The organism is Leclercia sp. UBA5958 (assembly GCF_002430365.1).
GTDB lineage: Bacteria > Pseudomonadota > Gammaproteobacteria > Enterobacterales > Enterobacteriaceae > Enterobacter > Enterobacter pneumoniae.
Genome location: NZ_DJCE01000008.1, coordinates 230,687 through 288,357, shown reverse-complemented (window position 1 = coordinate 288,357; position 57,671 = coordinate 230,687). Strand labels below are relative to the sequence as shown.

The 57,671-nt window shown below is 54.4% G+C and carries 57 protein-coding genes, 1 pseudogene and 1 riboswitch (2 of these 59 running past the window's edge); of the genes and pseudogenes, 32 read left to right on the top strand and 26 right to left on the bottom strand.

Translation table 11 applies throughout. The features are described 5' to 3' along the window. A protein-coding gene (gene znuC, locus B2Q93_RS14485) for a zinc ABC transporter ATP-binding protein ZnuC (RefSeq protein ID WP_286933595.1) crosses the window boundary here: on the bottom strand, positions 1–341 show its start. 415 nt of this gene lie to the left of the window's left edge; 341 of the gene's 756 nt are visible here — the first part of the coding sequence; the start codon lies at positions 339–341; the stop codon falls past the left edge of the window. A 77-nt stretch (positions 342–418) separates the two neighbouring features. Between znuC and znuA the strand changes: the two genes are divergently transcribed. The 3 genes from znuA (at position 419) to lpxM (ending at position 3,788) form a co-directional block, all read left to right on the top strand. Beyond that, positions 419–1,363, top strand: coding sequence for a zinc ABC transporter substrate-binding protein ZnuA (gene znuA, locus B2Q93_RS14480; protein ID WP_046885106.1), 945 nt, complete (start codon positions 419–421; stop codon positions 1,361–1,363). Positions 1,364–1,378: 15 nt separating this feature from the next. Further along, a complete protein-coding gene (mepM, locus tag B2Q93_RS14475) occupies positions 1,379–2,698 on the top strand; it encodes a murein DD-endopeptidase MepM (protein WP_046885107.1) in 1,320 nt (439 codons plus the stop codon). Positions 2,699–2,816: 118 nt separating this feature from the next. Then, entirely contained in the window at positions 2,817–3,788 is a 972-nt protein-coding gene (lpxM, locus tag B2Q93_RS14470; protein WP_040075134.1) for a lauroyl-Kdo(2)-lipid IV(A) myristoyltransferase, read from the top strand. Between the two features lie 46 nt (positions 3,789–3,834). On the opposite strand, the gene pyk is transcribed toward lpxM, so the two are convergent. Beyond that, entirely contained in the window at positions 3,835–5,277 is a 1,443-nt protein-coding gene (pyk, locus tag B2Q93_RS14465; protein ID WP_046885108.1) for a pyruvate kinase, read from the bottom strand. 108 nt (positions 5,278–5,385) lie between these two features. After that, positions 5,386–6,255 (bottom strand): MurR/RpiR family transcriptional regulator, encoded by an 870-nt coding sequence (locus tag B2Q93_RS14460; protein ID WP_046885109.1) that lies wholly within the window; start codon positions 6,253–6,255, stop codon positions 5,386–5,388. A gap of 360 nt (positions 6,256–6,615) precedes the next feature. Here B2Q93_RS14460 and zwf point away from each other — a divergent pair, with 360 nt between their 5' ends. The 3 genes from zwf to kdgA all read left to right on the top strand — a co-directional run bounded on the left by zwf (position 6,616) and on the right by kdgA (position 10,816). Next, a complete protein-coding gene (zwf, locus tag B2Q93_RS14455; protein WP_040075139.1) occupies positions 6,616–8,091 on the top strand; it encodes a glucose-6-phosphate dehydrogenase in 1,476 nt (491 codons plus the stop codon). A 232-nt stretch (positions 8,092–8,323) separates the two neighbouring features. After that, positions 8,324–10,135: a phosphogluconate dehydratase gene (gene edd / locus B2Q93_RS14450; RefSeq protein ID WP_040075140.1), complete on the top strand. Its 1,812-nt coding sequence runs from the start codon at positions 8,324–8,326 to the stop codon at positions 10,133–10,135. A gap of 39 nt (positions 10,136–10,174) precedes the next feature. After that, positions 10,175–10,816: a bifunctional 4-hydroxy-2-oxoglutarate aldolase/2-dehydro-3-deoxy-phosphogluconate aldolase gene (kdgA, locus tag B2Q93_RS14445; RefSeq protein ID WP_040075141.1), complete on the top strand. Its 642-nt coding sequence runs from the start codon at positions 10,175–10,177 to the stop codon at positions 10,814–10,816. A 44-nt stretch (positions 10,817–10,860) separates the two neighbouring features. On the opposite strand, the gene purT is transcribed toward kdgA, so the two are convergent. Further along, positions 10,861–12,039 carry a formate-dependent phosphoribosylglycinamide formyltransferase gene (gene purT / locus B2Q93_RS14440; RefSeq protein WP_286933594.1) on the bottom strand — a complete coding sequence of 393 codons (1,179 nt, stop codon included), beginning with the start codon at positions 12,037–12,039 and terminating at the stop codon, positions 10,861–10,863. A 149-nt stretch (positions 12,040–12,188) separates the two neighbouring features. Between purT and yebF the strand changes: the two genes are divergently transcribed. The 3 genes from yebF (at position 12,189) to ptrB (ending at position 15,429) form a co-directional block, all read left to right on the top strand. Further along, positions 12,189–12,536, top strand: a complete 348-nt coding sequence (gene yebF / locus B2Q93_RS14435; RefSeq protein WP_046885111.1) for a protein YebF — start codon at positions 12,189–12,191, stop codon at positions 12,534–12,536. A 92-nt stretch (positions 12,537–12,628) separates the two neighbouring features. Then, positions 12,629–13,279 (top strand): tellurite resistance TerB family protein, encoded by a 651-nt coding sequence (locus B2Q93_RS14430; RefSeq protein WP_207291960.1) that lies wholly within the window; start codon positions 12,629–12,631, stop codon positions 13,277–13,279. An 89-nt stretch (positions 13,280–13,368) separates the two neighbouring features. After that, the gene (gene ptrB, locus B2Q93_RS14425; RefSeq protein WP_040075146.1) at positions 13,369–15,429 is read left to right on the top strand and encodes an oligopeptidase B; all 2,061 of its coding nucleotides are present in this window, start codon (positions 13,369–13,371) and stop codon (positions 15,427–15,429) included. On the opposite strand, the gene exoX is transcribed toward ptrB, so the two are convergent. Further along, entirely contained in the window at positions 15,426–16,088 is a 663-nt protein-coding gene (exoX, locus tag B2Q93_RS14420) for an exodeoxyribonuclease X (protein ID WP_207291958.1), read from the bottom strand. The two genes, ptrB and exoX, sit on opposite strands and share 4 nt — an antisense overlap. A 325-nt stretch (positions 16,089–16,413) precedes the next feature. Beyond that, a complete protein-coding gene (locus B2Q93_RS14415) occupies positions 16,414–16,644 on the bottom strand; it encodes a DNA polymerase III subunit theta (protein ID WP_040075148.1) in 231 nt (76 codons plus the stop codon). A 137-nt stretch (positions 16,645–16,781) separates the two neighbouring features. On the opposite strand from B2Q93_RS14415, the gene yobA reads away from it, so the two are divergent. The 3 genes from yobA to B2Q93_RS14400 are packed head-to-tail and all read left to right on the top strand — an operon-like array spanning position 16,782 to position 18,376. Then, positions 16,782–17,147, top strand: coding sequence for a CopC domain-containing protein YobA (gene yobA / locus B2Q93_RS14410; protein WP_040075149.1), 366 nt, complete (start codon positions 16,782–16,784; stop codon positions 17,145–17,147). A 1-nt stretch (position 17,148) separates the two neighbouring features. After that, on the top strand, positions 17,149–18,021 hold the full coding sequence (gene copD, locus B2Q93_RS14405) for a copper homeostasis membrane protein CopD (protein WP_286933593.1): 873 nt from the start codon (positions 17,149–17,151) through the stop codon (positions 18,019–18,021). Positions 18,022–18,037: 16 nt separating this feature from the next. Continuing rightward, positions 18,038–18,376, top strand: a complete 339-nt coding sequence (locus tag B2Q93_RS14400) for a YebY family protein (protein WP_286933592.1) — start codon at positions 18,038–18,040, stop codon at positions 18,374–18,376. Between the two features lie 264 nt (positions 18,377–18,640). Here B2Q93_RS14400 and B2Q93_RS14395 read toward each other — a convergent pair whose 3' ends face one another. Further along, the gene (locus B2Q93_RS14395) at positions 18,641–18,793 is read right to left on the bottom strand and encodes a hypothetical protein (protein WP_286933591.1); all 153 of its coding nucleotides are present in this window, start codon (positions 18,791–18,793) and stop codon (positions 18,641–18,643) included. A gap of 114 nt (positions 18,794–18,907) precedes the next feature. Here B2Q93_RS14395 and pphA point away from each other — a divergent pair, with 114 nt between their 5' ends. Continuing rightward, positions 18,908–19,552, top strand: a complete 645-nt coding sequence (gene pphA / locus B2Q93_RS14390) for a protein-serine/threonine phosphatase (protein WP_286933590.1) — start codon at positions 18,908–18,910, stop codon at positions 19,550–19,552. Here the strand turns inward: pphA and B2Q93_RS14385 are convergent, their stop codons facing one another. The 5 genes from B2Q93_RS14385 to yebS form a co-directional block, all read right to left on the bottom strand. After that, entirely contained in the window at positions 19,553–19,744 is a 192-nt protein-coding gene (locus B2Q93_RS14385) for a YebW family protein (protein ID WP_040075154.1), read from the bottom strand. A gap of 102 nt (positions 19,745–19,846) precedes the next feature. Continuing rightward, the gene (locus tag B2Q93_RS14380) at positions 19,847–20,086 is read right to left on the bottom strand and encodes a YebV family protein (protein ID WP_040075156.1); all 240 of its coding nucleotides are present in this window, start codon (positions 20,084–20,086) and stop codon (positions 19,847–19,849) included. 103 nt (positions 20,087–20,189) lie between these two features. Next, the gene (gene rsmF, locus B2Q93_RS14375) at positions 20,190–21,632 is read right to left on the bottom strand and encodes a 16S rRNA (cytosine(1407)-C(5))-methyltransferase RsmF (protein ID WP_286933589.1); all 1,443 of its coding nucleotides are present in this window, start codon (positions 21,630–21,632) and stop codon (positions 20,190–20,192) included. Positions 21,633–21,708: 76 nt separating this feature from the next. Then, on the bottom strand, positions 21,709–24,342 hold the full coding sequence (locus tag B2Q93_RS14370; RefSeq protein WP_286933588.1) for a PqiB family protein: 2,634 nt from the start codon (positions 24,340–24,342) through the stop codon (positions 21,709–21,711). Beyond that, complete coding sequence (gene yebS / locus B2Q93_RS14365; protein WP_046885122.1) at positions 24,311–25,594, bottom strand: membrane integrity lipid transport subunit YebS; 1,284 nt, start codon at positions 25,592–25,594, stop codon at positions 24,311–24,313. The genes B2Q93_RS14370 and yebS overlap by 32 nt, the downstream gene beginning before the upstream one ends. A 131-nt stretch (positions 25,595–25,725) precedes the next feature. Between yebS and B2Q93_RS14360 the strand changes: the two genes are divergently transcribed. The 4 genes from B2Q93_RS14360 (at position 25,726) to htpX (ending at position 30,150) form a co-directional block, all read left to right on the top strand. Further along, positions 25,726–26,223, top strand: coding sequence for a GAF domain-containing protein (locus B2Q93_RS14360; RefSeq protein WP_040075162.1), 498 nt, complete (start codon positions 25,726–25,728; stop codon positions 26,221–26,223). Positions 26,224–26,320: 97 nt separating this feature from the next. After that, positions 26,321–27,007, top strand: a complete 687-nt coding sequence (gene proQ, locus B2Q93_RS14355) for an RNA chaperone ProQ (RefSeq protein ID WP_040075164.1) — start codon at positions 26,321–26,323, stop codon at positions 27,005–27,007. Positions 27,008–27,026: 19 nt separating this feature from the next. Next, a complete protein-coding gene (prc, locus tag B2Q93_RS14350) occupies positions 27,027–29,075 on the top strand; it encodes a carboxy terminal-processing peptidase (RefSeq protein ID WP_207291951.1) in 2,049 nt (682 codons plus the stop codon). Between the two features lie 193 nt (positions 29,076–29,268). After that, complete coding sequence (gene htpX / locus B2Q93_RS14345) at positions 29,269–30,150, top strand: protease HtpX (protein ID WP_046885124.1); 882 nt, start codon at positions 29,269–29,271, stop codon at positions 30,148–30,150. Between the two features lie 48 nt (positions 30,151–30,198). On the opposite strand, the gene B2Q93_RS14340 is transcribed toward htpX, so the two are convergent. After that, positions 30,199–31,569, bottom strand: a complete 1,371-nt coding sequence (locus B2Q93_RS14340; RefSeq protein ID WP_286933587.1) for an MFS transporter — start codon at positions 31,567–31,569, stop codon at positions 30,199–30,201. Between the two features lie 177 nt (positions 31,570–31,746). Between B2Q93_RS14340 and kdgR the strand changes: the two genes are divergently transcribed. Next, entirely contained in the window at positions 31,747–32,538 is a 792-nt protein-coding gene (kdgR, locus tag B2Q93_RS14335) for a DNA-binding transcriptional regulator KdgR (protein ID WP_040075168.1), read from the top strand. A 50-nt stretch (positions 32,539–32,588) separates the two neighbouring features. Here kdgR and B2Q93_RS14330 read toward each other — a convergent pair whose 3' ends face one another. Then, positions 32,589–32,828, bottom strand: coding sequence for a YobH family protein (locus B2Q93_RS14330; RefSeq protein WP_040078461.1), 240 nt, complete (start codon positions 32,826–32,828; stop codon positions 32,589–32,591). A 161-nt stretch (positions 32,829–32,989) separates the two neighbouring features. Between B2Q93_RS14330 and mgrB the strand changes: the two genes are divergently transcribed. The 7 genes and pseudogenes from mgrB (at position 32,990) to rlmA (ending at position 38,218) form a co-directional block, all read left to right on the top strand. Further along, positions 32,990–33,133, top strand: a complete 144-nt coding sequence (gene mgrB, locus B2Q93_RS14325) for a PhoP/PhoQ regulator MgrB (protein ID WP_207291949.1) — start codon at positions 32,990–32,992, stop codon at positions 33,131–33,133. A 74-nt stretch (positions 33,134–33,207) separates the two neighbouring features. Continuing rightward, entirely contained in the window at positions 33,208–33,498 is a 291-nt protein-coding gene (locus B2Q93_RS14320) for a YebO family protein (protein WP_046885127.1), read from the top strand. A gap of 20 nt (positions 33,499–33,518) precedes the next feature. Beyond that, positions 33,519–34,508: an MBL fold metallo-hydrolase gene (locus B2Q93_RS14315; protein ID WP_286933585.1), complete on the top strand. Its 990-nt coding sequence runs from the start codon at positions 33,519–33,521 to the stop codon at positions 34,506–34,508. A 523-nt stretch (positions 34,509–35,031) separates the two neighbouring features. After that, a pseudogene (locus tag B2Q93_RS14310) lies at positions 35,032–35,176 on the top strand (DUF2627 domain-containing protein). Positions 35,177–35,188: 12 nt separating this feature from the next. Further along, positions 35,189–35,398, top strand: coding sequence for a transcription antiterminator/RNA stability regulator CspE (gene cspE / locus B2Q93_RS14305; protein WP_001062678.1), 210 nt, complete (start codon positions 35,189–35,191; stop codon positions 35,396–35,398). Positions 35,399–35,617: 219 nt separating this feature from the next. Further along, the gene (gene ftsI, locus B2Q93_RS14300; RefSeq protein ID WP_286933578.1) at positions 35,618–37,336 is read left to right on the top strand and encodes a peptidoglycan glycosyltransferase FtsI; all 1,719 of its coding nucleotides are present in this window, start codon (positions 35,618–35,620) and stop codon (positions 37,334–37,336) included. Between the two features lie 66 nt (positions 37,337–37,402). Beyond that, a complete protein-coding gene (gene rlmA, locus B2Q93_RS14295; RefSeq protein ID WP_286933577.1) occupies positions 37,403–38,218 on the top strand; it encodes a 23S rRNA (guanine(745)-N(1))-methyltransferase in 816 nt (271 codons plus the stop codon). Here the strand turns inward: rlmA and mntP are convergent. From mntP to manX, 5 genes are all read right to left on the bottom strand, one after another. Further along, positions 38,215–38,781 carry a manganese efflux pump MntP gene (gene mntP, locus B2Q93_RS14290; protein WP_040075175.1) on the bottom strand — a complete coding sequence of 189 codons (567 nt, stop codon included), beginning with the start codon at positions 38,779–38,781 and terminating at the stop codon, positions 38,215–38,217. The genes rlmA and mntP overlap by 4 nt on opposite strands. Before the next feature lie 48 nt (positions 38,782–38,829). Beyond that, positions 38,830–38,965: riboswitch (yybP-ykoY riboswitch) on the bottom strand. A gap of 197 nt (positions 38,966–39,162) precedes the next feature. Next, positions 39,163–39,621 carry a DUF986 family protein gene (locus B2Q93_RS14285; protein WP_046885132.1) on the bottom strand — a complete coding sequence of 153 codons (459 nt, stop codon included), beginning with the start codon at positions 39,619–39,621 and terminating at the stop codon, positions 39,163–39,165. A gap of 55 nt (positions 39,622–39,676) precedes the next feature. Further along, positions 39,677–40,528, bottom strand: a complete 852-nt coding sequence (locus tag B2Q93_RS14280; protein ID WP_040075177.1) for a PTS mannose transporter subunit IID — start codon at positions 40,526–40,528, stop codon at positions 39,677–39,679. Between the two features lie 12 nt (positions 40,529–40,540). Further along, positions 40,541–41,341 carry a PTS mannose transporter subunit IIC gene (gene manY / locus B2Q93_RS14275; RefSeq protein ID WP_040075179.1) on the bottom strand — a complete coding sequence of 267 codons (801 nt, stop codon included), beginning with the start codon at positions 41,339–41,341 and terminating at the stop codon, positions 40,541–40,543. A gap of 47 nt (positions 41,342–41,388) precedes the next feature. Further along, complete coding sequence (gene manX / locus B2Q93_RS14270; protein ID WP_040075180.1) at positions 41,389–42,351, bottom strand: PTS mannose transporter subunit IIAB; 963 nt, start codon at positions 42,349–42,351, stop codon at positions 41,389–41,391. A 463-nt stretch (positions 42,352–42,814) separates the two neighbouring features. On the opposite strand from manX, the gene yoaE reads away from it, so the two are divergent. After that, entirely contained in the window at positions 42,815–44,374 is a 1,560-nt protein-coding gene (yoaE, locus tag B2Q93_RS14265; RefSeq protein WP_040075182.1) for a CNNM family cation transport protein YoaE, read from the top strand. On the opposite strand, the gene B2Q93_RS14260 is transcribed toward yoaE, so the two are convergent. The 4 genes from B2Q93_RS14260 to pabB all read right to left on the bottom strand — a co-directional run bounded on the left by B2Q93_RS14260 (position 44,375) and on the right by pabB (position 49,596). Next, positions 44,375–45,973 carry an EAL domain-containing protein gene (locus tag B2Q93_RS14260; protein WP_286933573.1) on the bottom strand — a complete coding sequence of 533 codons (1,599 nt, stop codon included), beginning with the start codon at positions 45,971–45,973 and terminating at the stop codon, positions 44,375–44,377. It lies immediately after the preceding gene. Between the two features lie 131 nt (positions 45,974–46,104). Further along, positions 46,105–47,469, bottom strand: a complete 1,365-nt coding sequence (sdaA, locus tag B2Q93_RS14255; protein ID WP_040075185.1) for an L-serine ammonia-lyase — start codon at positions 47,467–47,469, stop codon at positions 46,105–46,107. A gap of 183 nt (positions 47,470–47,652) precedes the next feature. Beyond that, positions 47,653–48,231 (bottom strand): CoA pyrophosphatase, encoded by a 579-nt coding sequence (locus tag B2Q93_RS14250; RefSeq protein WP_040075186.1) that lies wholly within the window; start codon positions 48,229–48,231, stop codon positions 47,653–47,655. A 3-nt stretch (positions 48,232–48,234) separates the two neighbouring features. Further along, entirely contained in the window at positions 48,235–49,596 is a 1,362-nt protein-coding gene (gene pabB / locus B2Q93_RS14245) for an aminodeoxychorismate synthase component 1 (protein WP_286933572.1), read from the bottom strand. Positions 49,597–49,657: 61 nt separating this feature from the next. Between pabB and B2Q93_RS14240 the strand changes: the two genes are divergently transcribed. Then, positions 49,658–49,840: a YoaH family protein gene (locus B2Q93_RS14240; protein WP_040075189.1), complete on the top strand. Its 183-nt coding sequence runs from the start codon at positions 49,658–49,660 to the stop codon at positions 49,838–49,840. 8 nt (positions 49,841–49,848) lie between these two features. Here the strand turns inward: B2Q93_RS14240 and B2Q93_RS14235 are convergent, their stop codons facing one another. Further along, positions 49,849–50,193: a RidA family protein gene (locus tag B2Q93_RS14235; RefSeq protein WP_040075190.1), complete on the bottom strand. Its 345-nt coding sequence runs from the start codon at positions 50,191–50,193 to the stop codon at positions 49,849–49,851. A gap of 126 nt (positions 50,194–50,319) precedes the next feature. On the opposite strand from B2Q93_RS14235, the gene B2Q93_RS14230 reads away from it, so the two are divergent. The 5 genes from B2Q93_RS14230 to rnd all read left to right on the top strand — a co-directional run bounded on the left by B2Q93_RS14230 (position 50,320) and on the right by rnd (position 56,705). Beyond that, entirely contained in the window at positions 50,320–52,230 is a 1,911-nt protein-coding gene (locus tag B2Q93_RS14230) for an ATP-dependent DNA helicase (protein WP_046885136.1), read from the top strand. A 66-nt stretch (positions 52,231–52,296) separates the two neighbouring features. After that, positions 52,297–52,992 carry a tRNA (adenosine(37)-N6)-threonylcarbamoyltransferase complex dimerization subunit type 1 TsaB gene (gene tsaB, locus B2Q93_RS14225; RefSeq protein ID WP_286933570.1) on the top strand — a complete coding sequence of 232 codons (696 nt, stop codon included), beginning with the start codon at positions 52,297–52,299 and terminating at the stop codon, positions 52,990–52,992. Between the two features lie 37 nt (positions 52,993–53,029). Further along, entirely contained in the window at positions 53,030–53,614 is a 585-nt protein-coding gene (locus B2Q93_RS14220) for a Slp family lipoprotein (RefSeq protein ID WP_040075193.1), read from the top strand. A 203-nt stretch (positions 53,615–53,817) separates the two neighbouring features. Next, a complete protein-coding gene (gene fadD, locus B2Q93_RS14215; protein WP_154298797.1) occupies positions 53,818–55,503 on the top strand; it encodes a long-chain-fatty-acid--CoA ligase FadD in 1,686 nt (561 codons plus the stop codon). Positions 55,504–55,577: 74 nt separating this feature from the next. After that, positions 55,578–56,705, top strand: coding sequence for a ribonuclease D (rnd, locus tag B2Q93_RS14210; protein WP_154298799.1), 1,128 nt, complete (start codon positions 55,578–55,580; stop codon positions 56,703–56,705). Between the two features lie 42 nt (positions 56,706–56,747). Here the strand turns inward: rnd and minE are convergent, their stop codons facing one another. Both minE and minD read right to left on the bottom strand, forming a co-directional pair. Then, positions 56,748–57,017 (bottom strand): cell division topological specificity factor MinE, encoded by a 270-nt coding sequence (gene minE, locus B2Q93_RS14205; protein ID WP_040075196.1) that lies wholly within the window; start codon positions 57,015–57,017, stop codon positions 56,748–56,750. A 3-nt stretch (positions 57,018–57,020) separates the two neighbouring features. After that, positions 57,021–57,671, bottom strand: partial view of a septum site-determining protein MinD gene (gene minD / locus B2Q93_RS14200; RefSeq protein ID WP_040075197.1) — the 3' portion only. It continues 162 nt past the right edge of the window; 651 of the gene's 813 nt are visible here — the last part of the coding sequence; the start codon falls outside the window, past its right edge; it ends in the stop codon at positions 57,021–57,023.

Below are 57,671 nucleotides of genomic sequence, written 5' to 3'. Positions count from 1 at the left end.
ATGAGGTGTCCGGCCTGCACGCGTTTCAGAGCGGGAAGGATATCCTCTTTACGCGTATCAGGACGCAACCGCAAAAAGCGATTTACGGTCAGCGGCAGAGTGGAGTCCAGATGTAATTTCTGGGGTACGTAGCCAATGCGCAGCTTTCCGTCACGCTTGATGAGCCCTTCGTCCGGTGCTACCAGACCGAGGACCACACTAACCAGCGTGGATTTTCCGGCGCCATTGGGGCCGAGCAAAGTCAGTATTCTTCCGGGTTTCAGGCACAAAGAGACGTCAGAAAGGACGCGGCGCTGACCGAAAGAGACCGATACATTTTCGAGAGAAACTAAATTAGTCATGTCAATTTAAGCTTGCAGAAGTCATCGAATGTTATAATATCACATCCCACACACTCATTACGAACAGTAGTCGCATTATGTTACATAAAAATACGCTTCTTTTCGCAGCATTATCCGCTGCGCTGTGGGGTTCCGCAGCACAAGATGTTAACGCCGCCGTTGTCGCTTCGCTTAAACCACTCGGTTTTATCGCCTCCGCCATTGCCGATGGCGTGACCGAGACCGAGGTTTTACTGCCGGATGGCGCTTCCGAACACGATTACTCCTTACGCCCATCTGATGTAAAACGCTTACAAAACGCGGACTTAGTTGTGTGGATTGGCCCTGAGATGGAAGCTTTCATGCAGAAGTCTGCCAAACAGGTCCCTGCGGCGAATCAGGTTGCCATCGCCGATCTGTCTGGTGTTAAACCGCTGCTCATGAAAGGGGCAGAGGACCACGATCATGATCATGGTCACGGCGAGGGTGACGATGAAAATAGTGATGCACATCACCATCATGGCGAGTACAACATGCACCTGTGGCTGTCACCCGAGATAGCGCGGTTGTCTGCGGTTGCAATCCACGAAAAATTAGTGGAACTTATGCCGCAAAGTCGAGCCAAACTAGACGCCAACCTGAAGGATTTTGAGGCACAGCTTGCCGCAACCGATAAGCAGGTAGGTACCGAGCTCGCACCATTGAAAGGTAAAGGATATTTCGTTTTTCATGACGCCTATGGCTATTACGAAAAACATTACGGTCTCACGCCGCTTGGCCATTTTACCGTGAATCCTGTCATTCAGCCTGGTGCGCAGCGTTTACATGAAATCAGAACACAGTTGGTTGAGCAAAAAGCGACCTGCGTTTTTGCTGAGCCACAGTTCAGGCCAGCGGTCGTTGAAGCCGTGGCAAGGGGAACATCCGTGCGCATGGGCACCCTTGACCCGCTAGGAACGAATATCCAGTTGAGCAAAGCGAGCTATTCGCAGTTCCTCAGCCAACTGGCGAACCAGTATGCGAGCTGCCTGAAAGGAGATTAACGAGGAAGTGAATACGTGCAACAGATAGCCCGCTCTGTCGCCCTGGCATTTAATAATTTGCCCCGGCCCCACCGCGTCATGCTGGGGTCGCTTACCGTTCTCACCTTAGCGGTCGCCGTCTGGCGACCCTACGTTTACCACCCGGTTTCGACACCTATCGTTAAAACCATTGAGCTTGAACGAAGTGAAATTCGTTCTTTGCTGCCGGAAGCGAGTGAGCCTATTGACCAGGCCCCCCAGGAAGAGGAAGCCATCCCGCAGGATGAGCTCGATGACAAAACCGCAAACGAAGCCGGTGTCCATGAATACGTCGTTTCGACCGGCGATACCTTAAGCAGCATTCTTAATCAGTATGGCATTGAGATGGGCGAAATCAGCCAGCTTGCTGCCTCCGATAAAGAGTTGCGTAACCTGAAAATTGGCCAGCAGCTCTCCTGGACCCTGACCGACAACGGTGATTTACAACGCCTGACCTGGGAAATGTCCCGTCGTGAAACCCGCACTTACGATCGTACTGCAAACGGTTTCAAGATGAGCAGTGAGATGCAGCAGGGCGAATGGGTGAATAGCGCCATTAAAGGCACCGTGGGCGGCAGCTTTGTTGCCAGCGCCCGTGATGCCGGCCTGACGAGCGGTGAAATCAGCTCGGTGATCAAAGCCATGCAGTGGCAGATGGACTTTCGCAAACTGAAAAAAGGCGATGCGTTCTCGGTATTGATGTCCCGCGAAATGCTGGACGGTAAACGTGAGCAGAGCCAGCTTTTAGGTGTCCGACTGCGTTCAGATGGGAAGGATTATTATGCTGTCCGCGCAGAAGATGGCAAATTCTATGACCGCAACGGTACCGGACTGGCGAAAGGCTTCCTGCGTTTCCCGACCGCTAAACAGTTCCGCGTCTCCTCTAACTTTAACCCACGCCGTCTGAACCCGGTAACTGGGCGTATTGCGCCGCACCGTGGTGTTGATTTCGCGATGCCGCAGGGCACGCCTGTGCTGTCAGTCGGTGATGGCGAAGTGGTGATCGCTAAACGTAGCGGTGCAGCAGGGTACTACGTGGCAGTGCGTCATGGTCGTACTTATACCACCCGCTATATGCACCTGCGTAAACTGCTGGTGAAACCCGGCCAGAAAGTGAAGCGCGGTGACCGTATTGCGCTCTCTGGTAACACGGGTCGTTCTACTGGCCCGCACCTGCACTATGAAGTGTGGATCAACCAGCAGGCGGTTAACCCATTAACGGCGAAACTGCCGCGTACCGAAGGGTTAACCGGTAAAGACCGCACCGATTACCTGGCGCAGGTGAAACAGGTGCTGCCACAACTCAGCATCGATTAATTTCTCTGCTGACAAAGCCGGTACAGTGACTGTGCCGGCTTTTTCTTTTGTGCGTTACGCACTGCCTCGCTAAACTATCTCATTATTCTTTTCAGCGTCACCCGCCACTGGAAAAAGCATGGAAACCAGAAAAAACAATATTGAATACATTCCTGAGTTTGAGAAAGACTTTCGCCATCCGCGCCACTGGGGCGCCTGGATCGGTGTTTTTGCATTTGCGGGCCTGGCGCTGACTCCGGCCGCGTTTCGCGATCCGCTATTGGGAGCGGTAGGGCGTCTGGCGGGAAAGTTTGGTAAAAGCGCGCGTCGTCGCGCGCAGATTAACTTGCTCTACTGCTTCCCCGAAAAGAGTGAAGCAGAGCGTGAAGCCCTCATTGACGACATGTTCACGACTGCTCCGCAGGCGATGGCGATGATGGCAGAGCTGGCGATGCGCGGCCCAAAAAAGCTGGAAAAGCGCGTTGACTGGAAAGGACTGGAGATTATCGACGAGCTGCGTCGTCATGACGAAAAGGTCATCTTTCTGGTGCCGCACGGCTGGGGCGTCGATATTCCTGCGATGCTGATGGCATCCCAGGGGCAGAAGATGGCGGCGATGTTCCACAATCAGGGAAACAAGGTCTTTGATTACGTCTGGAACAGCGTCCGACGCCGCTTTGGGGGGCGTCTGCATGCTCGTAACGATGGTATCAAACCTTTCATTCAGTCCGTGCGTCAGGGCTACTGGGGGTACTATCTTCCCGATCAGGATCACGGCCCTGAGCACAGTGAGTTCGTCGATTTCTTTGCGACCTATAAAGCTACGTTACCGGCAATTGGCCGCCTGATGAAAGTATGCCGCGCACGCGTGGTGCCGCTGTTCCCTATTTACGATGGCAAGACCCACCGTCTGACTATTGAAGTGCGCCCGCCGATGGACGACCTGATGACCGCTGACGATCACACCATCGCCCGCCGGATGAATGAAGAGGTTGAACTGCTGGTGGGACCGCATCTGGAGCAGTATACCTGGATCCTTAAGTTGCTGAAGACGCGTAAGCCGGGGGAGATACAGCCCTACAAACGTAACGACCTCTATCGCAAGAAATAAAAAAAGCCCCGTCAGGGGCTTTTTTAGATCACGATAACGCGGCAGATTACTCGACGGTCATGACGCGCGTGGTGTTGGTTGAGCCGATGGTGCTCATCACATCACCCTGGGTCACAATAACGATATCGCCGGAAACCAGGTAGCCTTTGTCACGCAGCAGATTAACGGCATCGTTAGCTGCGGCGACGCCGTCATTATTGCTGTCGAAGTAGACCGGGGTTACACCGCGATAGAGTGCGGTGAGATTCAGGGTACGTTCATGGCGAGACATGGCGAAGATGGGCAGACCAGAGCTGATACGGGATGTCATCAGCGCGGTACGGCCAGATTCGGTCATGGTAATGATAGCGGTTACGCCTTTCAGGTGGTTGGCGGCGTACATCGCGGACATTGCAATCGCCTCTTCCACATTGTCGAACTGAATGTCCAGACGGTGTTTTGAGACGTTAATGCTTGGGATCTTTTCTGCACCCAGACAGACGCGCGCCATGGCCGCTACGGTTTCAGCCGGATACTGACCCGCCGCCGTCTCGGCAGAGAGCATGACCGCATCGGTGCCATCCAGCACGGCGTTGGCGACGTCCATGACTTCCGCACGGGTTGGCATAGGGTTGGTGATCATCGACTCCATCATCTGCGTCGCGGTGATCACGGAACGGTTCAGCTGACGGGCGCGGCGGATGAGCGCTTTCTGGATACCGACCAGTTCCGGGTCGCCAATTTCCACGCCCAGGTCACCACGTGCCACCATCACCACGTCAGAGGCCAGAATGATGTCATCCATCGCATCCTGGCTGCAGACCGCCTCAGCACGTTCAACTTTTGCGACGATTTTCGCATCGCAGCCGGCATCGCGCGCCAGACGGCGAGCATAGTTCAGATCTTCGCCGCAGCGCGGGAAGGAGACGGCCAGGTAATCCACGCCGATCTGGGCCGCGGTAAGAATATCGGCCTTGTCTTTTTCGGTCAGCGCTTCGGCAGAGAGGCCGCCGCCCAGTTTGTTGATCCCTTTGTTGTTAGAAAGCGGGCCGCCAACGGTCACTTCGGTGAAGACGCGCATTCCCTGGACTTCCAGCACTTTCAGCTGAACGCGTCCATCGTCGAGCAACAGAATATCGCCCGGTACCACATCAGCAGGCAGACCTTTATAGTCGATACCCACTTTCTCTTTGTCGCCTTCGCCTTTACCCAGGTTGGCGTCGAGCAGGAATTTATCGCCGATATTGAGGAAAACTTTGCCTTCTTTAAAGGTCGAAACGCGAATTTTCGGTCCCTGAAGATCGCCAAGGATGGCGACATGACGTCCCAGTTTAGCCGCGATCTCGCGGACTTTGTCCGCACGAAGTTTATGATCTTCTGGCGTGCCGTGTGAGAAGTTCATACGTACCACGTTGGCACCTGCAGCGATGATTTTCTCGAGATTATTATCGCGGTCGGTGGCTGGGCCTAAAGTGGTAACGATCTTGGTTCTGCGAAGCCTTCTGGACATGTAATACTCCGTTGACTGAAACAACTTTGGTGTTGCGTGAACATTGATTCGGCGCTCTGTGCAGAAACTTACCGAATAGCGAAAAAAGTAACAACCTTGTTTTAACGATTAGGGCATATCACCCTTTATAAGTAACTCTTTATCAAAACGCGATTCCTTGAGCGCTTCTTTGACCCGCTTCAAGTTATCTCTGAATTTCGCACCGCGACGCAGGGTAAAACCGGTAGCCAGAACGTCAATCACCGTTAACTGCGCCAGACGGGAGACCATCGGCATATAAATGTCGGTATCTTCGGGGACGTCGAGGGTGATCGCCAGGGTGGCTTCCCGCGCCAGCGGTGTCCCAACGGTGGTCAGAGCAATGACCATGGCATCATTTTCGCGCGCGAGTTGCGCCAGCTCAACCAGGCTCTTGGTGCGACCGGTGTGCGAGATTAACACCACCACGTCATCTTCGTTACAATTCATACAGCTCATGCGTTGTAACACGATGTCGTCGGAATAGATAACAGGCACGTTGAAGCGGAAAAATTTGTTCATGGCATCGTGTGCCACCGCAGCGGATGAGCCGAGCCCAAAAAATGCGATTTTCTTCGCCTGGGTGAGCAGGTCTACAGCGCGGTTTACCGACGTCATATCCAGTGACTGGCGCACCTGGTCGAGCGTTGCCATAGCCGACTCAAAGATTTTTGCGGTATAAGCTTCCACGCTATCGTCTTCATCGACATTACGATTTACATAAGGTGTGCCGTTAGCAAGACTCTGAGCCAGATGCAGTTTAAAATCAGGAAAGCCGCGAGTGTCCATGCTGCGGCAGAAACGGTTGACGGTCGGTTCACTGACCCCGGATCCCTGCGCCAGTGCCGCAATGCTTGAGTGTATGGCCTGAGCGGGGGAGGCGAGAATGACTTCAGCCACTTTTCGCTCGGATTTGCTAAGGTGTTCCAGTTGGAACTGGATTTTTTCCAGCATGTTCATTGTTAACAAGGCGCCCATGGGTGGAAGCGATTTCATTAATACGTGAAATCATGGATCTAATTAGCAAGAATATACGCCTGTGACTTCCGGAAAAGGCAAATCGTGCTGAGAAATGTTGTTGTTTTTTTTCATTACTTGATCGCTGTCGGGTTTTAGCCTCCCGCAGCCAGGACGATTTTTAAACGGTTTCATAAGTCGTTACCGTGCTGCATGTGGCCAGGCGATGAAAAAACAGCGTATCGCACGCGTCGTTAAGCGCTAATGGTTTCGGGAATGACGTAAAAGCAGTACAGTGCATTGTAATAAAATTACAACGATATGCTGGCAAAAGCACCAGCATATCCAACTGAGGAGAATGACATGGCGGTAACGCAAACAGCCCAGGCATGTGACCTGGTCATTTTCGGCGCGAAAGGCGATCTTGCACGCCGAAAATTGCTGCCTTCCCTGTATCAACTGGAAAAAGCGGGCCAGATCCATCCGGAAACCCGTATCCTGGGCGTCGGTCGCGCGGACTGGGATAAAGAGGAGTACACCAGGGTCGTTCGCGAAGCGCTGGAAACTTTCATGAAGGAGAAGATCGATGAAAGTTTGTGGGATACGCTGAGCGGACGTCTTGATTTCTGCAACCTGGACGTGAATGACACGGCATCCTTTACCCGCCTGGGCGAGATGCTGGACCAGCAAAACCGCGTTACCATCAACTACTTTGCCATGCCGCCAAGCACCTTTGGTGCAATCTGCAAAGGGCTGGGCGAAGCGAAGCTGAACGCCAAACCAGCACGCGTTGTGATGGAGAAACCCCTGGGGACGTCGCTGGATACCTCCCGCGAAATTAACGACCAGGTAGGCGAATACTTCGAAGAGTGTCAGGTATACCGTATTGACCACTATCTGGGTAAAGAGACGGTTCTGAACCTGCTGGCGCTGCGTTTTGCCAACTCACTGTTTGCGAATAACTGGGATAACCGCACCATCGATCACGTGGAAATCACCGTGGCGGAAGAGGTGGGTATCGAAGGCCGCTGGGGTTACTTTGACCAGGCTGGTCAGATGCGTGACATGATCCAGAACCACCTGCTGCAAATTCTGTGCATGATCGCCATGTCGCCGCCGTCCGATCTCTCTGCTGACAATATTCGCGACGAGAAAGTGAAAGTGCTGAAGTCCCTGCGCCGTATCGATCGCTCGAATGTGCGTGAGAAGACCGTACGCGGTCAGTACACTGCAGGCTTTGCGCAGGGTAAAAAAGTGCCGGGCTACCTGGAAGAAGAGGGTGCCAACAAATCCAGCAATACCGAAACCTTTGTGGCGATCCGCGTTGATATCGATAACTGGCGTTGGGCGGGTGTGCCATTCTACCTGCGTACCGGTAAGCGTCTGCCGACCAAATGTTCTGAAGTGGTGGTTTACTTCAAGAACCCAGAGCTGAACCTGTTTAAAGAGTCCTGGCAGGAGCTGCCGCAGAACAAGCTGACCATCCGTCTGCAGCCGGACGAAGGCGTGGATATCCAGGTTCTGAACAAAGTGCCGGGTTTGGATCACAAACACAACCTGCAGACTACCAAGCTGGATCTGAGCTACTCCGAAACCTTCAACGAAACTCATCTGGCCGATGCTTACGAGCGTCTGCTGCTGGAAACCATGCGGGGTATCCAGGCGCTGTTCGTGCGTCGCGATGAAGTGGAAGAGGCCTGGAAGTGGGTCGACTCCATCACCGAAGCCTGGGCTGCGGATCAGGACGCGCCGAAGCCTTATCAGGCGGGCACCTGGGGTCCGGTCGCTTCTGTGGCGATGATCACGCGCGATGGCCGTTCCTGGAACGAATTTGAGTAAGGTCAGGATAATCCTTGAGGGTTATTTTACCGGTAACATGATCTAACTCAGGCCCGGTGTAATTTTTAATCATTTAAGCTCCGCGTGGATTTCCCCGCGGAGCTTTTTTTATTACACTGCCGGAAGCGATTTTGCCCCTGAGCTCCGGCAATAAAGCGTTTCCGCGATGTTATAGAGTGCGAAACACTTTGTTAATCCCAGAGCCTGGACAGATTAATATTGAGGAGCATCTATGAATCCGACATTGTTACGGGTAACACAACGCATTGCTGAGCGCTCAAAACAGACCCGTTCAGACTACCTCGCGCGCATCCAGCAGGCGAAGCGTGACACGGTACACCGTTCGCAGTTAGCCTGCGGCAACCTGGCCCACGGCTTTGCCGCCTGTCAGCCGGAAGACAAAGCCTCGCTGAAGAGCATGCTGCGTAACAATATCGCGATTATCACCTCCTATAACGACATGCTCTCGGCTCACCAGCCTTACGAGCGCTACCCGGATATCATTCGCAAAGCCCTGCACAGCGCCAATGCGGTGGGGCAGGTTGCGGGCGGAGTTCCGGCTATGTGTGATGGTGTAACCCAGGGGCAGGACGGTATGGAACTGTCGCTACTGAGCCGTGAAGTCATTGCCATGTCCGCCGCGGTAGGGTTGTCTCATAATATGTTTGATGGCGCGCTCTATCTGGGCGTGTGCGATAAAATTGTCCCGGGCCTGGTGATGGCGGCGCTCTCTTTTGGTCACCTTCCGGCAATCTTCGTGCCATCAGGCCCGATGGCCAGCGGCTTACCTAATAAAGAAAAAGTCCGCGTCCGTCAGCTCTACGCAGAAGGCAAAGCCGATCGTGCCGCGCTGCTGGAGGCGGAAGCGGCCTCCTACCATGCACCGGGGACCTGCACTTTCTACGGTACCGCCAACACCAACCAGATGGTGGTGGAGTTCATGGGTATGCAGCTTCCGGGCTCATCTTTCATTCAACCGGATGCGCCTCTGCGGCAGGCTCTGACTGAAGCCGCCGCCCGTCAGGTGACGCGTCTTACCGGCAACGGCAACGAATGGATGCCGATGGGCAAAATGGTCGATGAAAAAGTGGTGGTGAACGGGATCGTAGCCCTGCTGGCAACCGGTGGCTCCACCAACCACACCATGCACCTGGTGGCGATGGCGCGGGCGGCAGGTATCCTGATTAACTGGGATGACTTCTCCGAACTCTCTGAAGTAGTGCCGCTGATGGCTCGCCTCTACCCGAACGGCCCGGCAGATATTAACCACTTCCAGGCCGCGGGCGGCGTACCGGTGCTAATGCGTGAGCTGCTGAAAGGTGGCCTGCTGCATGAAGACGTCAACACCGTGGCAGGTTTTGGCCTGACGCGCTATACCCTGGAGCCCTGGCTGAATAATGGCGAGCTGGACTGGCGCGACGGCGCAACCGCGTCGCTGGATGAAAACGTCATTGCCACTATCGAAAAACCGTTCTCTCTCCACGGCGGTACTAAAGTGCTGAGTGGGAATCTGGGCCGGGCGGTGATGAAAACCTCTGCGGTGCCGGTAGAAAACCAGATCATCGAAGCCCCCGCGGTGGTCTTTGAAAGCCAGCATGATGTATTGCCTGCTTTCGAGGCTGGTCTGCTGGATAGAGACTGCGTGGTGGTGGTACGCCATCAGGGGCCAAAGGCGAACGGTATGCCAGAATTACATAAACTTATGCCGCCACTTGGTGTATTATTGGACCGCTGTTTCAAAATTGCGTTAGTAACCGATGGACGCCTCTCCGGCGCATCAGGTAAAGTGCCTTCAGCTATCCACGTCACCCCGGAAGCGTATGACGGTGGTCTGTTGGCGAAGGTTTACGATGGCGACATCATCCGCGTAAACGGCCAGACCGGTGAGTTGACCTTATTGGTGGATGAAGACGTGCTTGCCGCACGCAAGCCGCATATTCCTGACCTGAGCGCATCGCGCGTGGGCACAGGGCGCGAAATGTTCAGCGCGCTGCGCGAGAAACTCTCCGGCGCGGAGCAGGGCGCGACCTGTATTACGTTTTAAGACGACAAGAATTATCGATCTGGCGAGAGAAAAACTCTGATGAAAAACTGGAAAACAAGTGCAGAAGCAATCCTGAAAACGGGCCCGGTTGTGCCGGTAATTGTGGTGAACAAACTGGAACATGCGGTACCGATGGCGAAAGCCCTGGTCGCTGGCGGCGTACGTGTGCTGGAAGTGACCCTGCGTACCGCATGCGCGATGGATGCTATCCGTGCCATTGCGAAAGAAGTGCCCGAGGCGATCATTGGCGCAGGTACCGTACTGAACCCGCAGCAACTGGCCGACGTCACCGAAGCCGGTGCGCAGTTTGCTATCAGCCCGGGCCTGACTGAGCCGCTGCTGAAAGCAGCAACCGAAGGCACTATTCCTCTGATTCCTGGGATCAGCACCGTCTCCGAGCTGATGCTGGGCATGGACTACGGTCTGAAAGAGTTCAAATTCTTCCCGGCGGAAGCGAACGGCGGCACCAAAGCGCTGCAGGCAATTGCGGGTCCATTCTCTCAGGTTCGTTTCTGCCCAACCGGCGGTATCTCTCCAGCCAACTACCGTGACTACCTGGCGCTGAAAAGCGTGCTTTGTATCGGTGGCTCCTGGCTGGTTCCTGCTGATGCACTGGAAGCGGGTGACTGGGATCGTATCACCAAACTGGCGCGCGAAGCCGTTGAGGGTGCGCAGCAGTAATCGCTGTCAGAGCATAAAAAAACGGGCCATCAGGCCCGTTTTTTTTATCCTTCCACTTTCACCGCGCTGGCAGCGGCTTTCGCCCGTATAACCGCGTCGCCAAGGGTCTCGCCGGTCGCCAGCGCCACCCCCAGGCGACGGGATCCGTCGATGTCGGGCTTGCCGAACAGACGAAGCTGCAAACCGGCACCGAACGCGTCGTCGAGACGGTCGAAAATGACATTCTGACTGGTAAGCTGAGGCAAAATCACCGCCGATGCCGCCGGGCCGTACTGACGAATTCCGCCCACCGGCAGCCCAAGGAAAGCACGCACGTGCAGCGCAAACTCGGACAGATCTTGCGATATCAGGGTCACCATGCCGGTATCATGCGGGCGAGGGGAGACCTCGCTAAAGATCACCTCATCGCCGCAAACAAACAGCTCCACGCCAAACAGACCATAACCGCCCAGGGCTAAGACGGTTTTGCGGGCGATCTCCTGCGCGCGCTCCAGCGCCAGAGGACTCATCTGCTGTGGCTGCCAGGATTCGCGGTAATCGCCATCTTCCTGACGATGACCAATAGGATCGCAGAAGTGCACCCCGTCGACGGCGCTGACGGTAAGCAGCGTGATTTCAAAATCAAACTTCACAACGCCCTCAACAATCACCCGTCCGGCTCCCGCGCGACCACCCTGTTGCGCGTAATCCCAGGCCGCATCGAGCTGTTCAGCCGTACGGATAAAGCTTTGGCCTTTGCCAGAAGAGCTCATCACGGGCTTAATGATGCACGGGTAGCCAATCTCGTTCACCGCCTGTAAAAAGGCCTCTTTGCTGTCGGCAAAACGGTAGCTGGAGGTGGGGATCGCCAGCTCTTCGGCGGCCAGCCGACGGATGCCCTCACGGTTCATGGTCAACTTCGCGGCGCGGGCGCAGGGCACCACGCGCTGGCCTTCGGCCTCAAGCGCCAGCAGGGTGTCGGTCGCGATGGCTTCGATCTCGGGAACCACAAAATGCGGTTTCTCTTTAGCAATCAGGGCGCGCAGGGCATCGCCGTCGAGCATGTTAATGACGTGCGAGCGATGCGCGAGGTGCATGGCGGGCGCATCGGGATAACGATCGACCGCTATGACTTCAATTCCCAGACGCTGGCACTCAATGGCGACCTCTTTTCCCAGCTCACCGGAGCCTAACAGCATTACACGCGTGGCTGCCGGACGCAGCGCAGTACCTAAACGAGTCATAACATCCCCCTGAAAAAGTTGCGCGCAGTATAAACGAAAACGTTTGCGTCTGTCTTCTGTTACAGAATCTGCCTCTGTTACAGCGCGTTACTGGCAAAGCCCTATTTTTAGTCCATGCTTGTCAATGTGTTAAATCACAGGAGAAGAGCATGAACAAAGCAGGGGTCGTAATGGTCGTCGCGCTACTGGTCGCCAGCGCCGGCGCGCAGGCAAAAAGTGAGAAAACGGTGAAATTTCCTGCCTGCGAAGGGCAAAATGCGGAAGGTATCGCCGCCAGCGTAAAACGGGATTACCTGCAAAATCGTATTGTCCGCTGGGCAGACGATCAACAGAAGCTGGGGCAGGCCGATCCGGTCGCATGGATCAATCCTCAACAGGTCAAAAGTCAGGATAACCACTGGACCGTGCCGCTGACGGTGCGCGGTAAAAGCGCCGATATTCATTATCAGGTAAAAATTGATTGCGCAGCCGGCAGCGCGCAGTACGTCGCGCAGTAATATGAATTTTCGCTTCTTTTTATGCCGCAGACATTTCCTGACATCCCCTCGCTTAGGCTGTGAAATTGATGAACTAAAATGCGAGGGGAATCATGTCGAACTGGTTGAATCAAATACAGTCTATGTTGGGTCAGAAGTCATCGAACGGCTCGGGTGAAGGGCTGAGTAAATTGCTGGTACCCGGCGCGTTGGGCGGGCTTGCCGGCCTGTTGGTCGCTAATAAATCATCCCGAAAATTGCTGACTAAATATGGCACCGGTGCGTTATTGGCCGGGGGCGGAGCGGTTGCTGGTACGGTGCTGTGGAATAAATATAAGGACAAAATTCGAGGGGCGCATCAGGATGAGCCGCAGTTTGGTCAACAGTCATCCTCCCTCGATGAACGCAGTGAGCGCCTTATTCTTGCGCTGGTGTTTGCCGCAAAAAGCGACGGACATATTGATGCGACCGAACGCGCCGCAATCGAGCAGCAGATGCGTGAAGCCGGCGTAGAAGAGCAGGGCCGGGCCCTGGTCGCACGCGCCATTGAACAACCTCTTGATCCCGCACGCCTGGCCCAGGGGGTCAAAAACGAGGAAGAGGCGCTGGAGGTCTACTTCCTGAGCTGTGCCGCCATCGACATCGACCATTTTATGGAGCGCAGCTATCTGAATGCGCTGGGCGATGCGTTAAAGATCCCGCAGGAGGTCCGGGAGGGCATTGAACAGGATATAAAGCAGCAGAAACAGGCACTACCGGGATAAATTTTTGTGCATGACCGCGCGTTTCGCTTGCATCATTCGTGTGATTTGCCAACCTTATAGGGTGTTAATCGCAGAAGAATAAAATCGTCATGCCACCGAAAGCCCGCCGTATTCCTCACGCGATCACCGCCCACGGTGATACGCGTATCGACAACTACTACTGGTTGCGGGACGATAATCGTTCGCAACCGGAAGTGCTGGATTACCTGCACCAGGAGAATGACTATGGCCGTAAGGTCATGGCCTCACAACAGGCGCTCCAGGATCGCCTTCTCAGCGAGATGGTAGAACGCGTACCGCAGCGGGATGTCTCTGCGCCGTGGAGCAGAAACGGCTACCGATACCGTCACGTCTATGAACCGGGCAATGAGTACGCCATTTATCAGCGTCAGTCGGTGCTTTGCGCTGAGTGGGAAGAGTGGGAAACGCTGCTGGACGCCAACAAGCGTGCGGCGCACAGCGAGTTTTACACCCTGGGTGGCATGGGCATCTCGCCAGACAATACTATTATGGCTCTGGCAGAAGATTACCTCTCACGGCGTCAGTATGGCCTGCGTTTTCGCAATCTGGAGAGCGGTAACTGGTATCCGGAAATGCTGGATAATGTCTCGCCAGATTTTGTCTGGGCGAACGATTCCGAAACGGTGTACTACGTTAAAAAACATGCTACAACGCTGCTGCCTTATCAGGTGTGGCGTCATACCGTCGGTACACCTGCGGCCACTGACGAACTGGTGTATGAAGAGAAAGACGAAACGTTTTACGTTAGCCTGCATAAAACCACCTCGAAGCACTACATCATTATCTTTCTGGCCAGCGCGACCACCACAGAAGTGTTGCTGCTGGATGCCGAATTGCCCGACGCGCAGCCGCTCTGCTTCCTGCCCCGACGCAAGGATCATGAATACAGCCTTGACCATTTCCAGCACACCTTCTATTTGCGATCGAATCGGGAAGGGAAAAACTTTGGTCTCTACAAAACCCGGGTACGCGATGAGCGTAAGTGGGAGGTGCTGATCCCGGCACGGGAGCAGGTGATGCTGGAAGGCTTTACCCTTTTCACCGACTGGCTTGTCGTTGAGGAGCGCCAGCGTGGGCTGACCAGTATTCGCCAGATCAACCGCAAAACTCGCGAGGTGATCGGTATTGCGTTTGACGATCCGGCCTATGTGACCTGGATCGGCTATAACCCTGAGGCGGAGACTTCACGCCTGCGTTACGGTTATTCATCGATGACCACGCCTGACACCTTGTTTGAACTGGATATGGATACCGGGGAACGCAAGGTGCTTAAGCAGGCTGAAGTTAAGGGCTTCAATGCTGAAAATTACCGCAGTGAACACGTCTGGATAGTGGCTCGCGACGGCAGTGAAGTGCCGGTATCGCTGGTCTACCATAAGCAGCACTTCCAGCCCGGTAAAAATCCCATCCTGATTTACGGCTATGGTTCGTATGGTTCCAGCATCGACGCCGACTTCAGCGGAAGCCGCTTAAGCCTGCTCGATCGCGGCTTTGTCTATGCTATCGCTCATATACGCGGTGGCGGTGAGCTCGGGCAACACTGGTATGAAGATGGCAAATTCCTGAAGAAGAAAAACACTTTCAATGACTATCTGGACGTCTGCGAAGGGCTGCTGGCTCAGGGCTACGGCGATCGGGAGCAGTGTTTTGCGATGGGCGGCAGCGCCGGCGGTATGTTAATGGGGACCGTGATTAATCAACGCCCTGAATTGTTCAAAGGCGTGGTTGCGCAGGTGCCGTTTGTTGATGTGCTGACCACCATGCTGGATGAATCTATTCCCCTTACGATTGGCGAATTTGAAGAGTGGGGGAATCCGCAGGATGAAACCTATTACCGTTACATGAAAGAGTACAGCCCCTATGACAACGTCGAGGCTAAGGCCTATCCGCATATGCTGGTGACTACCGGGCTGCACGACTCTCAGGTTCAGTACTGGGAGCCGGCTAAGTGGGTCGCAAAGCTGAGAGAGCTGAAGACAGACGATAACCTGCTGTTGCTCTGTACGGATATGGACGCTGGACATGGCGGTAAATCGGGACGCTTTAAATCGTACGAAGGGGTAGCCCTGGAGTATGCCTTCATTATCGGCCTGGCACAGGGGACGCTGACAGGCCGGGAGGCCGATTAGGCTTCGCCAAGATAGTGTTTTAAGGTCAGACGCAGTTCCGGGCTCATCCGATCCAGATTGTTGTATAACCAGCGGAGATAGCCCGGATCTTTATCCGCCACTTCTGCGACCGGTTTTCCACGGTATTTACCAAAGGTAAAGGTGGTTAACAGGGCGGGGCGGCCGGTAATGGTGACCATCTCGTCCGGCGTCCAGCCCGTGGTGTTCATGATATCAATCAGCAATGCGGCCGTAATATAGCAGTCATATAAAGCCCGGTGATGATGTAACCCTTCCGGCGTTTTCACGCTTAGCTTACGGGATTTATAAAGCGCCATATTGCTGTATTTAATACCTGGCCACAGGCGACGCGCCAGTTTCATGGTGCAGATCCACTCGCCGGGCATTTCCGGTAACACGCGACGGTCAAAACTGGCGTTATGCGCTACGTACCACGGGCTGCCGTGATAAAACGGGATCACCTCTTCAATCCAGGGCTTATCCGCGACCATCGACTCCGTGATGCGATGGATTGCCATGGCCTGCGGGCTGATGGGCCGGTCTGGACGTACCAGATGGCTCATGGGGTTGACGATCTGTCCGTTTACAACGTCGACAGAAGCCACTTCTACTATCCCACCCTGTAAATCGCAGGTTTCGGTATCGATGACGCGTAACATGGCGCTCTCCTGGCCCTAAAACGCTTAGCGTAATGGAATGATATCCCCTTGCCAACCCTGAGCCGTAAAGCGGCGGGGCAGAGCATCACCTGTGGCTCTGTTATGGAAAACAGACCAGAAAGGGCAGCGCCCCTGAACGGCTGGGTCATTAAATGATGACGAACGAGGGGAGTAACCACTCCCCGATGATGCTGAGGGGGATACCGGATCGTGGCGATTGGCCGGTGAGATATCCTGATTTCCTTATGCACCTGGTTGCAAAGATCCAGTAAGCCCCTCTGTCATCAGGGGCCTTGTATTCTGCATACTCAGTATAAGGAAATACTTATTTAACTTTCGGCTCCCAGGGGAGGCGGGAGAGATTGACAGAGCTCAAGCGGTGCGCAATCAGGCGCTCACGGAACCAGTCACGCAGGTGGGCGGGTTGTTCACGCTCTACAACTTCGGCCACGATGGGCATATTGTAGCGCTCTTTAAACGCGACGCCGGCCGCAGCTAAATCGACATTCACTTTGTCCATCTCCTCCTGCGGGAGGGCGGCGAGATTGGTTTGCATATCCGTCTCCTTTATATTGCGGGGCAACGTTACCTGCAGATTGGGCTGCTGGCAAGCCCGGATGGGATGATCCTCGACGCAAGCATTATAGAGCGTTATTCTTTATCAAACAGTCATAACCAAAAGGAATGCTCATTATGGCACACACCGCTTTTCGCTCCGCGCTGGTTTTGTTTGCAGCCCTGACGGCACCTGCCGTTTTTGCCCACGCGCACCTTAAACACCAGTATCCCGCCGCCGATGCAGCCGTAACCGCCGCTCCGCAGGCCCTGACCCTGAACTTTTCCGAAGGGGTAGAGACCGGTTTTAGTGGCGTCTCGGTGACGGGGGATAAAGAGCAAATTATTAAAACCGGCGCCATCAAACGCAACGAGAAGGATCACACTCAGTTGATTGTGCCGCTCGAAACCCCCCTGAAGCCCGGCAGCTATAAAGTGGACTGGCATGTGGTCTCGGTGGATGGCCATAAGACAAAAGGCAGCTACCGCTTTAGCGTGAAATAAAATGCTGGGGCTTTGCTACGTCACCCTGCGCTTTATCCATTTTGCCGCATTGATGATGCTATTCGGCAACGCGCTCTACAGCGCATGGCTGGCACCCTCGTCGCTGCGTCGGCTTATGACCCGTCGCTTTGCGCGCCAGCAGAAATATGCGGTATTAGTCAGCGCCATTTCGGCGCTGCTCATGATGATGCTACAGGGCGGGCTAATGGGGAATGGCTGGCAAGATGTGATACGTCCCGACATTTGGCAGGCTGTGGCCAGCACGCAGTTTGGTCGAGTCTGGTTATGGCAGATTCTGCTGGCCGTTATTACCGCCTGTATCGCCTGGCTGGAGCCCCGAAGTGGCCCACGTTTACTGCTACTGTTAGCTTGCGCACAGTTTGTGTTACTGGCCGGAACGGGTCATTCGGCGATGAACGACGGTGCGGCAGGGTTAGCGCAACGCATTAATCATGCCCTGCATCTGCTTTGCGCCGCCAGTTGGGTTGGCAGTTTACTGCCGCTGCTTTTTTGTCTGCGCCTGACGCGCGGACGCTGGCAAAATGCAGCTATCCATACCATGATGCGTTTTTCCCGTTATGGCCACTATGCCGTTGCCGGGGTGGTGATAAGCGGTGTGAATAATGCACTGCTTATCCAGGGCTGGACCACTCCCCTGAACAGCGACTGGGGAAAGATGCTTTTGTTGAAATGTGCGCTGGTGGCGTTGATGGTGGCAATTGCGCTAGTGAACCGGTATGTTCTGGTTCCGCGTTTTACTGCTCATCATGGGCCTGCGCAACAGTTTTTTATCAGAATGACGCAGACTGAGGTTGTGCTGGGGGCGTTGGTGCTGGCGATGGTCAGCCTGTTTGCTACCTGGGAGCCCTTCTGACAAGGTGAATCAACAGATGAAAAAAACCGTACTTACTCTTTTATTGCTGGCCTGTTCCGCCACCGCCATGGCTGCGCCGCAGGTGATTACCGTTAGCCGGTTTGAAGTGGGTAAAGATAAATGGGCTTTTAACCGTGAAGAGGTCATGCTGACCTGCCGTCCGGGTCAGGCGCTCTATGCCATCAACCCCAGCACTCTGGTGCAGTATCCCCTGAACGAGGTTGCACAACAGCAGGTGAAAAGCGGTAAAAGTAGTGGTCAGCCAATCAGCGTGATTCAGGTTGATGACCTGGCTAACCCAGGACAGAAGATGAGTCTGGCCCCGTTTATTGAGCGCGCCAGCAAGCTCTGCTAATAACGCCTTTCCAGTAAAAAAACCGCAGGCTTCTCTTTGGAAGCGTTGCGGTTTTTTTTGTTTAAGAACAGGCGAGCGCTTTTTTTCTGACCACTTTTGATGCGGACTGGAAAACCTGGCGCTGTCATCTATTCTTATAGTGCAAGGCGACTTAAGCCTGCATTAATGCCAACTTTTAGCGCACGGCTCTCTCCCAAGAGCCATTTCCCTGGACCGAATACAGGAATCGTATTCGGTCTCTTTTTATCTGCTTGAAAATAAATGCTATTTCCATTGCATATTTTTGCAGATCGATTTCATCCCTGATAATTCTTTAAACCATACCACAACGGGGCAGGCAGGAGTCCAGCGCTTTTTTGTCGTTTTGTTAAATTTTTGTTTGATAGTAATGAAAGCAGCGATTTGGCGAGAACCCATTTTAGCTCCTTACGATCTGAACGCGATATTGTCATTTTCAGGAGTAATTATTTAATTTCGCAGGCCATTTCTCCCTTTCGTCTGACGGGCCAATACAGTGCGCGAGGAGGCGTTATGTATCTTTCACTTGATGGCCATCGCTGGCGGCACGTCTGGGTGGTCAGCGATATTCACGGCTGCTATCAACTGCTGATGCAGCATCTAAAGCGTCAGAAATTTAATCCCTATCAGGATCTCCTTATTTCCGTAGGGGATCTCATCGATCGCGGCCCAGAAAGCCTGAAGTGCCTGCACCTTATCACTGAAAAATGGTTTCGCGCCGTACGGGGAAACCATGAGCAGATGGCACTGGATGCGATTGCATCTCAGACCTATGCGCTCTGGCTGATGAATGGTGGTGCATGGTTTGCTGAGCTGGACGATGATTCAAAAGCTCAGGCGCTGACCCTCTTTGCTGCTTGCGACAAGCTACCCTGGGTAATCGAGATCACCTGCCGAAACGGCCTGAACGTGATTGCCCATGCAGATTACCCTGCCTCCTGTTATGTGCGGGATAAACCCGTAGATAAGCATAGCTTGCTGTGGGATCGCAGCCGCATTAGCAAGCTGATGGCAGGAAAAGGGGAGGGGATTGGCGGCGCCGACCACTTTTGGTTTGGTCACACGCCACTGGAAAAACGCATCGATTTTGCCGGCCTTCACTATATTGATACCGGCGCGGTCTTTGATGGCACCTTGACGCTGGCGCAGCTGCAGTGATTAGAAATCGGCATACTCCTGCGCAGGCCGCCAGAATCCATCGATAAAATCCTCTACCGGGTAGCAACCGCCGTGGCGTATTCGCTGATTGTCCATGGAGGCAACGCATTGCTCTTCGGTGTTATAGACATCCACCACAATATCGTCACAACCACCGTCCAAGTAACACACAAACAGAACCAGTGCGAACATCACGTCCTCAAAATTAACTACCGTACTGATATTGTAGGGGATGATTGGAGGGAGAGGTAATTATGAGATAAATAACCCGCCTGTGGGCGGGTTCTCTTTGAATCAGGCAAGGCGCATGATCCAGGCATCAGATTGATGATCGTAGTGCTCACGGTACAGGACTGAATGTTCTCCATCGAGAATCGCGGGGACACTGGTATCGGCATCCCATGCGTCTAACTGCATGCAGAGATCCGGGTCGGATTTACAGGGGATCCGTAACGTTCGATCGCCTTGATTTTCGCCAGACAACTCGGCGTCATCGATTTCGAATGCGCCAATGCGCACATTGGTTTTCGTCATAATGCTCTCCGGTATACAGGCTAATTCTGGTACGACCAGTATGGTCACCCATCTTTTAGCCTGGTAAAGGAAAAGCAATCGCGCCAGTAAAAAAGTGCCTTTTTTAGCCTTTTTCAGCGTTACCGGTAAAGAGCCGACCGTCACGAACCAGTTCACGTGGATAGCTATTTTTCAGGCGCGACCCCACTTTTTTCGCCAGACCAATTGGAATGCCCTGGAAAGTGACAATCGCATCGTCTCCGGTGGGCATCACCTCCGGGTAAACATCACGCCCACGATACCACTCCTCGGCTTCCTGCCAGCTGAGTTCAAAGCAGTTGCTGTCACCTGCCAGCGCAACTACCGCCTCGTGTTGCCAGCGATAGCCTTTATTATGGACTTCTGCCAGGCGTATACCAATGCGGGAGAAACGCACTTTACCAATTAGCGGTTCCATCTCCACCGGGAAGAGCCAGATCTCTTTATCACGCTGCCATAAACGCAGATGCTCTCCCCAGTTCAGGCCGCTCCGATTTGCCGCCGCGGTAATGAGCGTCGCTTCTTTGTTTCTAACTGGCATGAAAGGAAAGGTGCCAGGCTTAAAGGTCGGGGCCGGGAGCGGTTCGACAGAGGCAATTTTATGCAGGCGAGCCACGAAGAAACCCTCGCAATCAAAAATTTGCGGGAAGACGTGCAGGAAGCCCTCGGGGGTAGTGGCCTCTTTTGCCCCGGCAAAGAGTCCATCCAGCGGCAGGAACTCGACCTCGTTCGGATACTGCGCTTTCAGCCACAGGCAGACCGTTTCATTTTCGTCGCGATTAAGGGTACAGGTGGAGTAAACCAGCGTACCGCCAGGTCGCAGGGCGTGAAACGCGCTGGTAATGAGCTCACGCTGGGTCGCCGCGATCGCCTGGTTACTCTCTACTGACCAGTTTTTCAGGGCGTCCGGATCCTTACGGACCACCCCTTCACCGGAGCAGGGGGCATCGAGCAGAATGGCGTCGAAAGCCTCCGGCAGGGCTGCGCCGAATACGCGGCCATCGAAATGGGTTAATGCTACGTTGCTAATACCGCAGCGGCTGATATTGGCATGCAGCACCTTGACCCGGCTGGCAGAAAACTCATTGGCCAGAATAGCCCCCTGGTTGCCCATTCTGGCGGCAATCTGGGTCGTTTTAGAGCCCGGCGCAGCGGCCACGTCCATCACCCGCGTGGGTGATTCGCCATCGGCAAACAGGGCGGCAACCGGCAGCATGGAGCTGGCTTCCTGAATGTAAAACAGACCGGATAGATGTTCTGCGGTACTGCCCAGCGGCAAGGCCTCTTCGTCATCACGCTCGATCCAGAATCCCTCTTCACACCAGGGAACCGGCGTAAGTTGCCAGCCGTAAGGGGCGACCAGCGTGAGAAAATCGCTCACGCTTATCTTGAGCGTATTTACGCGAATACTGCGCCGGAGAGGGCGCTGGCAGGCAGCGATAAACGCATCGAAAGAGAGATGTTCAGGCATGGCCTGGCGCATCTGCACCAGGAAGTCTTCAGGAAGATATACGGGACGTTGAGTCACGGGCGCACCACAGGGAGTCAAAGAGGCGCGCAGTGTACCATAAACGCTCCGGTGGGTTGACACCGGAGCGTGCAGCTTAGCGCGGCAGGGCGGTTCCCCACTCACGCCACTCTTTCGGCTCTTTTTCCAGCAGCAGGAAATGTTTACCCGGCTGGGCTTTCGGTGCCAGCGGTGTGCCAGGCGGAGTCGCAAAGGCAATACCGCCCCGGATAAACTGGTTAAAGGTACCGGTTTTCACCACGCCGCCTACCAGGCCGAAATCAAGCGAATAGCCTGAGGCCAGCCAGAAAACGGAGTTATTGCGCACCAGATGCTGGTAACGTTCGCTGATACGCAGGCCAACCATAACGCGATCGGAGAGCGTCCCCAGCGTCAGGCCAGTAACCGTACCCACTTCGATGCCGCGGAACAGGACCGGTGTACCGATGCCCAGTGAACCTGCCTCTGGTACCTCCACCACGATACTTAGCCCATCCAGATAGCGCGAGTCGGTGATGGTGGCTTCCTGCAGTTCAAAGTCACGACGCGCATTACCCCGGCCTGGCTCGACGTTGATATAAGGCTGAAGAATAGTATCGAGATGTTCCACACCGGCAGCGGAGATCTGGGGCGTGATGACCGAGAAACGCGTACCGGCCCGGGCGAAGGTGTCGACATACTCGGGGTAAAGTACCGCCTTCGCCTGCACTTCGTTACGGGCGGTAATCAGCTTCAGGGACTGGACCTGGCCAATATCAATGCCCAGATAGCGAATCGGCATCCCTTCTGCCAGCTTGCCCGCATCAAAGGTGTGGAGCGTAATCTGCCCGCCCACCGCACGCGCGGCGGTTTCGGATGGATAAAGTATCCGTTTATCCCCCTTACGCTGGGTGGCGCCTGCACCACTTAAGTTATCAAAGCTGATGGCTCCTTTCAGGGCGCGCGAAAGTGGAGAGGCTTGCACCGTTAACCCACTGCCGTTGAGCTGAACTTTGGCTCCGCCTTCTGCCCAGAACACGCTATTGGCGGTTAGCAGATTGCGGTACTCCGGTTTGACATGCAGATCGATATCAAAGGCATTGGCCCTTGGGCGCACGGTAATCACTTCACCCACTTCGAATTTACGGTATAGCACCACGGAGCCTGCCTGCACGTCCGGTAGGGTGTCGGCAGTCAGCGTGAGGGTCGTGGTCGGCAGATCGCTAAGGCTGTTCTCCAGCGCTTTATCGAGATTAGCGTAAAGAGGGTAACTATTACGCAGCTCCCCTTTGGCGCCAGGCAGAATACGAATACCGCCGCTGACCCATTCGCTGGCGCTGGCGGCAAGGAACTCAATGCCATCCAGCCCGACTTTGACATCGACACGGCTGTTCACGATAAATTTGCTGTCACCGTGAATCAATTCCCGGAACTCGGGATCGATGGCGACCGAGAAGCTGACGCCTTTACTGGTCAACTTGCGCTCCAGTACCTGGCCGACCTGAACCCCATGCAAAACCAGCGGCTGTCCGGCCTCGATGCCGTAGCTTTCCGGCGCACTCAGGGTTACGGTGGCAACGCCGGGTTTTTGTAGCAAGGCTTTATCCGCAGGGGCAATCACGAAAGTATTGGTGGGCTCACCGCCGCCGGGGATCAGCTCAAAGGTGCTGCCCGTCAGCAGGGAGCTAATACTTGGATTATTCAGCGACAGTTTTGGGCTGCGCAGTTCAAGGCGAGTATCTTCACGCAGCAGATCCACCACGCTCGGGTCGACCGTCATCTCACCGGTAACGGAACCTCCTGGGTTCAGCGTCAGTTTAGTCAACTGACCGACCTGGAGACCCTGGTACATCAGCGGCGTGGAGTTGGCTTTTAAACCTTCAGCTGAGGGAAGGGCCAGCTTCACAATAACCCCACGCTGACTGTGAGCCAGATCTTCGTACAAACCAAAGTTATCTTCCGGTTTGGCCGGGCTGGAGTCTTCCGGTGAGTCAAACGCGATAGCACCGTTAACCAGTGCGGCCAGACTTTCGAGCTGCACTTTTGCGCCGCTCAGGCTGATATCGGCATCTACCCCGGAGACATTCCAGAAGCGGCTCCCTTTTTTCACCAGGTTCGTGAAGCGGCGTTCGATCAGGACGTCAATCGTCACCCCCTGCTTGTTAGGCGTGATGGCATAGTCATAAACGCGCCCAACGGGGATTTTACGGAAGTAGACCAGCGAACCGCTGTTCAGCGATCCCAGATCGGGCGCATGCAGGTGAATCATCAGATCGCCATTGTTCAGACGGTAGCGCGGCTGAGTATCCAGCGCGGTAAAGTGATCCTGCGGCTCGCCTTTGCCCGGCATCATGCCAATATAGTTACCGCCGACCAGCGCATCTAGCCCGGAGACCCCGGCCAGGGAGGCTTTTGGCGTGACCAGCCAGAACTGGGTCTCTTCGCGCAAGGCATCTTTCATGTCGGATTTGATACTGGCGCGAACCTGAATTTTGTTCAGTTTTTTATCCAGCGAAATATCCTGTACGGTGCCAACTTCCACCCCCTGAAAACGCACAGGGGTGCGGCCAGCCACGATGCCATCCGCATTCTGGAAGTCGATGGTGATGCTGTTGCCGCGATCCTGGTAGCTGGTCCAGATCAGCCATCCCGCGATCATTAGCGCGATGACAGGCAGTAACCAGAACGGTGAAATACGACGTTTCGTTTTAATTCTCGCTTCAGTCGGCGAAGCGGGCGTTTCCTGACTCATGTGCGTCCCAAAGTAAGCGGCTGTCCAGCCATTCCACTGCAAGAATAGTCAATATCACCGCAGAGCCGAAATAGAACGCTGCGGGTCCCATAGTAAAAGCGAGGAGCTGATCGCGATTGATCAGCGACATCATTAAGGCAATAACAAACAAATCGAGCATTGACCAACGGCCAATCCAGGTGACGAAACGTAATAATAAGATACGGGTTTTCAGCCCTTGCTCACATTTGAAATGAATGCTGATTAGCAGGGTAAACATCACCAGAACTTTGGTAAAGGGCACCAGAATACTGGCGATGAAGACAATCGCGGCGACAGCGATATTGCTGTCTGCCAGCGAAATAATCCCCGACATGATGGTATCTGCCTGCCGTTCGCCGTTCACATAAATGATCGAGATGGGCAAAAGATTAGCAGGCAACAGCAATACCATCGAGGCAATTAGCGCAGCCCAGCACTTTTGCAGGCTATTATGGCGACGCAGGCGTAGCGGGATATGGCAGCGCGGACAGCGTCCGCGCGCATCCGGCAGCCCGGTAAAGTGGCAACCGAGACAGGCCCGCAATGCGGGATCATAGCGGGTAGCAGGGCGTTGTGGGTAAAATCGCTCCCACAATTGCTCAACGTTGAGGTGAATCATCGTCAAGATACTCAGCAATACCAGGGCAATAAATGCCAGAAGGCCGATGCCTGGCTGGAGGAAGGCGTAATCCTGGACCTTGATGGAGGCCACGCCAATGCCCACCAGATAAATATCCAGCATGACCCACTCTTTAAGCCTGTCCAGCATTAACAGTACCGGACGCAAATTCATTCCCAGGATGTTGCCCAGCCACAGATAAGCAATAGCCGCCACTAACACTGCTGGCGCGCCGACGGTACAGAACAGCACCATGGAGGCGGTGAGGGGATCGCCCTGCTGACTCATCTGCCAAATCCCCTGCAGGAGGTTGGCATCGATGCGCACCCCGAGAAGATACAGATGCAGCAGCGGTTCGCTCCAGGCGAACGGCATGAGCAGCAGCATGGTGACCGCCATCGCCGCCAGTCGGGTCAAGGACCAGTCACGTCCATCACGAATTTTAGCGTCGCAGCGAGGACAATAAGCACTTTGGTGCGATTTCATCTTTGGCAACGTAAAAAGCGTATCGCATTGCGGGCAACGCTGATAATGTGCACGAGGCAGTGCGTCGCCGACGGAATGCACGGTTATCTTTTTTACTGGCGTTATTTTCGGTGTTTTAAGTGCCATGGGTCGCGCATGAAAAGGATAGTTAATAGTTATCTTAACTCATGTATGGATTCATCTTGAGCATGAACGCATTTAATGCTTATTTTAATAGGCTATGCTGTAATTTTGTAAGTCAACCAAGTGATTGAATAATGAACAAAACAGAATTCTACACGGATCTCAACCGTGATTTTCAGGCATTAATGGCAGGTGAAACCAGTTTTTTAGCCACCCTGGCAAATACCAGTGCATTGTTGTTTGAGCGTCTGAGTGAAGTCAACTGGGCGGGATTTTATTTACTGGAAGGCGAAACCCTGGTGTTGGGGCCGTTCCAGGGCCGTCTGGCCTGTGTGCGTATCCCGGTAGGGCGCGGCGTGTGTGGTACCGCCGTGGCGCAAAATCAGGTGCAGCGTGTGGAAGATGTTCACGCATTTGACGGGCACATTGCCTGCGACGCAGCCAGTAATTCTGAAATCGTCCTGCCTCTGCAGGTCAAAAATCAGATTATTGGCGTACTGGATATCGACAGTACGGCCTTTGGCCGCTTCTCACACGAGGATGAGCAGGGGCTGCGCGAGCTGGTGGCGAATCTCGAAAACGTGCTGGCGGCGACCGATTATCAAAAATTCTTTGCGAGTGTCGCAGGATAATCAACGGATAACGTAGCATTTACCGATGGCGTCATTATAATGACGCCTGTTCATGCCTGCGGCGAGTTGGCAACGTCCGTTGTAATCAGGAAATTTCATGGAAAATCAACCTAAGTTGAATAGCAGTAAAGAAGTTATCGCATTTCTGGCCGAACGTTTTCCTCACTGTTTCAGTGCCGAAGGCGAAGCACGCCCCCTGAAGATTGGTATCTTCCAGGATCTCGTATCGCGTGTTGAGGGCGAGCTGAATCTCAGCAAGACCCAACTTCGTTCCGCATTACGTCTTTATACATCGAGCTGGCGCTACCTGTACGGTATCAAAGCGGGCGCAACGCGTGTTGATCTTGATGGCAACCCATGCGGTGTGCTGGATGAGCAACACGTAGAACATGCGCGTAAGCAGCTCGAAGAAGCCAAAGCACGCGTACAGGCTCAGCGTGCTGAGCAGCAGGCGAAAAAACGCGAAGCTGCAGCGGCGAACGGTCAGGAAGAGGCGCCACGTCGTGAGCGTAAACCTCGTCCGGCCCAGCGTCGTACCGACAACACCGAGCGTAAGCCTCGTGCTGATAAACCAGCAGCGAAAGCCCCTCGTGCGCCTCGTGAAGAGCAGCGCCATACCCCGGTTTCTGATATCAACGCGCTGAGCGTGGGTCAGGCACTGAAGGTGAAAGCGGGTAATAACGCTATGGACGCCACCGTAACGGAAATCACCAAAGATGGCGTACGAGTACAGCTGACTTCTGGTATGTCAATGATTGTACGCGCAGAGCACTTGTTGTTCTGAAACGGAGGCCAGGCCCGGCATGAACACATTTTTTAAGCTCACCGCGCTGGCTGGCCTGTTTGCTATAACAGGCCACGCTTTTGCGGTGGACGAGATTACGCGGGTGGATCAAATTCCGGTTCTGAAGGAAGAGACCCAGCACGCAACGGTCAGTGAGCGCGTTACATCGCGCTTCACTCGCTCGCATTACCGTCAGTTCGACCTCGATCAGGCTTTCTCAGGCAAAATCTTTGACCGCTATCTGAACCTGCTGGATTATAGCCACAACGTTCTGCTGGCCAGCGATGTCGAGCAGTTTGCGAAGCGTAAATCGGTGGTGGGTGACGAACTGCGCAGCGGTAAACTCGACCTCTTCTACGACCTGTACAATCTGGCGCAGAAGCGTCGTTTTGAGCGTTATGAATATGCGCTCAAGGTGCTGGCGCGTCCGATGGACTTTACCGGCAACGACACCTTTAATCTCGATCGCAGCAAATCGCCGTGGCCTAAAGATGAAGCCGAGCTGAATGCGCTGTGGGACGGTAAAGTGAAGTACGATCAGCTGAGCCTCAAACTCACCGGTAAAGATGAGAAAGAGATCCGCGAAACGCTGACCCGCCGCTACAAATTTGCTATTCGCCGCCTGGCGCAGACCAACAGCGAAGATGTGTTCTCGCTGGCGATGACTGCCTTCGCGCACGAAATTGATCCTCACACCAACTATCTTTCCCCACGCAACACCGAACAGTTCAATACCGAGATGAGCCTCTCACTCGAGGGGATTGGCGCGGTGCTGCAGATGGATGACGACTATACCGTTATCAACTCTATGGTTGCGGGTGGCCCTGCTGCCAAGAGTAAGGCCATTAGCGTTGGCGATCGCATCGTTGGTGTCGGCCAGACGGGCCAGAATATGGTCGATGTGATTGGCTGGCGTCTGGATGACGTTGTTGCCCTGATCAAAGGGCCTAAAGGCAGCAAAGTGCGCCTTGAGATCTTGCCTGCCGGGAAAGGCACGAAAACCCGTATCATTACGTTGACCCGCGAGCGTATCCGTCTGGAAGACCGCGCAGTCAAAATGTCGGTGAAAACCGTCGGTAAAGAGAAGGTTGGGGTACTGGATATCCCAGGTTTCTACGTCGGCCTGACGGACGATGTAAAAGTGCAGCTGCAGAAGCTCGAAAAACAGAACGTCAGCAGTGTGATCATCGATCTGCGTACTAACGGCGGCGGTGCCTTGACTGAAGCGGTTTCGCTCTCTGGTCTGTTCATTCCGTCCGGCCCGGTCGTTCAGGTTCGTGATAACAACGGTAAAGTGCGTGAAGATGCCGATACCGATGGCGTAGTTTATTACAAAGGCCCACTCGTCGTACTGGTAGACCGCTTCAGCGCCTCTGCTTCTGAAATCTTTGCGGCGGCAATGCAGGATTATGGACGTGCCCTGGTGGTCGGCGAGCCAACCTTCGGTAAAGGTACGGTACAGCAGTATCGCTCCCTGAACCGTATTTACGATCAGATGCTCCGTCCGGAATGGCCGGCTCTGGGGTCTGTCCAGTACACCATTCAGAAATTCTATCGCGTGAACGGTGGCAGTACGCAGCGTAAAGGCGTGACGCCAGATATCATCATGCCGACCGGCAATGAAGAGACGGAAACCGGCGAGAAGTTCGAGGATAATGCACTGCCGTGGGATAGCATTAACGCTGCCACCTACGTGAAGTCCGGTGATATGACGCAGTTTGGTCCGGCGCTGTTAAAACAGCATGACGAACGTATCGCGAAAGATCCGGAATTCCAGTACATCATGAAGGACATTGCCCGCTTCAATGCGCTAAAGGCGAAGCGAAATATTGTCTCCCTGAACTACGCTCAGCGTGAGAAAGAGAACGAAGAAGATGATGCAACCCGCCTGGCGCGCATTAACGATCGTTTCAAACGCGAAGGCAAACCGCTGCTCAAAAAACTGGACGATCTACCGAAAGATTACCAGGAGCCCGATCCTTATCTGGACGAAACGGTAAAAATCGCCATTGACCTGGCGAAACAGGAAAAAGATCGGCCCGCGGCTGAGCCCGCTCCGACAAAATAATCCCCCCACGGGCACAAGAAATTGTGCCCGTTTTTTTGCTTTCTGCATGCTGCGGTAAGCGAGTCCATTTCTAATGTAAAGTTGTGTCTTTCTGGTGACTTACGCCCCCTGAATCCTTGAAAATAGCCGCAATACCCATACGATGTGGGTAATCGCATAGTGCGTTTTGTTAAACTGAGGTTAAAAGAAAATTATGATGCGAATCGCGCTCTTCCTGCTCACCAACCTTGCGGTGATGGTGGTCTTCGGGCTCGTGCTAAGCCTGACGGGAATTCAGTCGAGCAGCGTTCAGGGCTTGTTAATTATGGCGCTGCTGTTTGGTTTTGGTGGCTCCTTTGTATCTTTGCTGATGTCGAAGTGGATGGCGCTCAAATCCGTGGGCGGCGAAGTGATTGAGCAACCCCGCAATGATATGGAACAGTGGCTGATGACCACCGTGGCAAACCAGTCCCGCCAGGCAGGTATCGCAATGCCACAGGTGGCTATTTACCACGCGCCGGATATCAACGCCTTCGCAACGGGTGCGCGTCGTGACGCCTCACTGGTTGCCGTCAGCACTGGCCTGCTGCAGAACATGAGCCGTGACGAAGCCGAAGCGGTTATCGCTCACGAAATTAGCCACATTGCCAATGGTGATATGGTGACTATGACCCTGATCCAGGGCGTAGTGAACACCTTCGTGATCTTTATCTCACGTATTCTGGCGCAGATCGCGGCCGGATTTATGGGCGGCAACCGTGATGAAGGTGAAGGTAACAACGGCAACCCACTGATCTACTTTGCAGTTTCAATGGTGCTGGAGCTGGTGTTTGGTATCCTGGCAAGCATTATCACCATGTGGTTCTCCCGCCACCGTGAATTCCACGCGGATGCGGGCTCGGCAAAACTGGTGGGTCGCGAGAAGATGATTGCTGCCCTGCAGCGTCTGAAAACCAGCTACGAACCGCAGGAAGCAAACACCATGATGGCATTCTGCATCAACGGTAAATCTAAATCGCTGAGCGAGCTGTTCATGTCTCACCCGCCGCTGGATAAACGTATCGAAGCGTTACGTAGTGGGGAATATCTGAAGTAAGCCCGCCCGGGCAGACAAATAAAGCGCGTCATTTGACGCGCTTTTTTATTAGCTGCGTTTAGACTGGGTGATCCGCATACCGCTTATTACCGCCGCAAGCGTCGCGAGGGCACCTGCGGTGATCAAAGCCACATGCGTACCCTTATCGCCGGCCATATTGAACGTTAATGCCACCAGCGCAGCGCCGCTACTCTGCCCCAGCAGGCGCGCCGTGCCGAGCATACCGCTGGCTCCTCCGCTGCGGTGGGGGGGGGCGGCGGTGATGATCGTGTGATTATTAGGCGACTGAAACAGTCCAAACCCCGCGCCGCATAAAATCATACGCCAGATGATATCCAGATCGCCCGGGGCGGCGGGCAGCAAAGCCAGGGCAAATAAGCCGGATGCCATCACGGCCAGTCCCAGTGCCCCCAGTAATCCGGCATGCAGACGCTCAATCAGGTAGCCTGCCAGCGGGGCCATCACCATGGTTGCCAGCGGCCAGGGGGTCAGGAGCAGTCCCGTCTCCACTTCCGAACGTCCCACCACGCTTTGCAGGAAGAAGGGCAACGAAACCAGGGCCAGCATTTGCGCGCAGAACGAGCAAATCGAGGTGCAAATAGAGAGGGAGAAGAGCGGAATACGCAGTAAGTCTACCGGCAGCAGCGGCACCGGCAGGGCGAGCTGACGACGGACAAAAAAGAAGCCGATAATCAATAATGCCATCACTTCACCGGCGATTAAGAGCCGCGATTGCCCCTGAGCAAAGCCGCTGAGCGCAGTAATAAGCAAACCGAAGGTCAGGGCGTTCATGACGGCGCTCGGCAGATCGAAGCGCGGCATGCTGCTCTTCGCCGCATTCGCGGGAAGAAAACGCAGCGCAAAGAGCAGCGCCACAACGCCCAGCGGTACGTTAATGAGGAATAACCACTGCCAGGAGGCCACGGAGAGGATCGCCGCTGCGAGGGTCGGTCCCGCGGCGGAAGAGACCGCCACAATAAACGAGTTAATGCCCATGCCGCGCCCAAGCTGGCGCTTCGGAAAGATGAGCCGGATTAACGCGGTATTAACGCTCATTAGCGCCGCACCACCAAAGCCCTGCGCAATACGTGCCAGCGTCAACATCGGGAGGTTATCTGCGAGAGCGCAAAATAGCGACGTAATGGTAAAGACCACCAGGCCGCATTGATAAACGCGGCGATAGCCAAACATATCCCCGAGAAACGAGAACGAGAGCAGCGAGATAACGATGGCAATTTGATAGGCGTTAACAATCCAGATAGAACTGGCAGGAGAGGCGTGCAGATCGCTGGCAATGGTTGGCAGCGCGACGTTGGCAATGGCCCCGTCCAGTACGGCCATGGAGATGCCAATAATAATAGTGGCTATCGCGCCATAGCGCTGCGGTAAGGGCAGGCCATCAGGAGGAGTCGTGGTCATGTCATCGATCTGCGTCAGAGGTAATTATATTCAGGGTAATTATTTTAACATGCTTATTTTGGTTATATGTCGCAGATTTGTAACCAGGTAAGCCAGGATTGATTGCAGCGAAGCCAGTACGAATTTATAATAAAAACCAGTTCTGATTTTTATAAAACACTTGCTTTGAGGTGATAAATGGCAATCGCAGATTTGGATAAACAACCAGATTCTGTCTCTTCTGTGTTGAAGGTGTTTGGCATCCTGCAGGCGCTTGGAGAAGAGCGCGAAATTGGTATTACCGAGCTGTCACAGCGTGTGATGATGTCGAAAAGCACCGTTTATCGCTTTTTGCAGACCATGAAATCACTGGGCTATGTTGCGCAGGAAGGGGAGTCGGAAAAATACTCTCTGACCCTGAAGCTGTTTGAACTGGGCGCGCGCGCGTTGCAAAACGTCGACCTGATTCGTAGCGCAGATATTCAGATGCGTGAACTCTCGCGTCTGACGAAAGAGACTGTGCACCTGGGGGCGCTGGACGAAGACAGCATTGTTTATATCCATAAGATCGACTCGATGTACAACCTGCGTATGTACTCCCGTATCGGTCGCCGTAATCCGCTCTATAGCACGGCCATCGGTAAGGTTTTACTGGCATGGCGTGACCGCGAAGAAGTTAAGCAAATTCTGGAAGGTGTAGAGTACAAACGCAGTACTGAGCGTACGATCACCACCACGGAAGGGTTACTCACGGTACTGGATAAGGTACGTGAACAGGGTTACGGTGAAGATAACGAGGAACAGGAAGAAGGGCTGCGCTGTATTGGCGTCCCGGTGTTTGACCGCTTTGGTGTGGTGATCGCTGGCCTGAGTATCTCTTTCCCGACGCTACGCTTCTCTGAAGAGCGTCTGCATGAGTACGTTGAAATGCTGCATACCGCGGCGCGAAAAATTTCTGAACAGATGGGCTATAACGACTATCCGTTCTGAACACATAAAAAAAAGCCGCTACGTTAGCGGCTTTTCACTAATACCGATGGTTAGCCGTTATCAACGACCGTTTCGCTTTTACGCAAAATTGGGCAGTTGGTCAGGCCGATAATCCCACTATCCGAATGGATGTACTGGGCCGTGCTGGTGCCACGTGCAGTGAGGTATTTACACTGGATACCCAGCCCCGCAGCGTTTTCATGACTGCCAATCAAGATACCGTAGCCTGACAACAATAAACCAATCCAGATAAGGGCTAAAATCACAACTGTGCGAATAATTAAGCGCATCATTGCCTCTTTTATAATGGTTCTTCCTGCCTCTAAGCCTATCCTGTTAGCTATATGAAACAAGTACATGATTCCGAAAACGGGACGATGGCGTTACAGTTAGCCCCGGTTTAAGTTAAGCATGGTAACCTGGTAGCCTAAGTGAGTAGACGGAGAGTGTAGTGAAGAAAATACGCTGGGTCATTCTGGTGGTAGTGTTGATTGCCTGCGTCGTTATGTGGACGCAGATGATCAATGTGATGTGCGATCAGGATGTACAGTTTTTTAGCGGTATATGTTCTATCAATAAGTTTATCCCCTGGTAGCAGGCATTTTTATGGCAAGTGATTTCCTTCCTCAACGCGAGTGGTAAAATAGCCGTTTTTAGTGAGGTGGTGAAATGGGTGAGTTGTTGAATACTGGAGTGCTTAGCATGGCATCTCTGGTCATATCCGTCGTGTTGCTGGTGGTGGGTTTGGTACTGTGGTTTTTCGTCAACCGCGCCAGCTCCCGGACAAATGAACAAATTGAGTTACTGGAGACGTTAGTTGATCTCCAGAAAAGACAAAATGCGCTGCTTCGTCGTCTGTGTGAAGCCAATGAACCGGACGTTGAAGAAGAGGTTAAACCCGCTGCTGCGCCCGTGAAAGATGAAAGCGACGACTTTATTCGTCTGGTCGCTGAGCGTTAATCGCATCTGGGGAGGTGAACATGACCCGGAAAAATCCCTGGTATAACCCCTCCCTGCCTCACCATACCCCGCAGGGTTTTCGCAATACTTCTGCTGCTGGGCACCAGCCTGGAGACGTTGAGCGCTGGCGCAAAGAGCGCAAAGCTGCCGGTTTACCGAAACCTCCTCGCGGCGGCTATGAAAAATTTATCCATGACTGGTGCCAACCTGTCGATCTTACTACCCCCGAAGGAGACGCTGTCTGGTGGCTGGGCCATGCCAGTCTATTGCTGCGAATCAGTGGTCAGTATATTCTCACGGACCCGGTGTTCTCCCGGCGTGCCTCGCCCGTAAGTTTTGCCGGACCGCTGCGCAAAACCCCTGCGGTGATTAGCGTGGCTGGGCTACCGGCCATTGATGCGCTAGTCATCTCTCATAATCATTATGATCACCTCGATTCCGCTACCGTTCGTCAGTTATTGCAACGATTTCCAAAGCTTACCCTGTTTGTCCCTCTGGGGCTGGGGGACTGGTTTCGACGTCGGGGCGCGAAGCACATCGTTGAACTGGACTGGTGGCAAAGCTATGTGCATCAAGGCATCACCTACAGTGCCGTTCCGGCCCAGCACTGGAGCATGCGTAGCTTTTGGGATCGGAACTGTGCGCTTTGGTGCGGATGGGTATTCGAGGGCAGTGAACGGCGATTTTGGTTCAGCGGCGATACCGGATATACGCCAGAGTTACTCACCATTGCGCAGCGTTTCGGTAAACTCGATGCGATCGCCCTCCCGATAGGCGCATATGCACCAGAATGGTTCATGGCGACAAACCATATGGACCCGCGTTCGGCAGTCTCCCTCTGGCAGCAGCTAGGAATGCCGCTTGCCATCCCCATTCACTGGGGCGTCTTCGAACTGGCCGATGAGTCGCTTGATGAACCCGTGGCTGAACTACGGCAGGCACTCAATCATACAGCCACAATTAACAATAACTTCAAAATACTAAACATCGGTCAATATTTATCCTTATGACTATTCATCGCTTCGTTTACTATTATTCTGATATTAACCTGTACCATTAATGTTTTATTTTTATCGAAACGTTTTGCTTGCCTTTTTTTGAGGCAAGATCATAAAAGTTTCATTATTTTGGTGCAGAGAGAAATTAGAATTGCCAATGTAAATAGAGAAAGAGGCGAAGCGATATACAATGTTTTATCAAGACAACCCACTTTACCGTTACGATCATTTGTGCATAACGTTTCGGAAAAAGTTCTAACAAAATAGCCTCATCCAGAAAAATTAATAGCCTGGCTGGACGTTCGGAAGTTATTGAGCTATGGTAAAAAAGTCTTAGATTACAGCGCTTATGAAGACAGTGACTGGACAAGCACCACTCAGGCCCGGTATACCGCACACGTTGCTTACCGTGCAGATTGTGGCAAGTTAGCTTCGGAATTTGTGCGACTGATCGAGACACGTTTAAAAATGGCTTGCCATTATTTACGTTGTATGTGATAACACGGTTTGGGTCAAACGAGGTACAGTTCTGTTTATGTGTGGCATTTTCAGTAAAGAAGTCCTGAGTAAACACGTTGTCGTTGAATACCGCTTCTCTGCCGAACCTTATATTAGTGCCTCATGCAGTAATGTCTCAGTTTTATCTCAGTTAATGCCTGCGGGCTATGAAAACACTCTAAGGAATTTTGCAAATGGCAAAGATTAAAGGTCAAGTTAAGTGGTTCAACGAGTCTAAAGGTTTTGGCTTCATTACCCCAGCTGACGGCAGCAAAGATGTATTCGTACACTTCTCTGCAATCCAGGGCAATGGCTTCAAAACTCTGGCTGAAGGCCAGAACGTTGAGTTCGAAATTCAGGACGGCCAGAAAGGTCCGGCTGCTGTTAACGTAACCGCTATCTGATCGAACCCCTGCCAACGTTGAAACGCCAGGTCGTTTCAGCTGAGCACATAAAGCCTCGCGTTAATGCGGGGCTTTTTAATGCCTGCTTTTCAAAGTGTTAACACAAGGCCTTCTGTTCGCAGTTTGTTGCAAAGCTGCGAAGTTATTAGCATTGTTTTTACCCGCACCGTGCAAATTTCCCGTTAAATCAGGGCGTTGTTTAATAGCCCTGGAGCCACGGTGAAAAAAAGACCTTTCAACCCCGCAGCAAATTTCACCCCGACGCGTTTTGCTTTACTCTGCTTTGTCATACTTTGCAGCCTCGTTTTTCTACTGGCTCGCGTGGCCTGGTTACAAATTATCAAGCCGGACACGCTGGTGGCGCAGGAGGATAGGCGCTCCTTGCGTGAGGTACCCATCGATGCACCTCGCGGAATGATAGTTGACCGGGAGGGCAGGCCGCTGGCAGTGAGCGTGCCGGTTCAGGCGGTCTGGGCCGACCCCAAAACGGTGCGGGAGAAGGGGGGCGTAGGGTTTGATGACCGCTGGCAAGCCCTGGCGAACACACTGCATCTCTCGCTCGACACCTTGTCGCAGCGTATCAATAGTAATCCGCGTGGTCGTTTCATTTACCTGGCTCGACAGATCGAACCGGCGCAGGCGCAATGGATCGAGAAACTGCATCTGCCTGGCATTAACCTACGAGATGAGTCGCGCCGTTTTTACCCTTCAGGACACGTAGCGGCCAACTTAATTGGTTTTACCAATATTGATGGGCAGGGTATAGAAGGGATTGAAAAGAGCTTTAATCGACAGCTCACTGGCAAACCGGGCCTGCGCAAGGTACGTAAAGACCGATATGGGCATGTCATTGAAAATATCACCGAGCAGCCACCGGTCCCCGCTCATACTATTCACCTCAGCATTGATGCACGATTGCAGACGATTACAGAGGATGCCCTGGATAATGCCGTCGCCTGGAACAAAGCGGAATCCGGTGCAGCAGTACTGATTGACGTGCGGACGGGTGAAATTCTCAGCATGGCGAGCTTCCCGGACTTCAACCCCAATAATCGTGAAGGGGCAACCTTGAACGATTTCCGCAACCGCGCCATTAGCGACACCTTCGAACCCGGCTCAACCGTTAAGCCGCTGGTGCTGATGACCGCTCTGAAGCAAGGGCTGGTACAGCCTGACAGCGTAATCGATACGCATCCCTATACGCTGGCCGGACACCGTATCCGCGACGTAGGTTACTATCCTGAGCTGACGATGACCGGCATTTTGCAAAAATCGAGCGATACCGGGGTATCACGCCTTTCGCTGGCGATGCCCATTCAGCGCCTGCTGGATACTTATAAAGGCTTTGGTTTTGGACGCAGCACCGGGCTGGGCCTAACCGGCGAAAGCAGCGGCCTGCTACCTGAACGCAAATTCTGGAGTCAGTTGGATCGGGCTACGTTCTCCTTTGGCTATGGACTGATGGTCACGCCACTGCAGTTGGCACACGTCTATGCCACTATTGGTAGCTACGGCGTAGAGCGTCCCCTGTCGATCACGCGTATCGATCCCCCGGTATTGGGCACCCAGGTCATGCCGCCAGAGATTGTGAAAGAGGTCGAGCATATGATGGAGAGCGTGGCGCTGCCGGGCGGCGGCGGCGTGAAAGCGGCGGTACGTGACTACCGGGTTGCCGTTAAGACCGGTACCGCGAAAAAGATTGATGAGAGCGGTAAGTATGTCGATAAATACGTGGCCTATACTGCCGGCGTTGCGCCCGCCAGTCGTCCGCGCTTTGCGCTGGCGGTGGTAATTAACGATCCCCAGAACGGCGCCTACTATGGCGGGGCGGTGTCGGCTCCGGTCTTTAGCCAGATAATGGGAGATGTGCTTCGGCTCGAAAATATCCCACCCGATGGTCTCGCTCCGGAATCGAGCCATCTCATTGTGATGCGTTAAGTCAGGCGTTTTATAACCGGGCAATTAGCGGTAAACTCTCGCCCTTTACGATTGCCTGGAGTTACCATGTCCTTCTGTTGTCCACTTTGCCATGCGCCGCTGGTGCTAACCGATAAAAGCTATGCCTGCCCACAGGGGCACCGCTACGATTTGGCGAAAGAGGGGTATGTTAACTTGCTGCCGGTACAGCATAAACGCTCTAAAGATCCGGGTGACAGCGCAGAGATGATGCAGGCACGCCGGGCTTTCCTGGACGCCAGCCATTATCAGCCACTGCGCGACCGGGTTGGGCACTTGCTGGCAACGAAACTGGCTGAAAACGCCGCCACGATTCTGGATATCGGCTGTGGTGAAGGCTATTACACCGCCGCGTTTGCAGATATCGCCCGGCAAAAGGGGGCAAGCACGTTTGGCCTCGATGTCTCTAAGGTCGCTATTCGCGCTGCCGCCAAACGCTACCCTGCCGTGACTTTTTGTGTGGCCTCCAGCCATCGCTTGCCGTTTAACGATAACAGCATGGACGCGGTTATCCGCATCTATGCCCCGTGCAAAGGCGAAGAGTTGGCGCGAGTGGTGAAAGCAGGGGGTTGGGTGATCACCGTGACGCCAGGGCCACGCCATCTGATGGAGCTAAAAGGTCTGATTTACGATGAGGTACAGCTTCACGCTCCACATTCTGAGCAACTGAGCGGTTTCCGACTGGCTGACGAGCAAGAACTCGGGTATGAGATGAACCTGAGCGGAGAAGAGGCGGTAGCCTTGTTACAGATGACGCCGTTTGCCTGGCGGGCAAAACCGGCGGTATGGGACGCATTGAAGAACGAGAAGGTATTCCGTTGCCAGACGGATTTCAGCATCCACTGCTGGCAGCGTGTCGATTAACCTGCGAAGTGGCTCCAGAGGATTTGTACACCAATACCTATCAGTACAACGCCTCCCAGAATTTCGGCCCGTTTACCCAACAGCGGGCCAATATACCGACCGATCATCATCCCCAGCGTTGACATGATGAATGTCGCGCAGCCAATGGCCAGGGCGGTGGCGATAATATTAACCTGCAGAAATGCCAGACCGACGCCCACCGCCATCGCATCCAGGCTGGTGGCAATCGCGGTAGTCACCAGCAGCCAGAAGCCGTGACGGCGAACCGGCGCGTCATCTTCACAACGCTCGTTGCGAAAACCTTCAATGACCATACGCCCACCGAGGAAGACCAGCAGCACAAAGGCGATCCAGTGATTCCACTCCAGCACAACCTGGCTTGCCAGCATACCCAAACCCCAGCCGATAAGCGGCGTCAGGGTTTCGATTGCGCCAAAGATAAGGCCAGTGCGCAGTGCTTCAGAGAATTTAGGTTTATGCAGGGTGGCGCCTTTCCCCATCGAGGCCGCAAATGCGTCCATCGACATGCCAAAGGCCAGTAGAAGTGTTGCTGAGAGATTCATAAGTGCGTCCAGACCGGGATCTCCATATGACACATCACTGCCCCCAGTAAACAGCAGTAGATGTATCTATGGTCTCGCCTGACAGTTCTGATATGAACTGTCCGTACGTGCCACGTTTTGCAACGAGTATGTTGACACGTACATTTCCTTGAAAGGAAATCGGCTACTCCCCAACGACGGGCGCAACCTTAACATATTTTTAGCCGTTAAAACAATATTCAGGAATTATAATTTCACTAACTTCTTGATAACGATTTTCATTTGGGCTTATTGGTGAGAATAACGTTAATAAATATAAGTGGATTTTATTGTCTAATATAGCTTTGGCTATAATTGTGCGGAGAAAACCAGTCCAAATATAGCCAGTGCTATAATTTTAACTTATTGAGTTTTAACAAGTAATTTGTATATTTTTTCCAGGTCGTCTATATTCCGTACCCGAATGAGCAGACGCCGCTGTTCTAATTGCATCACCAGCACGCCATCTTCCGATAAATTCATCTCTTTAATACGGTTATATTCTATCCATACATTGGCGAAAAAGAACCCATCCTTTTTGAAGAGGATTTTGGGCGCCCGGATCCAGAACAGATAGATCGCCATTAATGCCAGCGCACATAATAACCATGTGGTTAATAATGCACCGCCGTTCATTACGTTGTTATAAATCAGAATCACCAGCAGGCCGGCAAAGATGAAGGCATCAACGCGGCCGCGACGTAGCAGGGGGATAGACAGCAGCGTCGCGCCATGACGTCGCGGCATGATCCATTCGTCGTAAATGGCATAAGCCAGAAGGGCAACAATAAACAAAACCAGTACGATGTCCGTGATCGTCATTCATCCTCCAGATAAAAAAAGCCGGGGGCAAGCCCCCGGCGTTTAACGCAACGTCTTACAGACCCAGCAGGCCAACAGCATAGCCCGCGATACCGATGACAAAGAAGCCAACGATAATCCACAGTGGGTTAACTTTCTTACGCAGAAGCCACATACAGGCGAAGGTCAACAGCAGCGGAACCAGGCCAGGCATCAGCTGGTCAAGGATGGTTTGCACCGTGGTCACGCGCGTCTGACCATCCTGACCGGTGATGGTAGAGACCACCAGCGGGATGTTAACGTGCGTCCATTTGTTAACCAGCGCGCCCATCACAAACAGGCCGAGAATGGAGGCCCCCTCGGTCAGTTTTTGCAGGAAGCCGCCGCCCATATCCTTAACAATGTCCACGCCTTTACGATAGCCATAAGCCACGCCGTAGTAACGGGTTGCCAGGCGGACAAGGTTAAAAAGAATGAAGAACAGCAGTGGACCAAGCAGGCTACCGCTCATCGCAATACCGGCGCCAAGCGCGGCGAAGACTGGACGCACCGTACCCCAGAAGATCGGGTCACCCACGCCCGCCAGCGGCCCCATCAGACCCACTTTGATACCGTTTATGGCACCATCGTCAATCTCTGCGCCGTTCGCACGCTGCTCTTCCATCGCCAGAGTCACGCCCAGAACCGGGGCGGCAACATACGGATGGGTGTTGAAGAATTCCAGGTGACGTTTAATTGCCTGACGTCGTGCTTCGTTATTTTCTGGATACAGGCGTTTAATCGCCGGCACCATCGAGAAGCAGAAGCCCAGCGCCTGCATACGTTCGAAGTTCCACGAACCCTGGAACAGGTTTGAACGGATGAACACGCCACGAATATCGCCCGGAGTCAGTTTCTTCTCTGGGGTAGTTTTAGTCATATCAACCATGTCGCTCACCTGTTAGTCCAGTTCGTTATCGAGATCGTTAGTACCAGCCGCCTGCGCTGGTGCACCCGCTACGCGGTTGTATTTCGGGCTCAGCTGAATGTAGAGAATCGCCATAACGGCGCCAATCACACCCAGAGCAACCAGGTTGAAGTTAGTAAACGCCGCGGTCACGAAGCCGAGGTAGAAGAACGGCATCAGGTAGCCAGCACGCATCATGTTGATAACCATCGCATAACCGACTACAACGATCATGCCACCGGCGATGTTCAGACCTCCGGTCACCACTTCTGGAATGGCGTTCAGCATGCTCTGCACTTCACTGGTACCGACAGAGATAGCAACGATAACCGCCGGGATTGCGATACGCATCGCCTGCAGGAACAGGGATGAAACGTGGATCCAGGAGAGTGCCGTCAGGTTGCCGTTATCCGCCGCCTTATCGGCAGCGTGCTGGAAGGCAACGGTGATAGTACGAACAATAATGGTCAGAACCTGGCCTGCCGCGGCCAGTGGAATAGCCAGCGCGATACCGGCGCCGATACTTTGGTGCCCGGCAATAACCAGAACGGTAGAGATGATGGAGGCGAGGGCCGCATCCGGGGCAACGGCCGCACCGATGTTCATCCAGCCCAGTGCGATCATTTCCAGGGTACCACCGATGATAATACCGGTTTTCATATCGCCAAGAACGGCACCAATTAAGGTACAGGCGACCAACGGACGGTGAAACTGAAATTCATCAAGTACGGATTCCATACCCGCAATACACGCGACGATGAACACCAGCACAATCTGAAGAGTGGTAATCTCCATTGTACTTCTCCTATAACATAAGCTTTGTGTGAAAAATCAGCGCCGGGTTATTTCCCAACTTTGCCGATCAAGTCCATCATTTTCAGTCTCTGATCGGTAGAAACCTTACGGGCTTCCAGCTCGATACCGCGTGCATTCAGTTTATTGAAGGCTTCGATATCTTTTTCATCGACTGAAATCGCGTTGTTGACCTGCGTTTTCCCCTGACGGAAAGCCATACCACCGATGTTGACGGAGGTGATTTTCACGCCGCCTTCGACAAGACGCTCGACGTCTGTCGGGTTAGTAAACAGAAGCATGACGCGTTCACCCGCATATTTCGGGTTGTTGTAAACGCGGATCATTTTGGCAACGTCCACCACGTGAGCGGTTACGCCCGGTGGAGCGACCTGGGTAAGAAGGGTTTTGCGGACGGTGTCTGCGGCAACTTCATCGCTGACGACGATAATGCGTTGTACGTTGGTCTCTTTGGTCCAGCGCGTTGCCACCTGGCCGTGAATTAAACGGTCATCGATACGGGCAAGGCCGATAACCATATAATCATTTGGCCCCATCGGTTTGGCAGGCGTTGCCGCTTTCGGCGCTGCCGCCACCGGCGCGGGTTTATCTACTGGCTGAGCTTTCAACGCTTTCACGCCTTCGCGGCCGGTTTCTACCGCCAGCGCTACCAGTTCGTCAAAGCTCGGGTTATCGTCACGCGCCATCAGCGTTTCGACCAGCATCGGAATGTTAACGCCAGCCACGACTTCATGGTGCTCTTTATCGACGACAATGCGGCTGGCGGCGTTAAATGGACTGCCACCCCATGTATCGACGAGAAACAGCACGCCGCTGCGGGTATCGAGCTTTTCAAGTTGAGCCGTGTATTTCTCGATTAATGTTTCGGCATTTTCGCCGGGCACGAAATCGATCCAGCCAACATTTTCCTGCTCGCCAAGCAACATCTCTGCTGTTTTGAGTAACTGCTCTGCAGCCCAACCATGTGTGCCTATTACAATAGCAATGGTCACTTGCTACCTCCATTTATTATCGTTTATGCACCTGTGTGACGAGGGCATCATAAATCGTGTTCATTACAGCGAATCGATTCAGATAAGGGTTAGAGTAGAACTAACTCAGACTTCAGCGAATTATTTTAGACAGTGAAAAAATAATTTATGTGATGAAGATCCGTAATTTAGCTTTAGCGTGTTGGATAATTTGCGGCGCGAAATGGAGACGGTAACATCTGTTTGCAAAGGAAAGTAAATCTTTGCCTTAAAGCTCATGTCTCTGATATGTTTACCTTCCGTTTAATTGTCAGGAGTAATGGGCTATAGCCCACTGTATGGACCGTCACCGACGTCAGTCACCTACCCGATCCCTTTGGATCAGCCTCACCGGCGATTCTCGCCACACACTTAAATCGTCTTTTACCGCTTCGCCCGTTTCTAACGCGGCGCCGTTTTGTCATTCCTTCAGCAGGAGCTTGTCATGGAATTCTTAATGGACCCGCAAATCTGGGTGGGGCTTCTCACGCTGGTGGTGCTCGAGATTGTGCTCGGCATCGACAACCTGGTGTTTATTGCCATTCTTGCGGACAAGCTGCCGCCTAAACAACGTGACAAAGCACGCCTTATCGGCCTGTCGCTGGCGCTGATTATGCGTCTTGCGCTGCTTTCCGTTATTTCGTGGATGGTTACGCTCACCAAACCGCTCTTCAGCGTGTGGGATTTTACCTTCTCTGGACGCGACCTGATCATGCTGGTGGGGGGACTATTCCTTCTCTTCAAAGCCACGACCGAGCTACACGAACGGCTTGAAAACCGGCAGCATGATGGCGGGCATGGTAAAGGCTACGCCAGCTTCTGGGTTGTGGTAATGCAGATTGTGGTGCTGGATGCGGTCTTCTCCCTGGATGCGGTCATTACCGCAGTGGGTATGGTAAACCATCTTCCGGTCATGATGGCCGCGGTGGTCATTGCCATGGCGGTGATGTTGTTGGCCTCGAAACCGCTGACGCGATTCGTCAACGAACACCCGACGGTGGTGGTGCTCTGTCTCAGCTTCCTGCTGATGATTGGTTTGAGCCTGGTCGCAGAAGGTTTCGGCTTCCATATTCCGAAAGGTTACCTGTACGCGGCGATTGGCTTCTCGATCATCATTGAGTTCTTCAACCAGGTTGCGCGACGTAACTTCATTCGTCAGCAATCTAACCAGCCGTTGCGTGCGCGTACTGCGGATGCCATCTTGCGTCTGATGGGCGGTCGTCGCCAGGCAACGGTTCAGCCGGAGAGCGAAAACCATGTGACGGTGCCGGTACCCGAAGGTGCTTTTGTTGAAGAAGAGCGCTACATGATTAACGGCGTACTGTCGCTCGCCTCCCGCTCTCTGCGTGGCATCATGACGCCCCGCGGTGAAATCAGTTGGGTTGACGCCAGCCTGAGCATGGATGAAATCCGCCAGCAACTGCTCTCTTCGCCACACAGTCTGTTCCCGGTGTGTCGCGGCGAGCTGGATGAAATTATCGGTGTGGTACGTGCTAAAGAGCTTCTGGTTGCGCTGGAAGAGGGTGTAGATGTCGAGGCCATAGCCGCCGCATCGCCGGCCATTGTGGTACCGGAAACGCTCGACCCGATTAACCTGCTGGGCGTATTGCGTCGTGCTCGCGGTAGCTTTGTTATTGTGACCAACGAGTTTGGTGTGGTTCAGGGGCTGGTTACGCCGCTGGACGTGCTGGAGGCGATTGCCGGTGAGTTCCCGGATGCCGACGAAACGCCGGAAATCGTTGCCGATAACGACGGCTGGCTGGTAAAAGGCGCCACCGACCTGCATGCGCTGCAACATACGCTGGGGCTGGAGCACCTGACTAACCATGATGACGATATCGCCACCGTAGCCGGTCTGGTCATTGCCATTAATGGTCAGATCCCGCGTACCGGTGATGTTCTGGAACTGCCGCCGCTGAAGATCACCATTGTGACGGCGAACGACTACCGTGTGGATCTGGTGCGTATTGTTAAAGAGCAGTCAGAGCACGAAGAAGACGAGTAATTAATGTAGCGGCGTCGCGGGCATGATCTGCCCGTTATGCGGCGCTGGCGGGGGCGAACTCCCCGCCAGCCACTCCGGAAAGTCTCTCAGCGGCATCGGTCGCGCATAAAAATATCCCTGCAAAATGTGCACCCCGCGCTGGCGAAGATGACGCGCTTGTTCAGGGGTTTCTACCCCTTCCGCCACCAGTTCAATGTTCAACCGCTGTGCAAGGGCAATAATGATATCGGTCACGGTAGAGTTCACCGCGTCCGTCCCTATCGCAGCCGTAAATGACTTATCAATTTTCAGGACATCCGGATGCAGCTTTTCCAGCCATGAGAGCGAGCAATTCCCGGTGCCAAAATCATCAATCGCCAGTTTGACCTCTTTTCGGTGTAATTCCCGTACCAGGCGGCAATCCACGTCCAACAGGGCATCGCGCTCGGTCAGTTCAATTATGAGCTGTTGTACAGGGCGGGCGTTAAACCAGTGGTGGTTCAGGTCGCGCAGCAGCACGCCATGGCGGAAATGGCTGGCGGCAACATTGATTCCGATATGGAAACCAGGATCCGCCGGGAATACCGTCAGCTGGCGTACGGTTTCCGTGATGACATAGCGGGTGAGGGGAATAATCAGATTGTGTCCCTCAGCCAGGGGGATAAACACGTCAGGGGAGATCCACCCCTGGCGCGGATTATTCCAGCGCAGCAGGATCTCCACGCCGACGCACTCCTGATTACGCGCATTCATCAGCGGCTGGCAGAACAGCTCAAATTCGCGGGCGGCAAGGCCGAGATTTATCTCCCAGGTAAAGCTCATCCTGTTTGCGGTGGCCAGCCAGGCGATATAGCCCAGTAGCAGGCTTAACAGCAGAGCCAGTGGCAACTGGCCAGGAAGCTCCTTTAACGCTAATGCCGTAGGGCCCGGGCCGCTGACGGTGATGGAAAAGGGGAAATTACCCGACGGCTGGCGATAAATTTTGTCGCCAGCATTGTGTGTCAGGGTATCAGAGACATTCGATCCGTAACGCAGGTGTTTATTGCCTACGCTCAGGGTAACTTCGTTAATCAGGGGGGCTTGCGGTTCGAGGATCATGCGGGCAATCAGATCGATATTGACCCCCTCCATGACCCCGTTCTGGCTGTTACCAGGCAGCGGATACCACTGGATCAGAATGGGGCTACCATGCAGCAGTGACCGATCCGTCGAGAGCACCAGTAAAGGTTCCGGGAAGGGAAGCGCAGGTTGGAGTTGGCGAACAGGCACATCGCGTTGACCAAAAATACTGGAGCAGTAAAGGATCCCGTCTTTAACCAGCCCGATCGTGCGCACGGTCTGCAGGGTGGCGGCATGTCGGCGCAACAGCAAGTGGGTAGAAAGGCATGGACGTCCTACCAGCGGCAGCAGCGCTTCACGGCTGGCTTGCAATGGCAGCAAAATTTTATCCAGCGCCTCAACGGCGTGGGTGACAAAGGCGACAGTACGGTGCTGGTTGAGATTACGTTGTGAAATAAAGCGGATGCCAAGGGTCGTAATCAGGGTGAGAACCGCAACCACCACGCAAACCGCGAGGCGTTTTCGACGATAATGGGTGATTATCCTTTGCGCAGTTTGCATGCAGGGGTCATCCGGTAAGCCAGGGGCACCCAATGCCGCAGGCAATACAGCAAGTGTAGTGGGGAAATATTAAGGAGACGAGACGAGGGGAGAAATTTCGCCCATCCGTTGCAGATGGGCGAAAGGGAGTATTAGTCGCACTGCACCTTGATAGCCAGGCCACCGCGGGAAGTTTCGCGATATTTCGCGTTCATATCTTTCCCGGTTTCGTACATGGTTTCGATAACCTTATCCAGTGAAACGCGCGGCTCGCTGGTACGACGCATCGCCATGCGTGAGGCATTGATCGCTTTCACCGACGCAATGGCGTTACGCTCAATGCACGGTACCTGCACCTGACCGGCGACCGGGTCACAGGTTAGACCGAGGTTATGCTCCATGCCAATCTCTGCGGCAACGCAAACTTGTTCCGGACTGGCGCCCAGCAGCTCAGCCAGACCGGCAGCAGCCATCGAGCAGGCCACGCCCACTTCACCCTGACAACCTACTTCCGCGCCGGAAATGGAGGCGTTCATCTTATAGAGCGCGCCCACCGCACCCGCGGCCAGGAAGTAACGAATGTAGATGTCCGGGCTCACGGATTCGATAAAGTGATCGTAATAAGCCAGTACCGCCGGCACGATCCCGCAGGCGCCGTTAGTTGGGGCCGTCACAACGCGGCCACCGGCTGCGTTCTCTTCGTTGACCGCCAGGGCAAACATGTTTACCCAGTCCACCACGTTCATCGGGTCATTGGAGTATTTGTCGGTGGTCACCAGCATGCGACGCAGCGCCGAGGCACGACGCGGCACGCGCAGTGGGCCAGGCAATACGCCTTCAGTATTGATACCGCGATCGATACAGGCACGCATGGTCTGCCACACGTTCGCAAAGTACTCTTCGATCTCTTTCTTACTGTGCAGCGCCAGTTCGTTCTGCATCACCATGCCGGAAAGCGACAGGCCGGTCTCTTTGCAGTAGTTCAGCATCTCCTGGGCGGATTTAAACGGATAGGGGACATTGACATCACCCGCCGTATCTTTGCCGAAATGCTCTTCATCAACGATGAAACCACCGCCGATGGAGTAATAGGTTTTGCTGTAAATCACTTTATCGCCGTTAAAGGCGTGGATCTGCATGCCGTTTTCGTGCAGTGAGAGGTTGTCGCTGCGAAAACGCATGCCGTCATCCTGCGGGAAATCGACTTCGTGCTGGCCGTTAGCCAGCAGCAGGCGGCCGCGCGTTTCAACGTCGCGAATAAACGCCGGAATGGCGTCAATATCAACGGTATCCGGCATATTTCCGGCCAGACCCATTATGATGGCGATATCGGTGTGGTGGCCTTTACCCGTTAAAGAGAGCGAGCCATAGACATCTACGGCAACACGGGTAACGCTTTCCAGTAATCCTTTTTCGACCAGGTCATCGACGAACTGTTTACCGGCCTTCATAGGACCGACAGTGTGGGAAGAGGAGGGGCCAATACCCACTTTGAACATGTCGAATATACTAATCACTTTAACACTCCTGACAGGGTTACCGGGTTTCCAGTAACGATGTTATAACTGCGCATAGTGTAAGAGGGAACCTGATCGTCAGCTCAACTATTCACATGAATTAAACTAATGGCTAAGGGCGGTTTTACTAATAGCGAGAGAGCGATCGCAAACGCAGTAAAAAGTCGGGAATGTAAAGTATAGTCAAGGCTTCAGGCCAATTTGCAGCGCCAGTTCACGAATAATGCCTGCCGTCATGCCCCAGACAAAATAATGCTGGTACCAGGATAACCAGACCCGATGATGGTGGCCGCGACGATGAATATCGAGGGGGTGATAACGACCCAGACGCAGGGCCTCCGCCAGTGGCATTTCAAATACTGCCGCCACTTCGTCTTCGCTGGCGTGATAGTGCAGATTTGGCGGAATCAACCCCACCACCGGCGTAACCTGAAATCCGGTCACGCTGTCGACAGGCGGGAGCACGCCAATCACTTCCACAACCTCGGGCGGAATCGCCACCTCTTCCTGCGCTTCGCGCAACGCGGCGGCAATCAGCGAAGCATCACTGCTGTCTACTGCGCCACCGGGGAAGGCAACCTGACCGGCATGTTTACGCATCAGCGGGGAGCGTTGGGTGAGCAACAGTCCGGGTTCGTCGCGGCGTACCACCGGGATCAGCACCGCGGCCTGGCGCTGATTAAGCGAGGCGCTATTGACCTGCGGCCGTAATAACTGAAAACGCGATAAAAAATCATCCAGGGTCAGATTGCGGGTCTCCACGCTTTAACTCTCCAGTTGTTGCAGTATGCGGTTTACTTTATCAAAGGTTTCCTGATACTCCGCCGCCGACTCACTGTCAGCCACGATACCGCCGCCTGCAGAGCAGTATAGCTGCCCGTCAAAGGCGGTCAGGGTGCGGATGGTAATGCTGGTATCCATGGTACCGCAGAGGCTGATATAGCCGATGCTGCCGCACCAGGCGTTACGGCGCTGGGGTTCCAGTTCGTCGATAATTGCCATCGCCCGCACCTTTGGCGCACCGGTAATCGACCCCCCCGGAAATGCCGCCCGCAGCAGATCGCAGGCGCTGCGCGATGCGGGCAGGCGCGCGGTAATCGTACTCACTAAATGGTGAACCGCCGGGAAAGGCTCCACCACGAACAGTTCGGGCACCCGCACGCTGCCGGGTTCGGCCACGCGCCCGATATCATTACGCATCAAATCTACGATCATCAGATTTTCGGCGCGATCTTTCGGGGAGGCGGCCAGTTTTTCCGCCTGCTGGCGATCGTCATCGGGATCGGTAAGACGCGGTAGCGTGCCTTTAATGGGGCGGGTCTGTATTTCGCCCTCTGCCAGATGAATAAAGCGCTCAGGTGACAGGCTCAGAATCGCCCCCTGTTCAAGGCGCATAAAGGCGCTGAAGGGGGCGCGGTTCTGCGCATTCAGGCGAGTAAATGCCTGCCACTCATCACCCTGATAGTGAGCCTGAAAACGCTGGGCAAGATTCACCTGATAGCAATCGCCACTGTGCAGATAAGCCTGCACCTGGCGGAATTTTGCGTCATACTCCAGCGCGGTCATGTTTGCGCGCCAGTCAGAGGTGAGGCGAAACGGGGTTTGCCTGGTTGGGGGACGCTGTGCTTCCAGCCACGCCAGTCGCGCCTTCGCATCGCCATGGCAGACCAGCGATACGGCCTGTTTATGGTGATCAACAATGACCGCCCAGTCGTACAGCCCCACCGCCATATCCGGCAGGCTGATGTCGTCAACTGCCTGCTGCGGCAGCGTTTCAAAGCGACGACCCAGATCGTAGCCAAAGAGCCCCAGCGCGCCGCCCTGAAAAGGCAGATCGGGGTGCGGATCCGCAGGCAGGCCCAGGTCATCCAGCGTCTGCTGCAGCAAGCTCAATGGGCAGCCAGACGATTCGATCACCGTCTCCCGCGTTACTCGGGTAAGCTCACCCTCGGTAACCAGCGTGGCGACGGGATCGGCCACCAGAATATCAAACCGACTATAGGGATGGTCAGCGTGGCCGGAATGCAGCAGCATCGCCCAGGGTTGATGGCTCAGCGGCGCAAACCATGCTTCAGCGGCGTCTGGACGCCAGGGTAACGAAATAACGGTGGGGGATAACGAGTTCATCTATAGCAAACAACCGGGCAGCGTGAAATAATTAGCGCTGATAATCTAGCAGGAGTTAATGATGTTTGCAGGTTTACCTTCACTGAGCCACGAGCAGCAGCAGAAAGCAGTTGAACGCATTCAGACGTTAATGTCCGAAGGGATGAGCAGCGGCCAGGCCATTGCGCAGGTGGCAGAAGAACTTCGCGCCACCCATACCGGCGAGCGGATCGTGGCGCGTTTTGAGGATGATGAAGAAGAGTAACCGGCGCGTTATACCGCGGCGATAATCTTAATCTCAACCTTATATTGCGGTTTCATCAGCGTGGCCTGTACGGTGCAGCGTACCGGCGCGTGGCCCGCGACTACCCACGCATCCCAGGCCTTGTTCATGGCCGCAAAATCATCTTTATTCGCCAGAAAAATGGTCGCATCCAGGATCTTCGATTTATCGCTGCCCTGTTTTTGCAGGATAGCGTCAATCTGTGCCAGGGTGTTGGCCGTCTGCTCAAAGGCGTCGGCATCCAGATTCTCCGGTACGCCGGTGTAGTAGAGGGTCTGGTTGTGGATCACCACATCAGACCAGCGGGCTTCGGCATCAATGCGCACAATTGTCATAAACGTCTCCTCGTTATTTTTTCATTGCCGGGCAAGACTGCCATATTGTCTCGCCGCCGTCACTATCGACTGGCGCAAGGCCCGGCAGCCTGACATAATCCCCTGTGCAAAATTACAGGGGGCAGAGTGGCAGACGATTTCGCAGCAGACGGGCAGTTAGCAAAAGCAATTCCTGGCTTTAAACCGCGTGAGCCCCAGCGCCAGATGGCGCATGCCGTCGCGCGCGCTATCGACAACGGGCAGCCGCTGGTTGTGGAAGCGGGGACCGGGACCGGGAAAACCTACGCCTATCTGGCGCCTGCGCTACGGGCGAAGAAAAAGGTCATTATCTCGACCGGTTCGAAAGCGCTGCAGGATCAGCTTTACAGTCGCGATCTGCCCACCGTGGCCAAGGCTCTCAAATATAAAGGCCGGCTGGCGTTGCTGAAGGGGCGCTCTAACTACCTCTGCCTCGAACGTCTGGAGCAACAAGCGCTGGCGGGAGGCGATCTGCCGGTACAAACGCTGAGCGATGTCATCATCCTTCGCGCCTGGGCCAACCAGACCCAGGATGGCGATATCAGCACCTGCGCCAGCGTGGCCGAAGATTCTGCCGCCTGGCCGCTGGTCACCAGCACCAACGATAACTGCCTCGGTAGCGACTGCCCGCTCTATAAAGACTGCTTCGTGGTGAAAGCGCGTAAGACGGCGATGGACGCTGACGTCGTGGTGGTCAACCATCACCTCTTTCTGGCCGATATGGTGGTGAAAGAGAGCGGCTTTGGTGAACTGATCCCCGAGGCTGACGTGATGATCTTCGATGAGGCCCATCAACTGCCGGATATTGCCAGTCAATATTTCGGTCAGTCCCTCTCCAGCCGACAGTTGCTGGATCTGGCCAAAGATTTCACTATCGCTTACCGCACCGAACTGAAGGATACCCAGCAGTTACAAAAATGCGCGGACCGTCTGGCGCAGAGTACACAGGATTTCCGCATGCAGCTGGGCGATCCCGGTTTTCGCGGCAATCTGCGTGAACTTCTGGCAGACAATACCATTCAGCGCGCGCTCCTGCTGCTGGATGATGCGCTGGAGCTCTGCTATGACGTGGCGAAATTATCTCTGGGCCGCTCCGCATTACTGGACGCCGCCTTTGAACGCGCCACCCTCTACCGTGCCCGTCTTAAGCGCCTGAAAGAGATCAACCAGCCGGGATACAGCTACTGGTACGAATGTAACTCACGCCATTTCACCCTGGCCCTTACGCCGCTTACCGTGGCGGACAAATTCAAAGAAGTCATGGCCGACAAGCCGGGGAGCTGGATTTTCACCTCCGCGACCCTCTCGGTAAATGATGATCTGCACCACTTCACCGAACGACTGGGGATTAACGAGGCGGAGTCGCTGCTGCTACCCAGCCCATTTGACTACGCGACTCAGGCGCTGCTCTGCGTGCCACGCAACCTGCCGCTACCGAATCAGCCCGGCGCGGCACGCCACCTGGCGGCGATGCTTAAACCGATGATCGAGGCGAACAACGGGCGCTGCTTTATGCTCTGCACCTCTCACGCCATGATGCGCGACCTGGCAGAGCAGTTCCGCGCCACCATGACCCTGCCGGTGCTGTTACAGGGTGAGACCAGTAAAGGTCAACTGTTGCAGCAGTTTGTTAGCCACGGCAATGCCCTGCTGGTGGCAACCAGCAGCTTCTGGGAAGGGGTGGATGTCCGCGGCGATGCGCTCTCTCTGGTCATTATCGATAAGCTGCCCTTTACCTCGCCGGACGATCCGTTGCTGAAGGCCCGTATGGAGGATTGCCGCCTGCGCGGAGGCGATCCCTTTGACGATGTGCAGCTACCGGACGCGGTGATCACTCTTAAACAGGGGGTAGGGCGTCTTATCCGCGATATAGACGACCGGGGCGTGCTGGTGATCTGCGACAACCGGTTGGTGATGCGTCCTTACGGTGCGACCTTTATAGCCAGTCTGCCGCCCGCGCCGCGTACGCGGGACATCAACCGAGCAGTGCGTTTCCTGGCCGCGCCATCGGCGGAGTAATTTGCCCTGGAGTGTGCTAAGATGCGCGCCATTTTGTATTGACCCACTGCGAGAGCGCGACAACTGATGCGAATTCTGGCTATTGATACCGCCACAGAGGCCTGTTCTGTTGCCCTGTGGAATGACGGTGCCATCTCTGCTCATTTCGAAGAGTGCCCACGAGAACACACCCAGCGCATTTTACCGCTGGTAAAGATGATCCTGACTCAGGGCGACACCACTTTAACCGACCTCGACGCGCTGGCCTTTGGCCGCGGCCCGGGGAGCTTTACCGGCGTGCGTATTGGCATCGGTATTGCGCAAGGGCTGGCGCTGGGTTCAGGGCTGCCAATGATTGGCGTCTCTACCCTGGCAACCATGGCGCAGGGCGCCTGGCGTAAAACCGGCGCCACCCGCGTGCTGGCCGCCATTGATGCCCGCATGGGTGAAGTTTATTGGGCGGAGTACACCCGTGATGAACAGGGCGTCTGGCACGGTGAAGAGAGTGAAGCGGTACTCAAGCCGGAAGCCGTCAGCGAACGGTTGAAGCAGCTTTCCGGCGTCTGGGCTACGGTGGGTACGGGCTGGAAAGCCTGGCCGGATATGGCGCAGGAGAGTGGCGTAACGCTGGAAGAGGGCGAGATGTTGCTGCCTGAAGCCGAAGACATGCTCCCCATCGCCTGCCAGCTGCTTGCAGCAGGCAAAACGGTGGCGGTTGAGAAGGCCGAACCAGTTTATTTACGAAACGAGGTGGCATGGAAGAAACTTCCAGGCCGCGAGTGAATCTCAGTATCAGGAACTGAGAAAAAGGGGTCGCATCATGGCGGTTCATAATTATGTAGTACGCCTTCTGGCGGCCGGCGCGGTGGCGCTGGCATTGAGTGGATGCGTATCGGTACCGGACGCCATCAAAGGCAGCAGCCCGACGCCGCAGCAAGATCTGGTCCGGGTGATGAACGCACCTGAACTTTACGTCGGCCAGGAAGCGCGTTTTGGCGGTAAGGTGGTTGAGGTGTATAACCAGCAGGGTAAAACCCGGCTGGAGATTGCCACGGTCGCACTCGATAGCGGCGCGCGTCCGATACTGGGCGAAGCGTCACGTGGCCGTATCTATGCGGACGTGAACGGGTTCCTCGACCCGGTTGATTTCCGTGGGCAACTGGTCACCGTCGTGGGTCCTATCACCGGTACGGCGGAAGGCAAGGTGGGCAGCACCCCCTATAAATTTATGACCATGCAGGCCAACGGCTACAAGCGCTGGCATGTTACGCAACAGGTCATGATGCCGCCGCAGCCTATCGATCCCTGGTATTGGGGACCCCATCCGTACCGTTATGGCGGCTACGGTGGCTGGGGCTGGTATAACCCCGGTCCAGCTCGCGTTCAGAACGTAGTAACAGAGTAACTTACTGTTATTATTGAAAAAGAAACAGCGGCCTCGCCGCTGTTTCTCGTTTTATACGGATATAACAAAAATAAATAGTGACGTGCTTCGCAACCCGAAAAGCGGACAATTAATAAACTGGTACGCTGAGTTAATATAATGTTAACACTTTGTATTTAGCCGGGGTTGTGATGACGACAAATACTCATTTCAGAGGTGATTCATTGAATAAGGTTTGGCTAAACCGTTATCCCGCGGATGTTCCTGCGGAGATCAATCCTGACCGCTATCAATCCCTGGTTGAACTGTTTGAACATTCGGTAGCCCGCTATGCCGACCAGCCCGCGTTCGTGAACATGGGCGAGGTCATGACCTTCCGCAAACTGGAAGAGCGCAGCCGGGCTTTTGCCGCCTATCTCCAGCAAGGCTTAGGGTTACAAAAAGGGGATCGGGTGGCATTGATGATGCCAAACCTGCTGCAATACCCGGTCGCGCTGTTTGGCATTTTGCGCGCAGGCATGATCGTAGTTAACGTCAACCCGCTCTATACCCCACGTGAGCTGGAGCACCAGCTGAATGACAGCGGTGCGGCGGCGATTGTTATCGTCTCTAACTTTGCCCACACGCTGGAAAAAGTGGTGGACAAAACTCAGGTCAAACACGTGATCCTGACGCGGATGGGCGATCAGCTCTCCACCGCGAAGGGTACGCTGGTGAACTTCGTCGTCAAATACGTTAAGCGGCTGGTACCCAAATATCACCTGCCAGATGCTATCTCCTTCCGCCGGGCCCTGCAGACGGGCTACCGCATGCAGTATGTTAAACCCGAAATCGTCCCGGAAGATTTGGCGTTTCTGCAATATACCGGCGGCACCACCGGCGTAGCGAAAGGGGCGATGCTGACCCATCGAAATATGCTGGCCAACCTCGAACAGGTAAACGCCACCTACGGCCCGCTGCTCCATCGTGGCAAAGAGCTGGTGATCACCGCGCTACCGCTGTATCACATTTTTGCACTAACCATGAACTGCCTGCTCTTTATTGAACTGGGCGGACAAAACGTGCTTATTACCAACCCGCGCGATATCCCGGGCCTGGTGAAGGAACTGGCGAAATACCCCTTCACCGCCATGACCGGGGTCAACACCCTGTTTAATGCACTGTTGAACAACAAAGAGTTCCAGCAACTCGATTTCTCAACCCTGCACCTCTCTGCCGGTGGCGGTATGCCGGTGCAGCAGGCGGTTGCCGAACGTTGGGTGAAACTGACCGGCCAATATCTGCTTGAAGGCTACGGGCTCACTGAGTGCTCGCCGCTGGTCAGCGTCAACCCGCACGATATTGACTATCACAGCGGCAGCATTGGCCTGCCGGTGCCCTCGACGGAAGCCAAACTGGTGGATGATAACGATAACGAAGTGGCGCCAGGCGAGCCCGGTGAGCTCTGCGTGAAGGGGCCTCAGGTCATGCTGGGTTACTGGCAGCGTCCGGACGCCACCGATGAGATCATCAAAGACGGCTGGCTTCATACCGGCGATATCGCCGTGATGGATGACGAGGGTTTCCTGCGTATTGTCGATCGTAAGAAAGATATGATTCTGGTCTCCGGATTCAACGTCTATCCCAACGAAATCGAAGAAGTGGTTATGCAGCACAACGGGGTGCAGGAGGTGGCCGCTGTCGGCGTACCGGCCGGCACAAGCGGCGAAACGGTGAAGATTTTCGTGGTGAAAAAGGATCCGTCGCTGACCGAAGAGGCGCTGATTACCTTCTGCCGACGCCAGCTTACCGGGTATAAAGTCCCGAAACTGGTTGAGTTTCGTGATGAACTGCCAAAATCCAACGTCGGCAAGATATTACGACGAGAATTACGTGACGAAGCGCGCGCCAAAAGCGACAATAAGGCCTGAGCTTCGTGTGAGTCACCCCAAAACGCTGGCTAAGCCGGCGTTTTTTTATGGGCGCAAACCAAAGAGAACTTGTTTTGAATTACCAGATGATCACCACCAACGACGAGCTGGCCTCCCTGTGCGATGTCACGCGTGATGCACCCGCTATCGCCCTGGATACCGAGTTTGTTCGTACCCGCACCTACTATCCACAGCTGGGCCTGATCCAGATGTATGATGGCAAACGGCTGGCCTTAATTGACCCGCTGGGCATCACCGACTGGGCGCCGCTGCGCGAGCTGATGCTGAACACCGCTGTGACCAAATATCTGCATGCCGGGAGTGAAGATCTGGAAGTCTTCCTGAATACCTTCGGCATTATGCCGCAACCGCTTATCGACACTCAGATTCTGGCCGCCTTCTCCGGTCGTCCGCTCTCCTGGGGCTTTGCCGCGATGGTCGAAGAGTACACCGGACTGGCTATCGATAAGAGCGAATCCCGTACCGACTGGCTGGCGCGTCCGCTTACCGAGCGCCAGCTTGATTACGCCGCCGCCGACGTTTTCTATCTGCTGCCCATTGCCGGACAGCTGATGAAAGAGGCCGAAGCCTCTGGCTGGCTGCCAGCCGCGCTGGACGAGTGCCGCATGACGCAGCAACGTCGTCAGGAGACCGTCGACCCGAAAGACGCCTGGCGCGACATCAATAATGCTTCACAGCTGCGTACGCGCCAGCTGGCTTGTCTGCAGTTGCTGGCGGAATGGCGTCTGCGTAAAGCCCGCGACCGCGACATGGCGGTGAATTTTGTGGTGCGGGAAGAACATCTCTGGGGCGTGGCGCGCTTTATGCCGGGCAGCATGGGTGAGCTGGACAGCATTGGCCTCTCCGGTAGCGAGATCCGTTTCCACGGCAAAACGTTACTGGCGCTGGTGGCCAAAGCGCAGGAGATCCCGGAAGACGAACTGCCGGAACCGCTATTAAACCTGATGGACATGCCTGGCTACCGTAAAGCGTTTAAAGAGATCAAGGCGCTGGTCCAGGAGGTGGCGACAGAGAGCAAACTCAGCGCAGAGCTGCTGGCGTCACGTCGTCAAATCAATCAGTTGCTCAACTGGCATTGGCAGTTAAAACCGCAGAACGGGTTGCCGGAGCTGATGGCAGGCTGGCGCGGGGAGTTAATGGCTGAACGCCTGAGCGCACTGCTGAAAAACTATCCGCTGTAAGAAGGGTAGGCCGGGCAGCGCGCTGCCCGGCGCTATACGTCACTAGGAACGTGACTCTTCCGCTTCTGGTAGGGTGACGTTGAGCTCCAGAATCGAGATGTCCCCGTCCCGTTGCTCCAGCTGTACAGAGACCATTTCCGGGTCAATCTGCACGTATTTACAAATCACTTCCAGAATGTCTTTACGCAGCTGAGGCAGGTAGTGCGGCTCAGCGTCGCTGCGGCGTCGTTCCGCCACAATAATTTGCAGTCGCTCTTTCGCGATGTTGGCGGTGCTTTTTTTCCGCGAGAGAAAAAAGTCCAGTAATGCCATAACTTATCCTCCGAACAGGCGTTTGAGGAAACCTTTCTTCTCTTCTTCAATGAAGCGGAAAGGACGTTCTTCACCAAGCAGACGGTCCACGGTATCAGCATAAGCTTTACCCGCGTCGGCGGTGGCGTCGAGAATAACAGGTTCACCCTGGTTTGACGCGCGCAGCACGGACTGATCTTCCGGGATAACGCCCACCAGTTTAATGCGCAGAATTTCGAGCACGTCTTCCATGCTCAGCATGTCACCTTTGTTGACCCGGCCCGGGTTGTAGCGGGTGAGCAGCAGGTGTTCTTTGATTGGATCTTGTCCATTTTCCGCACGACGGGATTTGGACGCCAGGATACCCAGGATACGGTCGGAGTCACGAACAGACGAGACTTCAGGGTTGGTGGTAATGATGGCTTCATCAGCAAAGTAGAGCGCCATCAATGCACCGGTTTCAATCCCTGCCGGCGAGTCGCAAACAATGAAGTCAAACTCCATCTTTTTCAGCTCATCCAGCACTTTCTCCACGCCTTCACGCGTCAGCGCATCTTTGTCGCGCGTCTGAGACGCGGGGAGGATATAGAGATTTTCCGTGCGCTTATCTTTGATCAGCGCCTGGTTTAGGGTGGCATCGCCCTGAATAACGTTAACGAAGTCGTACACCACGCG

Coding starts and splice junctions, on each gene's coding strand:
- znuA (WP_046885106.1), top strand. CDS start 419: ATGTTACATAAAAATACGCTTCTTTTCGCAGCATTATCCGCTGCGCTG.
- lpxM (WP_040075134.1), top strand. CDS start 2,817: ATGGAAACCAGAAAAAACAATATTGAATACATTCCTGAGTTTGAGAAA.
- pyk (WP_046885108.1), bottom strand. CDS start 5,277: ATGTCCAGAAGGCTTCGCAGAACCAAGATCGTTACCACTTTAGGCCCA.
- B2Q93_RS14460 (WP_046885109.1), bottom strand. CDS start 6,255: ATGAACATGCTGGAAAAAATCCAGTTCCAACTGGAACACCTTAGCAAA.
- zwf (WP_040075139.1), top strand. CDS start 6,616: ATGGCGGTAACGCAAACAGCCCAGGCATGTGACCTGGTCATTTTCGGC.
- edd (WP_040075140.1), top strand. CDS start 8,324: ATGAATCCGACATTGTTACGGGTAACACAACGCATTGCTGAGCGCTCA.
- kdgA (WP_040075141.1), top strand. CDS start 10,175: ATGAAAAACTGGAAAACAAGTGCAGAAGCAATCCTGAAAACGGGCCCG.
- purT (WP_286933594.1), bottom strand. CDS start 12,039: ATGACTCGTTTAGGTACTGCGCTGCGTCCGGCAGCCACGCGTGTAATG.
- yebF (WP_046885111.1), top strand. CDS start 12,189: ATGAACAAAGCAGGGGTCGTAATGGTCGTCGCGCTACTGGTCGCCAGC.
- B2Q93_RS14430 (WP_207291960.1), top strand. CDS start 12,629: ATGTCGAACTGGTTGAATCAAATACAGTCTATGTTGGGTCAGAAGTCA.
- ptrB (WP_040075146.1), top strand. CDS start 13,369: ATGCCACCGAAAGCCCGCCGTATTCCTCACGCGATCACCGCCCACGGT.
- exoX (WP_207291958.1), bottom strand. CDS start 16,088: ATGTTACGCGTCATCGATACCGAAACCTGCGATTTACAGGGTGGGATA.
- B2Q93_RS14415 (WP_040075148.1), bottom strand. CDS start 16,644: ATGCAAACCAATCTCGCCGCCCTCCCGCAGGAGGAGATGGACAAAGTG.
- yobA (WP_040075149.1), top strand. CDS start 16,782: ATGGCACACACCGCTTTTCGCTCCGCGCTGGTTTTGTTTGCAGCCCTG.
- copD (WP_286933593.1), top strand. CDS start 17,149: ATGCTGGGGCTTTGCTACGTCACCCTGCGCTTTATCCATTTTGCCGCA.
- B2Q93_RS14400 (WP_286933592.1), top strand. CDS start 18,038: ATGAAAAAAACCGTACTTACTCTTTTATTGCTGGCCTGTTCCGCCACC.
- B2Q93_RS14395 (WP_286933591.1), bottom strand. CDS start 18,793: ATGGGTTCTCGCCAAATCGCTGCTTTCATTACTATCAAACAAAAATTT.
- pphA (WP_286933590.1), top strand. CDS start 18,908: ATGTATCTTTCACTTGATGGCCATCGCTGGCGGCACGTCTGGGTGGTC.
- B2Q93_RS14385 (WP_040075154.1), bottom strand. CDS start 19,744: ATGTTCGCACTGGTTCTGTTTGTGTGTTACTTGGACGGTGGTTGTGAC.
- B2Q93_RS14380 (WP_040075156.1), bottom strand. CDS start 20,086: ATGACGAAAACCAATGTGCGCATTGGCGCATTCGAAATCGATGACGCC.
- B2Q93_RS14370 (WP_286933588.1), bottom strand. CDS start 24,342: ATGAGTCAGGAAACGCCCGCTTCGCCGACTGAAGCGAGAATTAAAACG.
- yebS (WP_046885122.1), bottom strand. CDS start 25,594: ATGGCACTTAAAACACCGAAAATAACGCCAGTAAAAAAGATAACCGTG.
- B2Q93_RS14360 (WP_040075162.1), top strand. CDS start 25,726: ATGAACAAAACAGAATTCTACACGGATCTCAACCGTGATTTTCAGGCA.
- proQ (WP_040075164.1), top strand. CDS start 26,321: ATGGAAAATCAACCTAAGTTGAATAGCAGTAAAGAAGTTATCGCATTT.
- prc (WP_207291951.1), top strand. CDS start 27,027: ATGAACACATTTTTTAAGCTCACCGCGCTGGCTGGCCTGTTTGCTATA.
- htpX (WP_046885124.1), top strand. CDS start 29,269: ATGATGCGAATCGCGCTCTTCCTGCTCACCAACCTTGCGGTGATGGTG.
- B2Q93_RS14340 (WP_286933587.1), bottom strand. CDS start 31,569: ATGACCACGACTCCTCCTGATGGCCTGCCCTTACCGCAGCGCTATGGC.
- kdgR (WP_040075168.1), top strand. CDS start 31,747: ATGGCAATCGCAGATTTGGATAAACAACCAGATTCTGTCTCTTCTGTG.
- B2Q93_RS14330 (WP_040078461.1), bottom strand. CDS start 32,828: ATGCGCTTAATTATTCGCACAGTTGTGATTTTAGCCCTTATCTGGATT.
- B2Q93_RS14320 (WP_046885127.1), top strand. CDS start 33,208: ATGGGTGAGTTGTTGAATACTGGAGTGCTTAGCATGGCATCTCTGGTC.
- B2Q93_RS14315 (WP_286933585.1), top strand. CDS start 33,519: ATGACCCGGAAAAATCCCTGGTATAACCCCTCCCTGCCTCACCATACC.
- cspE (WP_001062678.1), top strand. CDS start 35,189: ATGGCAAAGATTAAAGGTCAAGTTAAGTGGTTCAACGAGTCTAAAGGT.
- rlmA (WP_286933577.1), top strand. CDS start 37,403: ATGTCCTTCTGTTGTCCACTTTGCCATGCGCCGCTGGTGCTAACCGAT.
- mntP (WP_040075175.1), bottom strand. CDS start 38,781: ATGAATCTCTCAGCAACACTTCTACTGGCCTTTGGCATGTCGATGGAC.
- B2Q93_RS14285 (WP_046885132.1), bottom strand. CDS start 39,621: ATGACGATCACGGACATCGTACTGGTTTTGTTTATTGTTGCCCTTCTG.
- B2Q93_RS14280 (WP_040075177.1), bottom strand. CDS start 40,528: ATGGTTGATATGACTAAAACTACCCCAGAGAAGAAACTGACTCCGGGC.
- manY (WP_040075179.1), bottom strand. CDS start 41,341: ATGGAGATTACCACTCTTCAGATTGTGCTGGTGTTCATCGTCGCGTGT.
- yoaE (WP_040075182.1), top strand. CDS start 42,815: ATGGAATTCTTAATGGACCCGCAAATCTGGGTGGGGCTTCTCACGCTG.
- B2Q93_RS14260 (WP_286933573.1), bottom strand. CDS start 45,973: ATGCAAACTGCGCAAAGGATAATCACCCATTATCGTCGAAAACGCCTC.
- pabB (WP_286933572.1), bottom strand. CDS start 49,596: ATGAACTCGTTATCCCCCACCGTTATTTCGTTACCCTGGCGTCCAGAC.
- B2Q93_RS14240 (WP_040075189.1), top strand. CDS start 49,658: ATGTTTGCAGGTTTACCTTCACTGAGCCACGAGCAGCAGCAGAAAGCA.
- B2Q93_RS14235 (WP_040075190.1), bottom strand. CDS start 50,193: ATGACAATTGTGCGCATTGATGCCGAAGCCCGCTGGTCTGATGTGGTG.
- tsaB (WP_286933570.1), top strand. CDS start 52,297: ATGCGAATTCTGGCTATTGATACCGCCACAGAGGCCTGTTCTGTTGCC.
- B2Q93_RS14220 (WP_040075193.1), top strand. CDS start 53,030: ATGGCGGTTCATAATTATGTAGTACGCCTTCTGGCGGCCGGCGCGGTG.
- minE (WP_040075196.1), bottom strand. CDS start 57,017: ATGGCATTACTGGACTTTTTTCTCTCGCGGAAAAAAAGCACCGCCAAC.